Origin of the sequence: Pseudomonas sp. TR47 (genome assembly GCF_044143025.1) — a bacterium.
In the GTDB taxonomy this organism is placed as follows: domain Bacteria; phylum Pseudomonadota; class Gammaproteobacteria; order Pseudomonadales; family Pseudomonadaceae; genus Aquipseudomonas; species Aquipseudomonas putida_E.
On sequence record NZ_JBHFCS010000013.1, the window covers coordinates 1 to 56790 of the forward strand.

Annotated in this window: 51 protein-coding genes (1 of these 51 only partly in view); 28 read left to right on the plus strand and 23 right to left on the minus strand. The window is 61.8% G+C overall.

Features of this window, described 5'->3' with window-relative positions; genetic code table 11:
• On the plus strand, positions 1-256 hold a 256-nt coding region (locus ACEWE8_RS14975), incomplete at its 5' end, for a hypothetical protein (RefSeq protein ID WP_395589320.1).
• A gap of 70 nt (positions 257-326) precedes the next feature.
• On the opposite strand, the gene tyrS is transcribed toward ACEWE8_RS14975, so the two are convergent.
• Positions 327-1526: a tyrosine--tRNA ligase gene (gene tyrS / locus ACEWE8_RS14980; RefSeq protein WP_046787598.1), complete on the minus strand. Its 1200-nt coding sequence runs from the start codon at positions 1524-1526 to the stop codon at positions 327-329.
• A gap of 217 nt (positions 1527-1743) precedes the next feature.
• Between tyrS and ACEWE8_RS14985 the strand changes: the two genes are divergently transcribed.
• Entirely contained in the window at positions 1744-3162 is a 1419-nt protein-coding gene (locus ACEWE8_RS14985) for a peptidoglycan DD-metalloendopeptidase family protein (protein ID WP_046787597.1), read from the plus strand.
• 3 nt (positions 3163-3165) lie between these two features.
• A complete protein-coding gene (locus ACEWE8_RS14990; RefSeq protein ID WP_046787596.1) occupies positions 3166-4257 on the plus strand; it encodes an anhydro-N-acetylmuramic acid kinase in 1092 nt (363 codons plus the stop codon).
• Between the two features lie 59 nt (positions 4258-4316).
• On the opposite strand, the gene erpA is transcribed toward ACEWE8_RS14990, so the two are convergent.
• A complete protein-coding gene (gene erpA / locus ACEWE8_RS14995; RefSeq protein WP_046787605.1) occupies positions 4317-4667 on the minus strand; it encodes an iron-sulfur cluster insertion protein ErpA in 351 nt (116 codons plus the stop codon).
• Positions 4668-4834: 167 nt separating this feature from the next.
• Positions 4835-5869: an N-acetyl-gamma-glutamyl-phosphate reductase gene (gene argC, locus ACEWE8_RS15000; RefSeq protein ID WP_046787595.1), complete on the minus strand. Its 1035-nt coding sequence runs from the start codon at positions 5867-5869 to the stop codon at positions 4835-4837.
• A 142-nt stretch (positions 5870-6011) separates the two neighbouring features.
• Between argC and hemJ the strand changes: the two genes are divergently transcribed.
• The 6 genes from hemJ to ACEWE8_RS15030 all read left to right on the plus strand — a co-directional run bounded on the left by hemJ (position 6012) and on the right by ACEWE8_RS15030 (position 10444).
• A complete protein-coding gene (gene hemJ / locus ACEWE8_RS15005) occupies positions 6012-6437 on the plus strand; it encodes a protoporphyrinogen oxidase HemJ (protein WP_046787594.1) in 426 nt (141 codons plus the stop codon).
• Positions 6438-6467: 30 nt separating this feature from the next.
• Complete coding sequence (locus ACEWE8_RS15010; RefSeq protein ID WP_046787593.1) at positions 6468-7424, plus strand: nitronate monooxygenase family protein; 957 nt, start codon at positions 6468-6470, stop codon at positions 7422-7424.
• A gap of 67 nt (positions 7425-7491) precedes the next feature.
• On the plus strand, positions 7492-8274 hold the full coding sequence (locus tag ACEWE8_RS15015) for an SDR family oxidoreductase (RefSeq protein ID WP_046787592.1): 783 nt from the start codon (positions 7492-7494) through the stop codon (positions 8272-8274).
• A 65-nt stretch (positions 8275-8339) separates the two neighbouring features.
• Complete coding sequence (locus ACEWE8_RS15020) at positions 8340-8678, plus strand: histidine triad nucleotide-binding protein (protein WP_046787591.1); 339 nt, start codon at positions 8340-8342, stop codon at positions 8676-8678.
• Between the two features lie 67 nt (positions 8679-8745).
• Positions 8746-9393, plus strand: a complete 648-nt coding sequence (gene coq7, locus ACEWE8_RS15025) for a 2-polyprenyl-3-methyl-6-methoxy-1,4-benzoquinone monooxygenase (RefSeq protein ID WP_012316538.1) — start codon at positions 8746-8748, stop codon at positions 9391-9393.
• Between the two features lie 10 nt (positions 9394-9403).
• On the plus strand, positions 9404-10444 hold the full coding sequence (locus ACEWE8_RS15030; RefSeq protein ID WP_046787590.1) for a hypothetical protein: 1041 nt from the start codon (positions 9404-9406) through the stop codon (positions 10442-10444).
• Between the two features lie 111 nt (positions 10445-10555).
• On the opposite strand, the gene ACEWE8_RS15035 is transcribed toward ACEWE8_RS15030, so the two are convergent.
• On the minus strand, positions 10556-10978 hold the full coding sequence (locus tag ACEWE8_RS15035) for an OsmC family protein (protein ID WP_004376171.1): 423 nt from the start codon (positions 10976-10978) through the stop codon (positions 10556-10558).
• Positions 10979-11169: 191 nt separating this feature from the next.
• On the opposite strand from ACEWE8_RS15035, the gene crp reads away from it, so the two are divergent.
• Positions 11170-11814 (plus strand): cAMP-activated global transcriptional regulator CRP, encoded by a 645-nt coding sequence (crp, locus tag ACEWE8_RS15040; protein ID WP_046787604.1) that lies wholly within the window; start codon positions 11170-11172, stop codon positions 11812-11814.
• Here crp and ACEWE8_RS15045 read toward each other — a convergent pair.
• From ACEWE8_RS15045 to ACEWE8_RS15060, 4 genes are read right to left on the minus strand one after another with little or no spacing between them, the layout of a single operon-like run.
• On the minus strand, positions 11811-12515 hold the full coding sequence (locus ACEWE8_RS15045; RefSeq protein ID WP_046787589.1) for a lipoate--protein ligase family protein: 705 nt from the start codon (positions 12513-12515) through the stop codon (positions 11811-11813). The genes crp and ACEWE8_RS15045 overlap by 4 nt on opposite strands.
• A gap of 45 nt (positions 12516-12560) precedes the next feature.
• Entirely contained in the window at positions 12561-13394 is an 834-nt protein-coding gene (gene trpC, locus ACEWE8_RS15050; RefSeq protein ID WP_046787588.1) for an indole-3-glycerol phosphate synthase TrpC, read from the minus strand.
• Complete coding sequence (gene trpD, locus ACEWE8_RS15055; protein WP_046787587.1) at positions 13391-14440, minus strand: anthranilate phosphoribosyltransferase; 1050 nt, start codon at positions 14438-14440, stop codon at positions 13391-13393. The genes trpC and trpD overlap by 4 nt, the downstream gene beginning before the upstream one ends.
• 9 nt (positions 14441-14449) lie before the next feature.
• Complete coding sequence (locus tag ACEWE8_RS15060; protein WP_046787586.1) at positions 14450-15043, minus strand: aminodeoxychorismate/anthranilate synthase component II; 594 nt, start codon at positions 15041-15043, stop codon at positions 14450-14452.
• Between the two features lie 373 nt (positions 15044-15416).
• Between ACEWE8_RS15060 and estP the strand changes: the two genes are divergently transcribed.
• Entirely contained in the window at positions 15417-17306 is a 1890-nt protein-coding gene (gene estP / locus ACEWE8_RS15065; protein ID WP_046787585.1) for an esterase EstP, read from the plus strand.
• A 36-nt stretch (positions 17307-17342) separates the two neighbouring features.
• On the opposite strand, the gene trpE is transcribed toward estP, so the two are convergent.
• The 9 genes from trpE to ACEWE8_RS15110 all read right to left on the minus strand — a co-directional run bounded on the left by trpE (position 17343) and on the right by ACEWE8_RS15110 (position 28119).
• Positions 17343-18824, minus strand: coding sequence for an anthranilate synthase component I (gene trpE / locus ACEWE8_RS15070; RefSeq protein ID WP_046787584.1), 1482 nt, complete (start codon positions 18822-18824; stop codon positions 17343-17345).
• Positions 18825-18891: 67 nt separating this feature from the next.
• Complete coding sequence (locus tag ACEWE8_RS15075) at positions 18892-19710, minus strand: phosphoglycolate phosphatase (protein ID WP_046787583.1); 819 nt, start codon at positions 19708-19710, stop codon at positions 18892-18894.
• Positions 19707-20381, minus strand: a complete 675-nt coding sequence (gene rpe, locus ACEWE8_RS15080; protein WP_012316548.1) for a ribulose-phosphate 3-epimerase — start codon at positions 20379-20381, stop codon at positions 19707-19709. Before rpe ends, ACEWE8_RS15075 begins: the two co-directional genes overlap by 4 nt.
• A gap of 145 nt (positions 20382-20526) precedes the next feature.
• Positions 20527-21354: an ABC transporter permease gene (locus ACEWE8_RS15085; protein ID WP_012316549.1), complete on the minus strand. Its 828-nt coding sequence runs from the start codon at positions 21352-21354 to the stop codon at positions 20527-20529.
• Positions 21355-21365: 11 nt separating this feature from the next.
• Entirely contained in the window at positions 21366-22613 is a 1248-nt protein-coding gene (locus ACEWE8_RS15090; protein WP_046787582.1) for an ABC transporter permease, read from the minus strand.
• A 67-nt stretch (positions 22614-22680) separates the two neighbouring features.
• Positions 22681-23715 carry an ABC transporter substrate-binding protein gene (locus ACEWE8_RS15095; protein ID WP_046787581.1) on the minus strand — a complete coding sequence of 345 codons (1035 nt, stop codon included), beginning with the start codon at positions 23713-23715 and terminating at the stop codon, positions 22681-22683.
• A gap of 40 nt (positions 23716-23755) precedes the next feature.
• Complete coding sequence (locus ACEWE8_RS15100) at positions 23756-24880, minus strand: ABC transporter ATP-binding protein (RefSeq protein WP_039601666.1); 1125 nt, start codon at positions 24878-24880, stop codon at positions 23756-23758.
• A gap of 211 nt (positions 24881-25091) precedes the next feature.
• A complete protein-coding gene (locus ACEWE8_RS15105; protein ID WP_174142587.1) occupies positions 25092-25724 on the minus strand; it encodes a response regulator transcription factor in 633 nt (210 codons plus the stop codon).
• 7 nt (positions 25725-25731) lie between these two features.
• Positions 25732-28119, minus strand: a complete 2388-nt coding sequence (locus ACEWE8_RS15110; RefSeq protein WP_046787579.1) for a PAS domain S-box protein — start codon at positions 28117-28119, stop codon at positions 25732-25734.
• Positions 28120-28214: 95 nt separating this feature from the next.
• Here ACEWE8_RS15110 and ACEWE8_RS15115 point away from each other — a divergent pair, with 95 nt between their 5' ends.
• Positions 28215-29210, plus strand: coding sequence for an alpha/beta hydrolase family protein (locus tag ACEWE8_RS15115; RefSeq protein ID WP_046787578.1), 996 nt, complete (start codon positions 28215-28217; stop codon positions 29208-29210).
• Between the two features lie 78 nt (positions 29211-29288).
• On the opposite strand, the gene ACEWE8_RS15120 is transcribed toward ACEWE8_RS15115, so the two are convergent.
• The 3 genes from ACEWE8_RS15120 to ACEWE8_RS15130 are packed head-to-tail and all read right to left on the minus strand — an operon-like array spanning position 29289 to position 31742.
• Entirely contained in the window at positions 29289-30053 is a 765-nt protein-coding gene (locus ACEWE8_RS15120) for a TerB family tellurite resistance protein (RefSeq protein ID WP_046787603.1), read from the minus strand.
• Position 30054: 1 nt separating this feature from the next.
• On the minus strand, positions 30055-30726 hold the full coding sequence (gene murU / locus ACEWE8_RS15125) for an N-acetylmuramate alpha-1-phosphate uridylyltransferase MurU (RefSeq protein ID WP_046787577.1): 672 nt from the start codon (positions 30724-30726) through the stop codon (positions 30055-30057).
• Positions 30723-31742: an aminoglycoside phosphotransferase family protein gene (locus ACEWE8_RS15130; RefSeq protein ID WP_046787576.1), complete on the minus strand. Its 1020-nt coding sequence runs from the start codon at positions 31740-31742 to the stop codon at positions 30723-30725. Before ACEWE8_RS15130 ends, murU begins: the two co-directional genes overlap by 4 nt.
• A gap of 130 nt (positions 31743-31872) precedes the next feature.
• Between ACEWE8_RS15130 and ACEWE8_RS15135 the strand changes: the two genes are divergently transcribed.
• From ACEWE8_RS15135 to ACEWE8_RS15185, 11 genes are all read left to right on the plus strand, one after another.
• On the plus strand, positions 31873-34677 hold the full coding sequence (locus tag ACEWE8_RS15135; RefSeq protein ID WP_046787575.1) for an LPS-assembly protein LptD: 2805 nt from the start codon (positions 31873-31875) through the stop codon (positions 34675-34677).
• On the plus strand, positions 34652-35977 hold the full coding sequence (gene surA, locus ACEWE8_RS15140; protein ID WP_177010809.1) for a peptidylprolyl isomerase SurA: 1326 nt from the start codon (positions 34652-34654) through the stop codon (positions 35975-35977). Before ACEWE8_RS15135 ends, surA begins: the two co-directional genes overlap by 26 nt.
• Complete coding sequence (gene pdxA, locus ACEWE8_RS15145) at positions 35974-36963, plus strand: 4-hydroxythreonine-4-phosphate dehydrogenase PdxA (protein WP_046787574.1); 990 nt, start codon at positions 35974-35976, stop codon at positions 36961-36963. The genes surA and pdxA overlap by 4 nt, the downstream gene beginning before the upstream one ends.
• Positions 36960-37760, plus strand: coding sequence for a 16S rRNA (adenine(1518)-N(6)/adenine(1519)-N(6))-dimethyltransferase RsmA (rsmA, locus tag ACEWE8_RS15150; protein ID WP_046787573.1), 801 nt, complete (start codon positions 36960-36962; stop codon positions 37758-37760). The genes pdxA and rsmA overlap by 4 nt, the downstream gene beginning before the upstream one ends.
• A 159-nt stretch (positions 37761-37919) precedes the next feature.
• The gene (gene apaG / locus ACEWE8_RS15155) at positions 37920-38300 is read left to right on the plus strand and encodes a Co2+/Mg2+ efflux protein ApaG (protein ID WP_012316563.1); all 381 of its coding nucleotides are present in this window, start codon (positions 37920-37922) and stop codon (positions 38298-38300) included.
• Positions 38300-39166 carry a symmetrical bis(5'-nucleosyl)-tetraphosphatase gene (locus ACEWE8_RS15160; protein ID WP_046787572.1) on the plus strand — a complete coding sequence of 289 codons (867 nt, stop codon included), beginning with the start codon at positions 38300-38302 and terminating at the stop codon, positions 39164-39166. Before apaG ends, ACEWE8_RS15160 begins: the two co-directional genes overlap by 1 nt.
• 15 nt (positions 39167-39181) lie before the next feature.
• Entirely contained in the window at positions 39182-39511 is a 330-nt protein-coding gene (gene glpE / locus ACEWE8_RS15165; RefSeq protein WP_046787571.1) for a thiosulfate sulfurtransferase GlpE, read from the plus strand.
• A 281-nt stretch (positions 39512-39792) separates the two neighbouring features.
• Positions 39793-41715, plus strand: coding sequence for a PrkA family serine protein kinase (locus ACEWE8_RS15170; protein WP_012316566.1), 1923 nt, complete (start codon positions 39793-39795; stop codon positions 41713-41715).
• A gap of 176 nt (positions 41716-41891) precedes the next feature.
• On the plus strand, positions 41892-43163 hold the full coding sequence (locus ACEWE8_RS15175; RefSeq protein ID WP_012316567.1) for a YeaH/YhbH family protein: 1272 nt from the start codon (positions 41892-41894) through the stop codon (positions 43161-43163).
• Positions 43160-44728 carry a SpoVR family protein gene (locus ACEWE8_RS15180; protein WP_046787570.1) on the plus strand — a complete coding sequence of 523 codons (1569 nt, stop codon included), beginning with the start codon at positions 43160-43162 and terminating at the stop codon, positions 44726-44728. The genes ACEWE8_RS15175 and ACEWE8_RS15180 overlap by 4 nt, the downstream gene beginning before the upstream one ends.
• A 58-nt stretch (positions 44729-44786) precedes the next feature.
• On the plus strand, positions 44787-45899 hold the full coding sequence (locus ACEWE8_RS15185; RefSeq protein ID WP_395589321.1) for a multifunctional CCA addition/repair protein: 1113 nt from the start codon (positions 44787-44789) through the stop codon (positions 45897-45899).
• A 59-nt stretch (positions 45900-45958) separates the two neighbouring features.
• On the opposite strand, the gene folK is transcribed toward ACEWE8_RS15185, so the two are convergent.
• Both folK and folB read right to left on the minus strand, forming a co-directional pair.
• Positions 45959-46468 (minus strand): 2-amino-4-hydroxy-6-hydroxymethyldihydropteridine diphosphokinase, encoded by a 510-nt coding sequence (gene folK / locus ACEWE8_RS15190; protein ID WP_395589322.1) that lies wholly within the window; start codon positions 46466-46468, stop codon positions 45959-45961.
• Positions 46459-46815, minus strand: a complete 357-nt coding sequence (gene folB, locus ACEWE8_RS15195) for a dihydroneopterin aldolase (protein WP_009682799.1) — start codon at positions 46813-46815, stop codon at positions 46459-46461. The genes folK and folB overlap by 10 nt, the downstream gene beginning before the upstream one ends.
• A 74-nt stretch (positions 46816-46889) precedes the next feature.
• Here folB and plsY point away from each other — a divergent pair, with 74 nt between their 5' ends.
• A complete protein-coding gene (gene plsY / locus ACEWE8_RS15200; RefSeq protein WP_012316571.1) occupies positions 46890-47459 on the plus strand; it encodes a glycerol-3-phosphate 1-O-acyltransferase PlsY in 570 nt (189 codons plus the stop codon).
• A gap of 16 nt (positions 47460-47475) precedes the next feature.
• Here plsY and tsaD read toward each other — a convergent pair whose 3' ends face one another.
• Positions 47476-48501: a tRNA (adenosine(37)-N6)-threonylcarbamoyltransferase complex transferase subunit TsaD gene (gene tsaD, locus ACEWE8_RS15205; RefSeq protein WP_012316572.1), complete on the minus strand. Its 1026-nt coding sequence runs from the start codon at positions 48499-48501 to the stop codon at positions 47476-47478.
• Positions 48502-48705: 204 nt separating this feature from the next.
• Between tsaD and rpsU the strand changes: the two genes are divergently transcribed.
• The 4 genes from rpsU to ACEWE8_RS15225 form a co-directional block, all read left to right on the plus strand.
• The gene (rpsU, locus tag ACEWE8_RS15210) at positions 48706-48921 is read left to right on the plus strand and encodes a 30S ribosomal protein S21 (RefSeq protein WP_003255575.1); all 216 of its coding nucleotides are present in this window, start codon (positions 48706-48708) and stop codon (positions 48919-48921) included.
• Between the two features lie 299 nt (positions 48922-49220).
• Entirely contained in the window at positions 49221-51203 is a 1983-nt protein-coding gene (dnaG, locus tag ACEWE8_RS15215; RefSeq protein ID WP_046787567.1) for a DNA primase, read from the plus strand.
• Positions 51204-51270: 67 nt separating this feature from the next.
• Positions 51271-53121 carry an RNA polymerase sigma factor RpoD gene (gene rpoD, locus ACEWE8_RS15220; protein WP_046787566.1) on the plus strand — a complete coding sequence of 617 codons (1851 nt, stop codon included), beginning with the start codon at positions 51271-51273 and terminating at the stop codon, positions 53119-53121.
• 121 nt (positions 53122-53242) lie between these two features.
• Positions 53243-56790 carry the 5' portion of an EAL domain-containing protein gene (locus ACEWE8_RS15225; protein WP_046787565.1) on the plus strand. It continues 196 nt past the right edge of the window, so the window shows 3548 of its 3744 coding nt (coding positions 1-3548); it begins with the start codon at positions 53243-53245; its stop codon lies beyond the right edge, outside the window.

Below are 56790 nucleotides of genomic sequence, written 5' to 3' on the forward strand. Positions count from 1 at the left end.
GCGAGAAACTCGTTCAACTTCAAACACTTGGCTCGCTGCGATCTCTCGTAGCGGGAAGCGAATCATACAGCGTTTAGAAGCGCTGTCAACCACCATTTCAACCGCTATCGATCAGACGATCGAAGCACTACCAGCACTACCTGGATTAAGCAACTCTTTGAATTTCAAGGAGTTTCTCGTTCCGACTACGCTGGAAGTGGGGCGCATTATAAGGGGATTAGAACCCCCGTCAAGGCTTAATTTCAATAAACCTTGATATCGCCTAAAACAAAGCGGGGAGGCCTGTCGGCCTCCCCGCTTCTATATATAGCTACGCCACCAGACACTCACTCCGCCTTGAGCGTAACCCGGGCAAACGCCTTCTTGCCCGCCTGACACACATGAGTGGCGCCAATCGCAAACAAGAAGTCACGCTCGACCACCACACCATCAACCTTGACCGCACCACCATTGAGCAGATCGCGCGCCATCGCCGAGTTCTTCACCAGGCCAGCACGGTTCAGCACAGCAGCGATCGGCAAGTCTTCAGCCGCGGCCACTTCAATCTCGGGCAGATCTTCCGGCAACTCTCCCTCTTTCATGCGATTACCCGCCGCACGGTGGGCGTTGGCAGCCGCCTCTTCACCATGGAAACGCGCAACGAGCTCTTCCGCCAGCTTGATCTTGATGTCGCGCGGGTTCGCACCATTGGCGACATCAGCACGGTACTGCTCGATCTCCTCCATGGAGCGGAAGCTCAGCAATTCGAAGTAACGCCACATCAGCGTGTCCGGGATCGACACCAGCTTGCTGTACATCACCCCAGGCGCTTCCTGGATACCGACATAGTTGCCCAGCGACTTGGACATTTTCTTAACGCCGTCCAGCCCTTCGAGCAGCGGCATGGTCACGATGCTCTGCGCTTCCTGGCCGTAAGCGCGCTGCAGCTCGCGCCCCATCAGCAAGTTGAACTTCTGGTCGGTACCACCCAGCTCCACATCAGCCTTGAGGGCTACCGAGTCGTACCCCTGTACCAGCGGGTAAAGGAACTCATGGATGGCGATCGGCTGATTGGTGGTATAGCGCTTGTCGAAGTCGTCGCGCTCAAGCATGCGCGCCACCGTGTACTGCGACGCGAGGCGAATGAAGTCAGCCGGTGTCAGCTTGTCCATCCAGGTGGAATTGAACGCGACCTCGGTCTTGGCCGGGTCGAGAATCTTGAACACCTGCTGCTTGTAGGTCTCGGCATTATCCAGCACCTGCTCACGGGTCAACGGCGGGCGCGTCGCGCTTTTGCCACTCGGATCACCGATCATTCCAGTGAAGTCGCCGATCAGGAAGACGACCTGATGACCCAGCTCCTGGAACTGGCGCAGCTTGTTGATCAGCACGGTGTGCCCCAGGTGCAGGTCAGGCGCAGTCGGATCGAAACCTGCCTTGATACGCAGAGGCTGGCCGCGCTTGAGCTTCTCGACCAGTTCCGACTCGACCAACACTTCTTCCGCACCGCGCTTGATAAGCGCCAGCTGCTCTTCAACCGACTTCATAGACAGACCCGCAAGGCTCAGATTCAAGGGGAGCCAACCATACAAGATCGGCCATCAAATACAAGTTTCGCAACGGGATGTGACCTGACCGCAGCCTCGCGGCGTCTACGCGCCCTTGCGTGAAATTGGATTTGGTTATATTTTATACAGTTATTTCATCTTCATCATGTCATTCATCTTTTCCATATTCACTTTTCTTCAAAAAGCCACCTTACCTATGACCGACGAAACGCCTAAAGCGCCACCGCTTTATCCGAAAAGCCATCTGCTGGCCGCCAGCGGCATCGCCGCCCTGCTCAGCCTGGCTCTGCTGGTATTTCCGTCCAGCGAAGTCGAAGCCAAGAAGACCACGCTCAGCCTCGAGCTGGAAAGCCCGGCAGAGCAACTGAAGGGCGAGCCCGGTGCCGCGCCCCTGGTGCAGAGCGAAGCAGATCAAGGCTCACCGTTCGCACAAATCGAAGGTGCCGACTCCAAGACCGAGCAAGCTACTCAAGAACTTCCAGCCCTAGAACAGAAACCAGAGGCCAAGGAGCCTGGGCATCGCGAAATCACCGTGGCGCGTGGCGATACACTGTCCACCCTGTTCGAAAAAGTCGGCCTGCCCGCCAATGCGGTGCACGACCTGCTGGCCAGCAACAAGCAGGCCAAGCAGTTCAGCCAGCTCAAGCATGGCCAGGTGCTGCAATTCGAACTCGACAAGGACGGCCAACTGGCCAGCCTGCAAAGCAAGGTCAGTACCCTCGAGACCATCCGCCTGACAAAGACCGCCAAGGGCTACAGCTTCGACCGCGAAATCAGCAAGCCGTTGGTACGCACTGCCTACGCCCACGGCGTGATCAAAAGTTCGTTGTCGGCCTCGGCCCAGCGTGCCGGCCTGTCGCACAGCCTGACCATGGACATGGCCAAAGTACTGGGCTACGACATCGATTTCGCTCAGGACATCCGCCAGGGTGACGAATTCGACGTCGTCTACGAGCAGAAAGTCATGGATGGCAAGGTGATCGGTACAGGCAACATCCTGTCCGCCCGCTTCACCAACCGCGGCAAGACCTACACTGCGGTGCGCTATACCAACAAGCAGGGCAACACCAGCTACTACACAGCCGACGGCAACAGCCTGCGCAAGGCGTTCATCCGTACCCCCGTGGACTTTGCCCGTATCAGCTCGCGGTTTTCCGCTGGCCGCAAGCACCCTATTCTGAACAAGATCCGCGCACACAAGGGCGTCGACTATGCCGCGCCACGCGGCACACCAATCAAGGCAGCCGGTGACGGTCGCATCGAGCTGGCCGGCCGTCGCGGCGGGTACGGCAACACAGTGATCATCGCCCACGGCAACCGGTACAAGACCCTCTACGGGCACATGCAGGGCTTTGCCAAAGGCATCAAGACCGGCAGCAGTGTGAAGCAGGGGCAGATCATCGGTTATATCGGTACCACCGGCCTGTCTACAGGGCCGCACCTGCACTATGAGTTCCAGGTCAATGGCGTCCACGTCGACCCGCTGAGCCAGAAAGTACCGATGTCCGATCCGATCGCCAAGGCCGAACGCCAGCGGTTCTTGCAGCAGAGCAAGCCACTGATCGCGCGCATGGATCAGGAAAAGGCCACCATGCTCGCAGCGAACAAGCGCTGAGCTATGGCGCTCTACCTGGGGGTAATGTCTGGCACCAGCCTCGACGGCCTGGACATTGCCCTGATCGAGCAAGGCGAGCAGCTGAAGCTGCTCGCCACCCACTACCTGCCAATGCCCGCCGACCTGCGTCAGCAACTGCTTGCCCTGTGTGCCAGCGGCCCTGATGAAATCGCACGTGCAGCGTTGGCGGAAAACCACTGGGCCAGCCTGGCCGCAGCAGGTATACAGCAGCTGCTGAAAAAGCAGGGGCTGCAGCCTGACGCCATCCGCGCCATCGGCAGCCATGGCCAGACCATCCGCCACGAGCCTGCCCGTGGCTTTACCGTGCAGATCGGCAACCCGGCGTTAATCGCCGAGCTCACCGGGATCACAGTGGTAGCCGACTTCCGCCGGCGCGATGTGGCTGCTGGCGGCCAAGGCGCTCCGTTGGTACCGGCGTTTCATGAAACCCTGTTCGGCCGTCTTGGCCAGCGGTTGGCAGTGCTCAACGTAGGCGGTTTCAGCAACCTCAGCCTGATCGAGCACGACACGCCGGTCCACGGTTTCGACTGCGGCCCCGGCAATGTGTTGCTGGATGCCTGGGTCGAGCGTAAACGCGGCCAGGCTTATGACGCAGACGGCGCCTGGGCAGCTACTGGTGTGGTCCAGACCGATTTGCTGGGCGCGTTGCTGAGCGACCCTTTCTTCGCCGGCAGCGGCCCGAAGAGTACTGGCCGCGAAGTGTTCAACCTGCCTTGGCTGGATGGCCATCTCGCTCGCATGCCGCATTATCGTGACGAAGATGTTCAGGCCACGCTGCTCGAGCTGACGGCGCGCAGCATCATCGAGTCCTTGCGCGATGCACAGCAAGGCACAGAAGCGCTGCTTGTATGTGGCGGCGGTGCACGCAACGGTGCATTGATGGCTCGCCTTGACGCGCTGCTACCCGATGCCCGGGTCACCAGCACCCAGGCATATGGCGTAGACCCCGACTGGGTCGAGGGCATGGCATTTGCCTGGCTGGCCCACTGCTGCCTGGAAGGCATCGCCGCCAACCGCCCCAGCGTGACGGCAGCCAAGGGGCTGCGGGTTCTCGGCGCGATCTACCCGGCCTGACCTTGCGACCGCAACGAAAACGCCGCGCAAATGCGCGGCGTTTTTTGTACCACCGGGCTTCAGATCGAGAAGGAAGAGCCGCAGCCACAAGTGGTAGCGGCATTCGGGTTCTTGATCACGAAGCGCGAGCCCTCAAGGCCTTCCTGGTAATCCACCTCCGCGCCCGCCAGATACTGGAAGCTCATAGGATCTACCACCAGAGATACACCTTCGCGCTCGACGATGGTGTCATCTTCGGCCACATCTTCATCGAAGGTGAAGCCGTACTGGAAACCCGAGCAGCCGCCACCGGTCACGAAAACCCGCAGCTTCAGGCGATCATTGCCTTCCTCGCAAACCAGGGTCTTCACCTTTTGCGCGGCGCCGTGAGTAAATTCCAAAGCCGTGGGGGTGAAGGTTTCGACGCTCATGTTGATTCTCCCGGCGCAGTAGCCGCCATAAAACTCGATGACGCGCATTATCCGCTTCTCCGAGAAAATCGGTCAACAATACGTAAGCAGCAAGTGACAAGCTCCAAGCTGAACGCAATACGCTCACTTGCAGCTTAGAGCTTGCCGCTTGCCGCTTGTGGCTGCTGTCAGGGCAGCAGGCCCGCATGGGACAGGCCCATGCGCTCGTCCAGGCCAAACAGGATGTTCAGGTTCTGCACCGCCTGGCCTGACGCGCCCTTGACCAGGTTATCGATGACCGACAGCACTACCACCAGGTCACCACCTTGCGGGCGATGAACGGCGATACGGCAGACGTTGGCACCGCGCACGCTACGGGTTTCCGGGTGGCTGCCCGCGGGCATCACGTCGACGAACGGCTCGTCTGCGTAGCGCTTCTCGAACAGTGCCTGCAAGTCGACCGACTTATCGGCAACTGTCGCGTACAGGGTCGAGTGAATGCCGCGGATCATCGGGGTCAGATGCGGCACGAAGGTCAGGCCGATGTCCGTGCCTGCAGCCAGGCGTAGGCCTTGGCTGATTTCCGGCAAGTGACGGTGGCCCTTGACCGCGTAGGCCTTCATGCTCTCGCCAGCTTCGCAGAACAGCGAACCCACGGCGGCGCCACGACCGGCGCCGCTGACACCCGACTTGCAGTCGGCGATCAGGCGCAACGGGTCGGCCAGGCCAGCTTCAAGCAGCGGCAGGAAGCCCAACTGGGTAGCGGTCGGGTAGCAGCCCGGCACAGCGATCAGGCGCGCCTGGCGAATTTTCTCACGGTTGACTTCAGGCAGGCCGTAGACCGCATCCTTGAGCAACTCCGGCGCGCCGTGCGGCTGCCCGTACCATTTTGCCCACTCGGCAGCGTCCTGCAGGCGGAAGTCGGCGGACAGGTCAATGACCTTGGTCCCGGCAGCCAGCAACTCGCCGGCCAAAGCGTGGGCGACACCGTGCGGGGTGGCGAAGAAGACCACGTCGCAAGCTGACAGAGCCTTGCTGTCCGGCACGCTGAAAGCCAGGCCGTCATAGTGGCCGCGCAGGTTCGGATACATGTCGGCGACCGCTACGCCCGCCTCGGAGCGCGAAGTGATGACCGCCACCTCGGCCTGTGGATGCTGTGCCAGCAGACGCAACAGTTCGACGCCGGTGTAACCCGTGCCGCCGACGATACCGACCTTGATCATAACGCTTGCCCCTTATCAACGAGCCGTCTGGAAAGCGCACGATGATAGGGGCGCAAGGCGCCTGTAACAACTCTTCGGGTGACCCTTCGGGCGCTTGGCCTCTACTATCTGACGACCGTGAATACCTGAAGGAACTCTCTCCATGCTTTACCTATGGATAAAAGCGCTGCACATCGTCAGCGTCGTCTGCTGGTTCGCCGGTCTGTTCTACCTGCCCCGGCTGTTCGTCTACCACGCCCAAAGCCAGGACAGCATCAGCCAGGACCGCTTCGTGACCATGGAGCGCAAGCTGTACCGCGGCATCATGAACCCGGCGATGATTGCCACCTACGTGTTCGGCGCCTGGATGCTCTATCTCACGCCAGGCTGGCTGAGCCAGGGCTGGCTGCACGCCAAGCTGACACTGGTGCTCCTGCTCACCGGCTACCATCACATGTGCGGCGCCCAGCGCAAACGCTTTGCCACCGGTGCCAACACCCGCAGCCACGTTTACTACCGCTGGTTCAACGAGGTACCCGTGCTGTTCCTGCTGGCCATCGTGATTCTTGTGGTGGTCAAACCGTTCTGACGACAATCGCACTGTACAGGAGCCCCGCCCATGTCATTGCCTGCTTCGCTCGAACAACGCCTGCGCTTGCCCGTGGTGGCGGCGCCGATGTTCCTGATCTCCAACCCCCAGCTGGTCCTGGCCTGCTGCGGCAACGGCGTGGTCGGCAGTTTCCCCGCCCTGAACCAGCGCGACAGTGCCGGTTTCAAGGGCTGGCTCGAGGAGATCGAAGTGGGCCTTGGGCAGCTGCAGGCGCCAGCCCCTTATGCGGTCAATCTGATCGTCCACCCATCCAACCCGCGCCTGCAGGCTGACCTTGCCCTGTGTGTCGAGCATCAGGTGCCTATAGTCATCACCAGTCTTGGCGCGGTGAAGGAAGTCGTCGATGCCGTACACGGCTATGGCGGCCTGGTGTTCCATGATGTGACCACCCGGCGTCACGCTGAGAAAGCTGCACAGGCCGGCGTCGATGGCCTGATCGCGGTGGCGGCAGGTGCGGGCGGGCATGCTGGCACCTGGAGCCCGTTCGCCCTTGCGGCCGAAATCCGCCAGTTTTTCGACAAGACCCTGCTATTGGCCGGCTGCATCAACCACGGCCATGAAATACTCGCCGCCCAGTTGCTTGGCGCGGACCTGGCCTACATGGGGACTCGCTTCATTGCCACCCAGGAGAGCCATGCCCAAGAGGCGTATAAACAGATGCTGCTCGGCGCCCATGCAGCGGACATCGTCCATACCCCAGCGGTTTCCGGCATACCGGCAAGCTTTTTGCGCCAGAGCCTTGAACAGGCTGGGTATGACATGGCCGCACTGAAAGCCGGCCAGGAACAGGGCAAACTCAAGCCAATCGATGATGAAGCCAAGGCCTGGAAGACAGTATGGTCTGCCGGGCAAGGCGTGGGAGATATCCATGACCTGCCCGGCGCCGCAGCACTGATCGAGCGCCTGCACGGCGAGTACAGAGCAGCCCTGGAGCGCAGCCAGGCGTTACGCGCCAAGGCCTTGTAGCAAAAGGCAACACCTGGCCTGGCCACGCTGTACACTAGGCGCCCTCTTTAGCCCTCAGGAGCCTTGCATGACCCGTTACGCCATGATCACTGGTGCTTCCAGCGGCCTGGGCTTGGCCCTGGCGGAAGCTCTGGCGCGGCGCGGGCGCAATCTGATCCTGGTGGCACGCAACCGTGAAACCCTTGAGCCGGTAGCCATCGAGCTGACCCAGCGCTTCGGCGTCGAAGTACTGCTACGCGCCTGCGACCTCAGCCAACCGCTGCGCCTGTCCGGTTTCGTACTCGAGCTGGAAGAGGGCGAGCGGCGCATCGACCTGTTGGTCAACTGCGCCGGCCAACGTACCTATGGCCCGTTTCTCGCCCACGAGTGGGCAGACGAGCAGGACCTGCTGGAGGTGAACATTCTCGCCATGAGCCGCCTGTGCCATGCCATCGGCAACCTCATGGCAGTACAGGGTGGTGGGCAGATCCTCAATGTCGCCGGCCTGGCCGCCGTAGCGCCAGGCCCCTGGATGGCCACCTATGCCGCCAGCAAGGCCTATGTGCTGCATTTCACCGAAGCCCTGCGCGAAGAGCTCAAACCCACGGGCATCAAGGTTTCGGTCCTTTGCCCCGGCCCGGTGCGCTCTTCGCGCCGGCGTATTCCCAGGCTCGAGGGCAGCAGCCGCTGCCTCAGCCCCGAAGAGGTGGCGCTGTACACCGTGCGCGCATTGGCGAAAAACCGGGCGCTGATCATTCCGGTTCGCCGCAACCGCTGGCTGGCATTCGCCCCGCGCCTGTTGCCCCGCTGGTTGGCGCGCAAGCTTGCAGGCTTCATCCACCGCCGTTACTGCCCGGTCGGAATGGAATAGCCCACTGGGCGAGCGGCGCCTGGCTAAGTACACTCGGCCAGGACACTCACCTTGGAGCAAGTGCTGTGGACGATTTATTCATCAAGATCATCAACCGGGAAATCCCGGCGAAGATCATCTACGAGGACGACCAGGTTCTGGCCTTCCACGACATCGCGCCCCAGGCGCCGGTGCACTTTCTGGTCATCCCGAAAAAACAAATCCGTACGCTCAATGACCTGACCGAAGAGGACAAGGGCCTGGCCGGCCACATCCTGTTCACCGCCCAGCGCCTGGCCAAGGAGCTTGGCTGCGACGATGGCTTCCGCGTGGTCATGAACTGCAACGAGCAAGGCGGCCAGACCGTCTACCACATCCACATGCACGTGCTCGGCCAGCGCCAGATGCACTGGCCACCGGGCTGACCCAAGGCAAGCCCACCCCCGGGCGATTGAGGTAAACTGTCGGGCATCACTTCAGCGGAGGTGCCCGATGGCTACCGAACGTCACTATTCGCCGCTCGACCGCTTGTTGCTGCAGGCCGATACCGCCATGCGCACCTTGCTGCCCTTCAGCGGCCAACCCTCCCGGCCGTCTCCGGCCATTGTCCAGCCCGACGTCGAGCTGGACGAAAGCCAGACCCGCCACATCGCCGGGCTCATGCGCATCAACCATACCGGCGAAGTCTGCGCCCAGGCGCTGTACCAAGGCCAGGCCCTGACCGCCAAGCTGCCCCAGGTGCGCAAGGCAATGGAGCATGCAGCCGAGGAAGAAATCGACCACCTGGCCTGGTGCGAACAGCGCATCCGTCAACTGGGCAGCCACCCCAGCGTGCTCAATCCGCTGTTCTACGGCATGTCGTTCGGCATCGGCGCGCTCGCCGGCATGGTCAGCGACAAGGTCAGCCTGGGCTTCGTCGCCGCCACCGAGCATCAGGTGTGCAAACACCTGGACGAACACCTGGAGCAGATCCCCCATGAGGACGAAAAGTCCCGTGCAATTCTCGAGCAGATGCGCGTCGACGAAGAGCAACACGCCGATTCGGCCCTTGAAGCAGGAGGCTATCGCTTCCCCGCGCCGGTACGTTTCGGTATGAGCATGCTGGCCAAAGTCATGACCAAAAGCACTTACCGCATCTAAGGGCACGCCAATGACGGACCGTATCGACGCCAAGGACCTGGCGCGCGCCGTACAAGCAGGAGTTCTCCAGCCGGGCCAGGACAAGGCCCTGCTGGACTTTCTGCGCCAGCAGCCAGCAGCTCGTGGCAGTTTCCAGCTGGCACACGTCGCCTTCTATTTCGGCGCCCTACTGATCATGGGGGCGATGGGCTGGCTGCTGACCGAAGCCTGGATGCGAATCGGTGATTGGGCGCTGCTGGCCATCGCCGTTCTTTACATCGGTCTTCTCACCCTGTTCGCCCTCAACCTGCAAAAGCGCCAGCAACCCATCGCAGCTGGCGTCCTGGCGGCGGTCGCGGTAAGCATCGTTCCCCTGGCTGTCTTTGCCATCGAACGCCTGACCGGGTGGTGGCCACTGGACGATCGGCAAACGGACTATCACCAGTACTACACCTATGTGCAGGGCGGATGGCTGATGATGGAGGCGGCCACGGTGGTCGCCGGTTTGCTGATGCTGCGCCTGATCCCCTACCCGTTTATCGTGATGCCGATTGCCGTGGCCTTATGGTTCATGTCGATGGACCTTAGCGAGTGGGTGTTCGGCTCGCCGTTCAGCTGGGAACAGCGGCGCACGGTTTCGCTGTGGTTCGGGCTCGGGCTGCTCATGGTGTTTCTGCTGGTCGACGGGCGCACGCGTGAGGATTACGCCCACTGGGGTTACCTGGCAGGGCTGGCAGCGTTCTGGGGTGGGCTGACGATGATCGAAAGCGACAGCGAGCTGGGTAAGGCGCTGTACTGTCTGATCAACCTGGGTCTGATGGCAATGGCGGTGCTGCTGCGCCGGCCTGTGTTCATGGTGTTCGGGGCGCTGGGGGTGGCAGCTTATCTTGGCTACCTGTCTTACGAGGTATTTGCCGAGTCGCTGCTGTTCCCGGTGGTGCTGACCTTGATCGGGCTGGGGGTAATCGGGCTGGGGCTGGGTTATCAAAAGCGCCGGGAGCACCTCAGCCAGTCATTGAGGCGTTGCGTACCCCGTTGGCTGGTAGTGGCTCTCCCAGCCTTGCGCAACTGAAGAGCGTCGGGGCCGCCTTGCGGCCCTTTCGCGACGCAAGGCCGCGCCCACAGACCGCGAACCTTCGAGCGGCCTTGTGTCGCGAAAGGGCTGTGCAGCAGCCCACAAATCTCAACCCAGCTCAACGATCTCGTAGCCGTGGGTGATTTCCACGCCCGCGCGCTCCAGCATGATCGACGCCGAGCAATATTTTTCCGCCGACAGCTCCACCGCACGCTTGACCTGAGCCTCTTTCAGCCCGCGCCCTTTGACCACGAAGTTCATATGAATCTTGGTAAACACCTTCGGGTCTTCGCTGGCGCGCTCGGCCTCCAGGAAGGCTTCGCAGCTTTCCACCGCTTGGCGCGATTTCTTCAGGATACTCACTACGTCGAAGCTGCTGCAGCCACCCAGGCCGAGCAGGAGCATTTCCATCGGGCGCACGCCCAGATTGCGGCCCCCAGCCTCGGGTGGGCCGTCCATCACCACGACGTGCCCGCTCCCCGATTCGCCAAGGAACATCGCTTCACCGGCCCATTGGATGCGTGCCTTCATCTGTCCGTACTCCTGAATCTCGCAAAAGGGTGTCAGCTTAAGCCTTGTGTGGCTGTCGGAAAAGCTCCACACGTTTGGCATTTGTGCCGAAACATCCTGCAGTGTCTGATAAGCTGGCGCCAATTGACTGACGCGTCGCGTTAGCCGACTCCCCACCAGAGCCTATGGGTCGTATCGAACAGGATTTCGTGATGGTTGCCTCAGCCCTACCCGCCAAGATCAAGAACATCGACAAGCTGCTGATGCACTGCCAGCGCCGCCGCTACACCGCCAAGAGCAACATCATCTGCGCGGGTGACCGGGCCGAAACGCTGTCGTTCATCATCAAGGGTTCAGTCACCATCCTCATTGAGGATGACGAAGGCCACGAGATGATCATCGCCTACCTCAACAGTGGCGATTTCTTCGGCGAACTGGGTTTGTTCGAACCCGCCGGCAGCGATCAGCAGCGCAGCGCCTGGGTGCGCGCCAAGACCGAGTGCGAGGTGGCGGAGATCAGCTATGACAAGTTTCGCGACCTCGCCCGCCAGGACCCGGAGATTCTCTACGCCCTCGGCAGCCAGATGGCCCAGCGCCTGCGCAACACCACGCGCAAGGTGGGCGACCTGGCCTTCTTCGACGTTACCGGCCGGGTCGCCCGTTGCCTGCTGGACCTGTGCAAGCAGCCAGACGCCATGACCCACCCGGACGGCATGCAAATCAAGATCACCCGCCAGGAAATTGGCCGTATCGTCGGTTGCTCGCGAGAAATGGTCGGCCGCGTGCTCAAGGACCTCGAGGAACGCAGCCTGGTCCAGGTCAAGGGCAAGACCATGGTGGTTTACGGTACCCGTTAGTCCTTGGGCAGCGCTGCAAGCACTTCGCTGTAAGCCTTCGACAGGCGCTCGAACCAGGGTACAGCGGGCGCCACTTCGTGCAGGGCAATATGACTATCGGCCCGGCAACGCTGCTCGAGCCCGCAACATTCATTGAAATGATTGACCGCCGCGACCATCGACTCGCGCTCGTTATCCAGCAACAACGCACCATGCACCAGCACCACCGGCCGTTTTCCACCCAGCCCCTGGCGCCAGCGCTGGGCAGTCCCCACCAGCTTGCGGCCATTGAGGTTGACGTTATAGCGGCCGTCGCAGAAGGCCCCGTCGATCTCGCCCACTGAAGCCACACCGCCCCATTCGCGCAGCACATCGCACAACGGCAGGCAGAGGCGTTCATACGCGTTCTCGATACGGCCATGGTCGCCTTCGCTGCGTGGAGCGACATACACCAGCGCCACATTCACTGTCGAATGCGACTGAGGTACCGGCTCCCCACCGGTTTCACGCAACAGCACTGGCCAGCCAGCGATCGCCAACTCCGAGCAGGCTGCCTCGAAGTTGTCCAGGCGGCTCATGCGCCGAGGCATGACCAGCGCATGATCCGTCGGGCGCCAGAACAGCACACCACTTTCGGTTTCGCCACGGCAGACCGCAGCCAAAAGATCTTGCTCGGCGTGCAGGCCCTGCTCGACGGTGAGGGCCAGGGGTTGATCGGTCATTGATCCACCTTCGATAAAGCCGGCGATTGCCGGCTTCAACGTTGCTTAGTCCAGTTGCTGCACAGTCTTCTTCACCTGTTCAGGGAAGAACAACCGCTGCAGTTCCAACCCCGGCTGCTCGGCCCGCATGAACGCCTCACCCACCAAGAACGAGTAAACGTCATTGATTTCCATCAACTCGACATCGGCACGGTTGAGAATGCCACTCTCGGTGATGGCCAGGCGATCCCGGGGGATGCGTGGCAGCAGGTCAAGAGTGGTCTCCAGGCTGACTTCGAAAGTATGCAGGTTACGGTTGTTGACCCCCACCAGCGGGGTATCAAGCGTTTTCAACGCACGCTCCAGCTCGTCACCGTCATGTACTTCGACCAGCACATCGAGGCCGACGTCCTTGGCGGTAGCGGCCAACTCAGCCATCTTGACGTCATCAAGCGCCGACACGATCAGCAGCACGCAGTCTGCGCCCAAGGCGCGTGCTTCGATGATCTGATAAGGGTCGACCATGAAATCTTTGCGGATCACCGGCAGCGAAACAGCGGCGCGCGCCTGCTGCAGGTACTCATCGGCACCCTGGAAGTAGTCCACATCGGTCAACACCGACAGGCAAGTCGCCCCGCCCTTTTCGTAACTGACGGCAATTTCCGACGGTACGAAGTTCTCGCGGATCACACCCTTGCTCGGCGAGGCCTTCTTGATTTCGGCAATCACCGCTGGCTGCTTGCGCTTGGCTTGCTCGATCAGGGCATTGGCAAACCCGCGCGGGGCATCCGCCGCCTTGGCCAGGCGCTCCATTTCGGCGAGGCTGACGCGCGCGCTGCGCTCTGCCACTTCCTGGAACTTGCGGGCAATGATCCTTTCCAGCACCGTCGGGACACTCATGCTTCGTTCTCCACCTTGAATACCGCTGTAAAGGCACCCAGTTCCTGCAGCTTTTCCCAAGCCAGCCCGGTGTGCAGTACATCGTGGGCCAGATCCACACCAGCCTTCAGGCTCATGGCGTGATCAGCAGCGTACAACGCAGCACCCGCGTTGAGCACTATCATCTCGGCAGCCTTCTGGCCATTCTCGGTCTTGCGCCGGCCCAGTGCATCACGGATCAACTCCAACGACGCCTGTGGGTTCTCGACTGCCAGGCCATGCAGGCTCTGGCTCTTCATGCCAAGATCTTCAGGCTCGACCCAGTATTCGCTGATCTGGTCATTCTTCAGTTCGGCGACAAAGGTAGGCGCGGCCAGGCTGAACTCATCCAGGCCATCCTTGGAATGCACGACCAGCACATGCTTGCTGCCCAGGCGTTGCAGCACTTGCGCCAGCGGGCGGCACAAGGCCTGGCTAAATACACCGACCACCTGGTGTTTCACCCCGGCCGGATTCGTAAGCGGGCCGAGCATGTTGAACAGGGTACGCAGGCCCAGGTCGCGGCGCGGGCCTGCGGCATATTTCATCGCCGAGTGATGGCTCTGGGCGAACATGAAGCCGATACCGAGGCTGTCAATGCAGCGCCCCACTTGGGTAGGTGTCAGGTTCAGGTAAATGCCGGCAGCTTCCAGCAGGTCAGCGCTGCCGCTCTTACCGGAAACTGCGCGATTGCCATGTTTGGCCACGGTGCAGCCTGCCGCCGCCAGGACGAACGAGGAGGCGGTGGAAACGTTGAAGATGTTGGCGCCATCACCGCCCGTACCGACGATGTCGACTACGCCATCAAGGCTTTTCAGCTCGACCTTGTCAGCCAGCTCACGCATGACCGAAACCGCGCCAACGATCTCGTCGATGCTCTCGCTCTTCATGCGCATGCCCATCAGGAAGGCGCCGATCTGCGCCTCACTGCATTGGCCGGTCATGATCTGGCGCATCACATCGCGCATTTCTTCGGTGGAAAGGTCCAGGTGGCCGACAATACGGCTCAACGCGCTTTTGATATCCATGCTCGGTCCTTAGCGGCGGCCGCCGGTCTGCTTGAGGAAGTTGGCGAACAGCTCGTGGCCCTGCTCGGTCAGGATGGACTCGGGGTGGAACTGCACCCCTTCAATGTTCAGTGTCTTGTGGCGCAGGCCCATGATCTCGTCGACCGAACCATCGTCATGTGCAGTCCAGGCAGTCACTTCCAGGCACTCTGGCAGGGTCTGGCGCTTGACCACCAGGGAATGGTAGCGGGTTACGGTGAGCGGGTTGTTGAGCCCGGCGAACACGCCCAGGTCGCGGTGATATACCGGGCTGGTCTTGCCGTGCATGACCTGGCGGGCACGCACTACATCGCCGCCAAACGCCTGGCCGATTGATTGGTGGCCCAGGCAGACCCCAAGGATCGGCAGCTTGCCGGCGAAATGCATAATGGCCTCGATGGACACACCGGCTTCGCTCGGCGTGCAAGGGCCAGGGGAGACGACGATGCGCTCAGGGTTGAGGGCTTCTATCTCGGCAACGGTGATTTCGTCGTTGCGAATGACTTTGACCTCGGCACCCAACTCGCCAAGGTATTGAACGACGTTGTAAGTGAATGAGTCGTAATTGTCGATCATCAGTAACATCGGGCTAAACCTCTAGAATCTACTGACTTTAAAAGTCGAACCTTCCTACACCAAAAACAGACACGGCGTTGCCACTAGGGGCGCTCGGAAACGGACAGGAAGGCAAACGGGGGCGGGCCGGACAGGCCGGCAAGAGATAAAGTCAGGCGCGCCAACGCCAACGGGCGTGGGCCTTGATAACGCGCATCAAGAGTTTGCTGACGATCAACACGGGATAGGTCTCGCTCATACTTGCAGGCACAGTAGCCTACCGGCGCGGCGGGCGCAATATGCCCGTAAATACGGGAAACGAATGGACTTGGAAGGCATGCCCCGCGATTTGCTAAGGTCGATCGGGTTGTCCTCATAAAAACAATGAAAAGGATGTTCCCAGATGCGAAAAGCACCTTTGCTACGTTTCACCTTGGCTACGTTGGCGCTCGCCTGCAGCCAAGCTTTCGCAGCCCCCTCGCCTTACTCGACAATGATCGTCTTCGGCGACAGCCTCAGCGATGCCGGGCAATTTCCTGACCTGACCGGCGGTACTGCCGGTATGCGTTTTACCAACCGTGATGAGAATGGCAACTTTGCACCTGTCTCGCCGATGATCCTCGGCGCACGCCTGGGTGTGAGCGCGGAAGATCTCAATCCGTCCACGTCCCTCGGCATACGCCCCGACGGCAACAACTGGGCCGTTGGCGGCTACACCACGCAGCAGATCCTGGATTCGATCACCACCACTTCCGAGACAGTCATTCCGCCAGGCCAACCTTTTGCCGGCCTGGTACTACGCGACAAGCCCGGGTATCTGGCCAATGGCTTGCGCGCAGACCCCAATGCCCTCTACTACCTGACCGGTGGCGGCAACGACTTTCTGCAAGGCCTGGTGAGCAGCCCTGCCGATGCCGCCGCCGCAGGATCGCGCCTGGCCGCCAGCGCCCAGGCCCTGCAACAAGGCGGTGCCCGCTACATCATGGTCTGGCTGCTACCCGACCTCGGCCAGACGCCGAACTTCAGTGGCACCCCGCAGCAAAACGCCCTGTCGCAACTGTCCAGCGTGTTCAACCAGTCACTGGTCAGCCAACTGGGCCAGATCGATGCCGAAATCATTCCACTGAACATTCCCGTACTGCTGAACGAAGCACTGGCCAGCCCGACGCAATTCGGCCTGGCCAGCGGGCAGAATCTGGTCGGCACCTGCTACAGCGGCAACAGTTGCGTGGCAAACCCGCTGTACGGCATCAATGGCACCACGCCCGACCCCACCAAGCTGCTGTTCAACGACTCGGTACACCCAACGATCGCCGGCCAGCAACTGATTGCCGACTACGGCTACTCGATCCTTTCCGCACCCTGGGAGCTGACGCTGCTGCCGGAAATGGCCCACGCCAGCCTGCGCGCGCATCAGGACGAACTACGTAATCAATGGCAGGCGCCCTGGCAGGCGGCTGGCCAATGGCAGGCCTTTGTTGCCACTGGCGCGCAAGATCTGGACTTCGACGGCGAGCGCAGTTCTGCCAACGCTGACGGGCGCGGCTACAACCTCACCCTGGGTGGCAGCTACCGGCTGAACGACGCTTGGCGCTTAGGGCTTGCCGGCGGGGTCTATCGCCAGAAACTGGAGGCAGGCGAACAAGACTCGGACTACAAGCTCGACAGCTACCTGGCCAGTGCCTTCGCCCAGTTTCGTGAGGACCGCTGGTGGGCCGACGCAGCGCTGAGCGCAGGGCACCTTGACTATCAGGACCTCAAACGCACCTTCGCCCTGGGCGTGAACGACCGAAGCGAGAAAGGTGATACCAACGGCGAAGCCTGGGCCGTGACAGGTCGCCTGGGATACAACCTGGCAGCCGATAGCAGTCACTGGCAGCTGGCGCCGTTCATCAGCGCCGACTACGCGCGGGTGAAGGTGGATGGTTATGACGAGAAGAGCGGACGGTCGACGGCACTGGGCTTCGATGACCAGGAGCGCACTTCGCGTCGCCTGGGCGTAGGGTTGCTGGGCAGCGTGCAGGTACTGGCCAGCACCAGGCTGTTTGCCGAGGTGGCGCAAGAGCATGAGTTCGAGGATGACCAGCAGGATGTGACGATGCACCTGACGACACTGCCAGCCAATGACTTCACGCTGACCGGGTACACACCGCAGAGCGACCTGACTCATGCCAGCCTTGGGGTCAGCCATGAGCTGGTGGCGGGGGTGCACCTGCGCGGGAACTACAACTGGCGCAAGAGCGACGAGTTGACCCAGCAAGGAATAAGCTTGGGCGTCAGCGTCGACTTTTAACCGGATGGGGCCGCCATGCGGCCCCACGCCTGTGAATTACTCGGCAGGACGTTGCTCAGCCAACGCCACCGCACGGAACATCGCCCGGCGCTTGTTGATGGTTTCTTCCCACTCCAGCGCCGGCACCGAGTCGGCGACAATGCCGCCACCTGCCTGCACATGCAGTTCGCCGTCCTTGATCACTGCCGTGCGAATGGCAATCGCGGTATCCATGTTGCCATTCCAGGCAAAGTAGCCCACCGCACCACCGTAGACGCCACGCTTTACCGGTTCCAGTTCGTCGATGATCTCCATCGCGCGGATCTTCGGTGCACCCGACAAGGTACCTGCCGGCAGAATCGCTCGCAGTGCATCCATCGCGGTCAAGCCTTCGGCCAGTTGCCCGGTCACGTTGGAAACGATGTGCATGACATTGGAGTAGCGCTCGATCACCATCTTTTCGGTCAAGCGCACGCTACCGGTGGAGGACACACGGCCCACATCGTTGCGGCCCAGGTCGATGAGCATCAGGTGCTCGGCGATCTCCTTGTCGTCCGACAGCAGGTCGTCTTCCAGCGCTCGGTCGGCCTCCTCGTTGGCCCCCCTTGGACGGGTACCGGCAATCGGGCGCACGGTGACCAGATTGTCTTCCACCCGCACCAGCACTTCCGGCGAACTGCCAACAACGTGGAAGTCCCCGAAGTTGAAGAAGTACATGTATGGCGTCGGGTTGAAGCAGCGCAGCGCACGGTACAAGTCTATGGGCGCTGCCTTGAAGTCGATCGACATGCGCTGGGACGGCACCACTTGCATGCAGTCACCGGCCAGGATGTACTCCTTCACGGTGTCCACAGCGCGCTCGTAATCCTCTTGGGTGAAGGAGGAGCGGAACGCCGGCTCTGCCGCCATGGGGCCGCTCAGGTCCAGGCCGCGTCGCGGCGTGATGGGTTCGCGCAGCTTGGCCAGCAGGCCTTGCAGGCGCGCCTGGCCTTGCTCGAAAGCCTGCTCTTCGGACGGGTCGACCAGTACGATCGCATGCATCTTGCCGGCCAGGTTGTCGAACACCACCACCGCGTCCGAAACCATCAGCAGGATATCCGGCACGCCCAGCGGGTCAGGATTGGGGCAGGCGCCCAGGCGCTTTTCCACGTAGCGAACGCAGTCATAGCCAAAGTAACCGACCAGGCCACCGTTGAAACGCGGCAGGCCGGCAATATCAGCGACCTTGTAGCGGTCCTTGAAGGTTTCGACGAATGCCAGCGGGTCTTCGACATCATGGCTTTCGACCTGCACGCCATCGTGCAGAATGCTCACGTGATAGCCATGCACACGCATCACCGTGCGCGACGGCAGGCCGATCATCGAATAACGGCCCCACTTCTCACCGCCCTGCACCGACTCGAGCAGGTACGAGTTGGCCTGGTCTGCCAGCTTCAGGTAGATAGAAAGCGGGGTATCGAAGTCGGCCAGGGTTTCACAGGCCAATGGAATGCGGTTGTAGCCGGCAGCGGCCAGGCGCAGGAATTCTTCGCGGGTCATGAGTAGCCTCGGAGCAACAATGAGAGTCGGGCAAACGGACGGGCCGGCAAAGGCCGGCGGGCAGAAGTCAGGCGCGCCAACGCCAACGGGCCAGGGCCTTGATGACTTTCATCCAGAATTTGCCGGTAACCACCACGGTGGGCTCTCTGTCTTGTGAGGCTTGAAGGTCCGCCAACGTTATCCCAGTGTCGGTGACTACGCAACCAGGCAGCAGCAGGCGCAGGTCGCCTATGACCAGGCTGGGCGCTTCCTCATCGATCGGCCGGCCGTGGTTATAGCCATAGCTCAGCCCAACGCACTGCACGCCGGCAGCTTTGGCCGCCAGCACATCACTGCGCGAGTCCCCCACAAACAGCGCCTGGCCGGGCTTCACGCCGGCCATTTTCATGACGAACAGCAACGCAGCAGGGTCGGGCTTCTTTTGTGGCAGGGTATCGCCGCCGATGATCCAGCGGAAATAACGGCCGATCTTCATCTGGTCGAGCAACGGTGCGACGAAGCGTTCAGGCTTGTTGGTGATCAGCGCCATCTCCACGCCCTGCTTGCGCAGCCAGCGCAAGGTGTCGTGCACACCAGGGTAGACAACCGTCAGATCATGGCTTTCGGCGTACGCCTCCATGAACAGTGCAAGGCCGCGCTCGGCCAGTTCATCGTCTACGGTCGCGTGGTCAAGGCCGCCGGCAAGTGCGCGGCGCACCAGCACCGGTGCGCCGTTGCCGACCCAGTGCCGCACGGCGTCAAGGCCGGCGGCCGGATAGCCAAGTTCGAGCAGCATACGGTCAACGGCTGCGGCCAGGTCGGGGACAGAATCGATCAAGGTACCGTCCAGATCGAACATCACCAGCCTGGGCAGCGTCCCGGGGAACAGCTGCTCGAAGCCGCTCATGGGCGGGCCTGAGCCAGTTCGGCGCGCATCTTGGCGATCACTTCCTGATAATCCGGCGCGTTGAAGATCGCCGAGCCGGCGACGAAGGTATCTGCGCCAGCGGCAGCGATTTCGCGGATGTTGTTGACGTTCACCCCACCGTCGATTTCCAGGCGAATATCACGGCCACTGGCGTCGATCAGCGCACGGGCTTCGCGCAGCTTGTCCAAGGTGCCAGGGATGAACTTCTGCCCGCCAAAGCCTGGGTTGACGCTCATCAGCAGCACCATGTCGACCTTGTCCATCACGTACTTCAGCGCGTCCAGACTGGTGGCCGGGTTGAACACCAGGCCGGCCTTGCAGCCACCGTCACGGATCAGCTGCAGCGAGCGGTCGATGTGCTGCGAGGCTTCCGGGTGGAAGGTGATGTAGCTGGCACCGGCTTCGATGAAGTCACCGATGATGCGGTCTACCGGGCTGACCATCAGATGCACATCGATCGGTGCGGTCACGCCGTACTTGCGCAAGGCGGTGCAGACCATCGGGCCAATGGTCAGGTTGGGTACGTAGTGGTTGTCCATCACGTCGAAGTGGACGATGTCGGCACCCGCGGCCAGTACCTTGTCGACATCCTCGCCCAGACGGGCGAAATCGGCGGAGAGAATGGAGGGGGCAATAGCGTAGGGCTGCATGGCGCACCTGTTGGCAGAATCTAGGTGGCGCGCATTGTAACTCAGGGAACTGGATAGGGGCTGATTGGCATCAATCCGTGTGAAGGGGTCACTGCGACGCCAGCATCGGCCTTTTCGCAGGCAGTTCTGCGAAAAGGCCGATCAATCACGCAGGCTGCTGGGTCCTCAGCTTCTCACTGCGCCCGCGCAGCCACTCCAGGGTCAGCAGCAGCACCACCGAAAAACCGATCAGCAAGGTCGCCGCCGCTGCAATCGTCGGGCTCAGGTTCTCGCGAATGCCGCTGAACATCTGCCGCGGCAGGGTGGCCTGTTCTGGCCCGGCGAGGAACAGCGTCACCACCACCTCATCGAACGAGGTCGCGAAGGCGAACAGCGCCCCAGAGATCACCCCGGGGGCGATCAGCGGCAAGGTGACCCTGCGAAACGCAACCACCGGTGAGGCCCCCAGGCTGGCAGCCGCACGCACCAGGTTGTAATTGAAGCCTTGCAAGGTCGCCGACACGGTAATGATGACGAACGGCACACCCAGCACCGCGTGCACCAGGATCAGCGAAATGAAGCTGTTACCCATCCCCAACGGGGCAAAGAACAGGTAGCTGGCTACACCAATGATCACCACCGGCACCACCATCGGCGAAATCACCAGCGCCATGACCAGCGACTTGCCCGGAAAATCGGCGCGGGTAAGCCCGATCGCTGCCAGCGTACCGAACACCATGGCCAGCAGCGTGGCCGCCGGGGCGACGATGACGCTGTTCCTCAGGGCGCGCATCCACTCGGCCGAGGCGAAGAAATCGTGATACCACTGCAGGGAAAAGCCTTGCAGTGGGTACACCAGGAAGCTGCCACTGTTGAACGACAGCGGCACGATCACCAGTACCGGCAACACCAGAAACAGCAATATCAGGCCACAAAGGATACGCAGGCTGTAGAACCACACCCGTTCCACGGGCGACATGTATGGGCTAAGCATCACTAGGCTCCTCAGCTCAGGCGCAGGCGGCTGGCACCGACCAGCCAGCTATAGATCAGGTACAGCAGCACGGTCGCCAGCAGCAACAGCCCGCCCAGCGCGGTAGCCATGCCCCAGTTGATGCTGGTGTTGGTATAGAAGGCCACGAAGTAGCTGACCATCTGGTCGTTCGGGCTGCCGAGCAGCGCCGGGGTGATGTAGTAACCGATGGCCAGGATGAACACCAGCAGGCAACCGGCGCCCACGCCCGCGTAGGTCTGCGGGAAGTACACCCGCCAGAAGCTGGCGAACGGGTGGCAACCCAAGGAGATCGCTGCACGCATGTAGCTCGGCGAAATGCCCTTCATCACGCTGTATAGCGGCAGGATCATGAACGGCAAGAGGATGTGGACCATCGAGATGTACACGCCGGTGCGGTTGAACACCAGCTCCAGCGGCTGATCGATGATGCCCATGGCCATCAATGCACTGTTGATCAGGCCGCCTGACTGCAGCAGTACGATCCATGCAGCCACCCGCACCAGAATCGACGTCCAGAACGGCAGCAACACCAATATCATCAGCAGGTTGCCCTGGCGGGTCGGCAGGTTGGCCAGCAGGTAAGCCAGCGGATACGCCAGCACCAGGCAGATGGCCGTGATCACCACACCCATCCACAGGGTGCGGGCAAAGATGTCCAGGTAGATGGACTGGTCGGGGGTGGCCTTGGCCAACTCGCCGAGGTCATCGATACGGTGGTCGACCGATGCCAGCAGGTAATAAGAAGTCACACTGCTGGTGTTGCGGCGGATCGCCTGCCAGTAAGCCGGGTCGCCCCAACGTTCATCGAGGGCCTGCAAGGCCTCTTTGTAAGAGGCAGGTTCGGCCTTGAACGGCAGCGCCCGAGCGGTCTTGGAGAGCAGGCTGCGGTAGCCGGCCAGCTCCATGTTCAGGCGTTTGGACAGGTCGCCCAAGGTCTGGTTCTTGCGCGATTCGGCCAGGTCCTGGCTCAGGGCCTTGTAAACCTCCTCGCCAGGCAGGCTCTTGCCATCCCACTGCGACACAGCCTGGACCGTGCGCGGCAGGCCGCCGACCACTTCCGGATTGTCGACGCTCTTGAACAGCAGCGCCGCGATGGGCACCAGGAACACCAGCAGGAGAAACAGCGCCAGCGGCGCGATGAGCGCCTGCGCCTTCCAGCGGTTGACCCGCTCGGCGTGCTTGAGGCGCTGCTTGAGACTTGGACCTGCGCCTTCGTTGAGGGGCACTGCAATGGCCATGGCGAACTCCGCAAAAACAGGGGAACAGGGAGCGCCAGCCAACGGGCCGGCGCTCCTTCGAGGCGCCTTACTTCTTCGCCGCCCAGGCGTTGAAGCGTTGCTCCAGTTGCTCGCTGTTGTCGGCCCAGAAGGCCACATCGATCTGCACCTGGTTGGCGATGTTTTCAGGCGTGGTCGGCATGTCCTTCTTCACCGCGTCCGCCAGCAGCGGCACGGCTTTGGAGTTGGCCGGGCCGTAGGCGATGTTCTCGGAGTAGGTCTTCTGCTGCTCGGGCTGAACGGTATAAGCGATGAATTGCTTCGCTTCCTCGACATTCTTGGCCCCTTTCGGGATGGCCCAAGCGTCGAAGTCGTAGATGCCACCGTTCCACACCACCTTGAGGTTGCTCTCTTTCTGCACCGCAGCAATGCGCCCGTTGTAGGCCGAGCTCATGACCACATCACCAGAGGCCAGGTACTGCGGCGGCTGGGCGCCCGCTTCCCACCACTGGATGCTTGGCTTGAGTTCGTCGAGTTTCTTGAAGGCGCGGTCCACGCCGCCCTTGGTGGCCAGCACCTGGTACACATCCTTGGGCGCAACGCCGTCGGCCATCAGGGCGAACTCGAGCGTGTACTTCGCGCCCTTGCGCAGGCCGCGCTTGCCCGGGAATTTCTTCGTGTCCCAGAAATCGGCCCAGCTGGTCGGGGCTGTCTTGAGCTTGTCAGCGTTGTAGGCCAGCACCGTGGACCAAACGAAGAAGCCTACGCCGCACGGCTGGATGGCGCCCTTCACATAATCGCTTTCGTTGCCGAACAGAGCCGGGTCGAGCTCCTCGAACATGCCTTCATCGCAACCACGGGCCAGTTCTGGCGACTCCACCTCCACCAGGTGCCAAGACACGCTGTTGGTGTCGACCATGGCTTTGATCTTGGCCATTTCACCGTTGTACTCGCCAGCGACGATCTTGCCCTTGCCGGCCTTCTCCCATGGCTCGTAGAACGCCTTGACCTGGGCCGCCTTGTTGGCGCCGCCGAAGGACACTACGGTCAGGTCTGCCGCCATGGCCTGGCCGGCGGCGAACAGGCCAAGGGCCAGGGCGGTCAGTTTCAGCTGCTTGCGCATTATTATTCTCTCCACAGTACAGGGTTGGTGAAGCAATCCATCAGTGGGCTTCGGCAATCGGATCGAGCGCGCGCGCGTGCTCCACCTCCCAGCCCAGCGGTACCACATCGCCCACGGCAAGGGCCGGGTCGAGCTCGGCAATCGGCTGTTTCACGAAGAAGTCAGCCTTGCCACAGACTTCCAGACGCACCCGTACATGGTCGCCCAGGTAGATGAACTCGGCCACGCGGCCGGAGAAGCGATTGACGCAGCTTTGGCTGTGGCCATTGAGGCGCACGCGCTCCGGGCGTACCGACAGGGTCACCGGCTCCCCAGCCTGGCCGACGTTCACCGCCAGCGCCTCGACCCGCTCGCCGCGGGCCAGCTGCACCTGGCAACGATGACCGTCACTGGCCAGCAGCGTGCCGTTGATGCGGTTGTTCTCGCCGATGAAGTTGGCGACGAAGGTGTTGCGCGGCTCCTCATAAAGAGTGCGCGGGTCGGCGATCTGCTGGATCTCGCCCTCATGGAACACGGCCACACGGTCGGACATGGTCAACGCCTCGCCCTGGTCGTGGGTTACGTAGACCACGGTTACACCCAGGCGCTGGTGGATATGCTTGATCTCCATCTGCATGTGTTCACGCAGCTGCTTGTCCAGCGCGCCGAGCGGCTCGTCCATCAGCACCAGCTGCGGCTCGAACACCAACGCCCTGGCCAAGGCCACGCGCTGCTGCTGGCCACCGGAAAGCTGGCCAGGGTAGCGTTTGGCGAAGGCATCGAGCTGCACCATGTTCAGTACCCGCTTGACCCGCTCACTGATGTCGGTCTTGCTCAGGTTGCGCACGCTCAGCGGAAAAGCGAGGTTTTCCGCGACGGTCATGTGGGGGAACAGTGCGTAGTTCTGGAACACCATGCCAATGTCACGTTTGTGCGGCGGCACGTTGTTGATGGAGCGCCCGGCCAACTGGATTTCACCGGCGGTCGGGGTCTCGAAACCCGCCAGCATCATCAGGCTGGTGGTCTTGCCCGAGCCGGAAGGGCCGAGCAAGGTGAGGAATTCACCCTTGCGAATGTCCAGGTTGAGGTCTTTGACGATCAGCGATTCGCCGTCGTAGCTCTTCTGCACACCACGGAAACTGACCAGCGTCTCACCGGTGGTCGCGTTCGAATTCGCCTCGCTCATGCCTGCACCTTCTTGTTGGAATGACTGCGTAGGCAAAGACTAAAGAAGACGCAAGCGCCCGGAAATCGGGGGCGCTGAGAGAATGCCATCATCCGGCTGGAAGAGTTTGTGTAGGGATTGCCCTACACCGATGGCGGGATTGGAATGCCAGTCTCAGCCAGCCAGCGGGAAAGCGGTGCCTGGCAGATAACCTATGTCGCAAACAGAACGGTCATACCAGCTTGTGCTCCATGGCGTACTTGACCAGTTCAGCCAGCGAGTTGACCTTGAGCTTCTGCATCAGCCTCGCCTTGTGGGTGCTGATGGTCTTGCTGGAGAGCGCCAGCTGCTGAGCGATATCGTTGACGTTGGCACCTTGAGCCAAGCGTTCGAACACCGAGAACTCGCGCTCCGACAGCAGAGTATGCAGCGGCCGAGTTTCGGTCAGGCCGACCTCGAAGACCATGCGGTCGGCCAACGCCGGATCGATGTAGCGCCCACCGCCGGCCACCCGCCGGATTGCGGTCAGCAGCAAGGCAGGGTCACTGTCCTTGGTGGCATAGCCGGCAGCGCCGGCCTTGAGCGCGCGCGCGGCCATCTGCGCTTCGTCGTGCATCGACAGCATCAGGATCGCCGGCGGGTTGTGCAGCGCGCGGATCCGCGCAATCGCCTCCAACCCACTGACACCGGGCATCGAGATATCCAGCAACACCACTTCGCAGGCGGTGTGGCGCAGGGTTTCCAGCAGCTGTTCACCATTACCGGCTTCCCCCACCACCTGCATGTCCTTGGCCAGGCCGATCAACTGCTTGATGCCTTCGCGGACAATGGTGTGGTCTTCGGCCACCAGCACTCGAATCACGATCGTTCTCCTAATCCAACGCTATGGTCACGCTCAGGCTGGTGCCTTCACCTGGCTCGCTATTCAACACCATGCTGCCACCGAGCATCAGTACCCGCTCACGCACCCCCACAAGGCCGAACGAGGTCGGCCGTGCCTGGTCCAGGCAGAACCCGCTACCGTCATCACTGACCGTCATACGCAGTTTTTCGCCCTCGCGCACCAGCTCTACCTCCACACTGTGCGCCTGGGCGTGGCGCATTACGTTGGTCAGAGCCTCCTGCAGGATACGGAACAAGCCGATGGCTTTTGCATCGCTCAATGCTGGCAGATTATCCGGTACCTGCACCAGGCAGGGGATCTGTGTGCGCGCTTCGAAGCGCCGTGCCTGCCATTCGATGGCCGAGGCGATGCCGGCGTCCAGGATCGGCGGGCGCAACGCCGTTGCCACATCGCGCACCAGTTGGAACAGCTGAGCGATCAGGCGCTTCATGCTGGCCAGGCGCTCGTTCAGCGCAGGGTCGAGCTCGGCAAAAGCCAGTTCGCACATCGACACTTCAAGCTTGAGCACGGTCAGCATCTGCCCCAGTTCATCGTGCACTTCGCGGGCGATACGGGCCTTTTCTTCCTCGCGCACGCTCTCCAGGTGTGCCGACAGTTCACGCAGTTGCTCCTGGGACCTCGCAAGCGCCAGCTCCGCGCGCTTGCTCTGGGTAATGTCCCAGACAATACCGTCCCAGACCACCCGGCCGTTGGCCAGGCGGCGGGTACTGGCCTTGATGTCGGCCCACCGCTGCTCACCTTCACGGGTGAGGATTCGCCCTTGCCAGGACCAGTCCTGATCGCTGGCAATGGCCAAGTCCTGCACCTGGTGGTAGTCAGCACGATCTTGCGGGTGGACCAGATTGCGCAAGCCCATCTGCGGGTGTTGGATCTGCGCGGGCGTATAACCCACCAACGCCTCACTGCCCTCGCTGATATAGGGAAACTCCGGGTCCCCTTCCGCTGGTGCGGGCTCCAGACGGAACACCAGCCCCGGCACATTGCCAGCAATACCCTTGAGCCGCGCCTCGCTTTCACGCAGCGCCGCCAGGGCGCGGTGGCGTTCGGTGACATCGGCAAGGTACACCACCAGGTACTCGGCATCGCGAAAGCGCAGGAAGCTCAACGACAACTCAACAGGCAACAGACTGCCGTCGGCGCACAGGCATTGGGTTTCGAACTGCCGAGCCCCGGCCTCCCCGGCTCGCGCGGCCCGCCACAACTGCAGCCAGCGGTCCATGCTCAGGTTCGGCTCGAAGTCGCTCAGCGGACGCTCCAGCAACGCCGCCTCGGCATAACCCAGCATGCGCCCCACCGCGTGGTTGGCGTAACGCACGTGGCTGTCCCAGTTGACCCAGAGGATGCCCACCGTACTCTGGTCGATGGCGAACTGGCTCAGGCGCAGTGCCTCCTCGCGCACCTGCCGCTCAGCCAGGTGCTCCCGCGCCGCCAGCAGGCTACGCTCGAGCTGGCGCTGCTGGCGGCGCTGCCACACCAGGGTGGCCCCGGCACACAGCAGCAACATGCCGAACAGCAACGCAAGGTTTTGCCAGAAACCGGTGGATTCGCTCAGACGCGGGTATTTGGGCTGCAACCAACGCTGATGCAGTTGCTCCAGCTCTTTGGCGGGCATGGCCTGCAGGCCCCGTTCAAGCACATCGGCCAGCAACGGCCAGTCACGCCGCGAACCCACGCGCAATAATTGCGGCAGGCCGATATCGCCGAGCACTGCCAGGTCACCGAACTCGCTTTCACGGGACAACCGGCTGAGCTGGGCTTCATCCAGCACCGCGTAGCTGGCCTGGCCCCCTACCACCAGTTGCAAGGCCTGGCGCTCGTTGGGCACACCTTGCAGGTTGAGATTGGCGTAATTGCCCCGCAGGTAATCGGCCAGCACGCTGGGCATGCGTACCGCCACACGCTCGTTGGCCTCAAGCTTTTCCAGCTCGACGGCCAACGCACCGGTCCGCGGCCCCACCACAAGTTGCGGCACACGCATGTAGGGGTCGCTGAACAACCACAGACGCAAGCTGGCCGGTGTTTGTGTAAGGCCCGGGGCAAAGTCGATTTCACCCGCCTGCAGGGCGTGTTCGAGGCTGGCCTGGTCAGTGAAGTTACGCCAGGTGAGGTCCAGCTTGAGCGCCTGCGCCAGCCAGTTCACCAGCTCGACATTGGCCCCGTAGAGTTGCTGCAGACGGCGGTCGAACTGGGCATAGGGCGCCTGCAGCACCAGGCCGACCCGCAGGCTGCGATGGGTGTCCAGCCATTGCTGCTGGGCAGGTTCGAGTACCACCGCAGGTGCTGCCTCAGGCCTTGCCAAGGCAATCAAGGGTAGCCACAAGCAGCCGATAACCAACAGGCGACGCAATCGCTTCATCTACACGCTCGTCTTGGCAAGGGCGGCCATGCAGCATGGCCGTCGCGGGCAAATACTATTAGGCTGCCGGTATCATTCTGGCCTTGGGTTGATTCATGTTCACACTTTATCGCACGACGCTGGCAATGTGCTGCCTTGCCTCGCTCCTACCACTTGGCGCCCTGGCCGCCGACGCCGAAAAACCAGCAACCGCAGAGGCTGCCGCCGCACCTGCGCCACGCCCACCGCTACTGGAGCGTAGCCAGGAAGATGCGCAGGCCCTTGAACGCCTGTTGCCCAAAGCCGAGCAGCAAACGCTGGACGCTGGCTCCGACAGCTTCCTGGCCCTGTGGAAACCAGCCAACGACAGCGACCCGCAAGGCACGGTGATCATCGTCCCTGGCGCCGGAGAAACCGCCGACTGGCCCAATGCGGTCGGCCCATTGCGACGCAAGTTCCCTGACGCCGGCTGGAACAGCCTCAGCATGAGCCTGCCCGACCTGCTCGCCGATAGCCCACAGGCACGGGTCCAGGCCACGCCAGCTGCCGCACCGCAGCCAGACCAGGGCGAGAGCGCACCGGCAAAGGAAACCCCCGTCGATGCCAACGCCAACGTGGCCCAGGCTACTGCGGCGGATGCCGACACGGCAGAAAGCACCGATGCCGAACAGGCCAGCGAACAGAACGATCAGGCTGATGCCGAACGCATCTTCGCGCGCCTGGATGCTGCGGTGGCGTACGCTCAGCAACAGAACTCACGCAGCATCGTGCTGATCGGCCATGGCAGCGGCGCCTACTGGGCAGCCCGCTACCTGGGCGAAAAGCAACCACCGCAGGTACAGAAGCTGGTGATGATCGCCGCGCAGACCCCGGCAAGGGTCGAGCACGATCTGGAAAGCCTGACACCTACCCTCAAAGTGCCGACTGCCGATATCTACTACGCAACCCGCACCGGCGACCGCAATGCCGCCATGCAACGCCTGCAGGCCAGCAAGCGCCAGAAAGACAGCCAGTACAAGCAGCTTTCGCTGATTGCGATGCCGGGGAACAAGAGCGCGGAACAGGAACAGTTGTTCCGCCGGGCCAGGGGGTGGATGAGCCCGCAGGAATGAAGTGACGGGCCAGCTCCGGCCGTTGCACCGGCAGGCTGGCTGCCACAGGTACAGCGCCGCTCGCCGGTGACAGGGGCCTTAGAGCCCCCGCCGTTTACGGATCAACGCATAAGCCTGGTGCAGCTCTCGAGTGCGTTCGGTCGCCTCCCTGAGCTGCGCTTCACTGGCACCGCTCCCGGCCAGCTTGTCCGGATGGTGCCGGCTGACCAGCCGGCGATAGGCCTGCTTGACCCGGTCGCCTTCCGTATCGGCATCTATCCCCAGCAAGCGCAGCGCAGCCGCATAGGTCATGACGCTACTGGCCGTGCTCATTTTGCGTGGCTCATATTCCAGCGACATGGCCTGCACCTGGCGCCGGCTGAGCCCCAGCTTCTGCCCCCAGTCCAGCAGCAGTTCCCGCTCATGATCCCCGGCCTTGCCGTCAGCCCAGGCCATACGCCAACACGCCCGCAACGTGCCCTCGGCCGCATGTGGCTGCAAGCGAATGCGACGCAGGTGGTGGGCCAAGCGGTCCTTGCCCGCCTTGCCGCGGTTGAAGGCGGCAATCGCGCGCATCCTGGCGGCCTCGGCCAGCCCCAGCCGGACCATCTCCTGGCGCGCCTGCTGAATATGCTGTTCGCCCACTCGCCCATCGCTTTTGGCCAGCCGCCCAAGCAAGACGAACAACAACTCCTCGTCACGCAGGGCCGGCCGGCCTCCCAACCGTTCGCGCATGTCTTCCCAACCCTGCACACGCAGGCGCCGATCCATGGCTTGGCCAAGCAATGCCCCCAGCAGCGCGCCAGGGATGCTGGCGACAGCGAAACCCGCGCCTAGCCCGATTACCGTGCCTGGCCACCACATCTCAGGCACGCTCGCGTATAAGGCGTTCGGCCTCGGCCAGGCGCTCCTGGGTACCGACATCGACCCAGGCGCCACGGTAGTGCTCGCCGGTCACCTTGCCTGCCGACATGGCTTGGCGCAGAAGTGGCGCCAGTTTGAAGGCCCCCGCCTGGCAACCTGCGAACAAGGCTGGATGCAGCACTGAAAGGCCGCTGAAGGTCAGGGTGCCAGGGGTCTCGTCACCGTCCACCACCTGCCCACCTTGCAGGCGGAAGTCGCCCCGCCCGTGATGGCCAGGGTTATCGACCAGCACCAGATGCGCCAGGCTCTGCAGCGGTGCACGCAAGCGCGCGAACGGGTAATCGGTCCAGACATCGCCATTGACCAGCAGGAACGGGGCGTCGCCCAGCAAAGGCAATGCCTGGAATATGCCGCCCCCCGTCTCCAGCGGCTCGCCCTCAGGGGAGTAGCGAATGCTCAGGCCGAAGCGGCTGCCATCGCCGAGGTGATCTTCGATCTGCTGGCCAAGCCAGGCGTGGTTGATCACCACGTCGGTAAAACCGGCTGTCGCCAGCGCACGCAGGTGGTATTCGATCAACGGCTGGTCGGCCACGGGCAGCAACGGCTTTGGCGTGTGCAGGGTCAGCGGGCGCATGCGCTCGCCCTTGCCTGCGGCGAGAATCATCGCTTTCATCCACGCGCTCCGGCCTTGAGTTCGGCGATCAACTGGCCGAGCTCGGCCAGTTCAGGGCGACGGCCGACCACTTCGTCTATATAGGCGAAGAAACGCGGCACATCAGCCAGGTAGCGCGGCTTGCCGTCACGGTGGCAGATACGCGCGAAGATGCCGATCACCTTCAGATGGCGCTGCACACCCATCAGGTCGCTGGCGCGCTGGAAATCTTCGAACGACGGCTGAACCGGGATCCCGGCGGCCTGCGCTTTGTCCCAGTAGTTGCGCAACCAGCCTTCGACTCGCGCTTGTGGCCAACTGAGGAAAGCGTCCTTGAACAGGCAGGTAATGTCATAGGTGACCGGACCGTACACCGCGTCCTGGAAGTCGAGCACGCCCGGGTTCGGCGTGCTCTGCATCAGGTTGCGCGGCATGTAGTCGCGGTGCACCAGCACCTTGGGTTGGGCAAGGGCACTGTCGATCAGCAACTGGCTGATGCGCTGCCAACTGGCCTGCTGCGCCTCGTTGAAGGCCAGGCCGAGCTCACGCCCGACATACCACTCGGGGAACAGCTCGACCTCACGGCGCAGCAAAGCGTCGTCGTAGCTCGGCAACGGCGCTTCCATCGGCAGGCGCTGGAACGACAGCAGGGCGTCGATCGCGTCGGCACACAATGCATCGGCGTTATCCGGGTTAATGATGTCGAGGTATGTCTGATGGCCCAGATCCCCCAGCAACAGGAAACCACGGTCCAGATCTTGGGCATGAATCACCGGTACATGCACGCCCGCACCGGCCAGCAGATGGTCGATGGCAACGAACGGGCGGCAGTTTTCCTGTGGCGGCGGCGCATCCATGATCACAAAACTGTGGCCTGCGCCCTGCCAGCGGAAGTAACGGCGAAAGCTCGCATCGCTGCTGGCGGCGGTCAGGCTGCCTTCGGGCACCTCGCCCCAGGCGTTGTTGCGGAAAAGAACATTGAGCTGCTCGGCGAGCCAGACAGTCAGTTGTTGCAGGCGTACATCGTGGTCAGGCATTACAAGGGTCTCCGACGGCCCTAGCCGTCAAGCGGGTCATGCTTTATTATCCAGCATCTTTTTCAGACCATCGAGAGGCGTGCGGCCCCACACGCGGGCAGATGGCACGCAGGAAGCCCGGACTAATAAGATGGCATTGAAATCCCCCGCGTTTCGTAGAAAGTTTCCGTTGCTGGTCACCGGCGGTCTGCTGGCCCTGCAACCTTTTGCCACCTCGTACGTGGTAGCAGCCGAGCAGTTCGACTGCCAAGTGTCCGCCTCCGGTGGTTGGGACTGCAAGCCCAAGAGCCCAGTCAACAACTTGCCACCGCGCCCAGTGCATGACGGCGCTGCGCTCACTTCCGGCACCGAGGCCCCATCGGCCGAGGCCGAAAGTGCTGACAAGCCGGTGCTGGTCACCGAGAGCAAAGGCCGTGGCCTGAAGTCGCGCAGCGAGGATTACAGCCATCTCGATTGGGTCCCGCGCGAAAAGCTCACCGCTGCCCAGCTGGCCGAAACCGGCCCGTACTGCGGTGGCGCGTACATCGAGCCGACTCGCCCAGGCATGGCCGACACCACGCCCAAGGACGAATCGCCGACCTACATCAACGCCAAGGTCTCCAAGTACCAGCAGGAGCAGCAGATCGCTACCCTCGCCGGTGACGTGGTCATGCGCCAAGGCAGCATGCAGGCCGAAGCCGATGAGGCCAACCTGTACCAGGCCGAGAACCGTGGCGAGCTCAAGGGCAACGTCAGGATTCGCGACAACGGCTCGCTGGTCGTGGGCGACGAGGCGCAGATCCAGCTCGACACGGGCGAAGCCCAGGTCGACAACGCCGAATACGTGATGCACAAGTCGCACATCCGCGGCAACGCCCTGTACGCCAAGCGTAGCGAGAACGCCATCATCCGCCTCAAGGATGGTACCTACACCACGTGCGAACCGGGCAGCAACGCCTGGCAGCTCAAGGGCAACAACATCACCCTGAACCCGGCCACCGGCTTCGGTACCGCGACCAACGTCACCCTGCGGGTCAAGGATTTCCCGGTGTTCTACACACCGTACATCTATTTCCCGATCGACGACCGTCGCCAATCCGGCTTCCTGCCACCGTCATTCAGCAGCACCAGCGACACCGGCTTCATGCTGGTCACGCCGTACTACTTCAACCTGGCGCCCAACTACGACGCCACGTTGTACCCGCGTTACATGACCAAGCGTGGCTTGCTGATGGAAGGCGAATTCCGCTACCTGACCAAGTCCAGCGAAGGCCAGTTCGGCGGCGCGTACCTGAACGACAAGAACGATGATCGCAAAGACCAGACTGATTACGAAGATCAGCGCTGGATGATCAACTGGCAGCATAAAGGTGGCCTGGACGAGCGCCTGATGACTGAAGTCGATTACACCGACATCAGCGATCCGTTCTACTTCCAGGACCTGGAGAGCGATCAGATCGGCGTCCAGAGCAATGATGTGGTCAACCAGCAAGGTGCACTGACCTGGCGTGGCGACACCTATACCGCTCGACTGAATGCGCAAGCGTACGAGATGGCGACCCTGTCGCAGATCACCCCGTACAACAAGCTGCCGCAGATCACTATCGACGGGATGCTCCCGTATCACCCGGGTGGGTTTGATTTCAGCTACCAGACCGAGGCCGTGCGCTTCGATCGTGACCTGAAGGATGACTTTGTCACTGACGAAGATGGCAACCCGGACATCACCGCCGGCGCAGCAGGCCGACGTCTCGATGAAAACGTCAGCGGCATCGCGCGCGCCAACGGCAACCGCCTGAATTTTGCCCCGGCAATCAGCCTGCCTATGCAAGCCAGTTACGGTTACGTTACGCCAAAGCTGAAGTATGTTTACACCAACTATGACCTTGATCTTGATGGTCAAGGCAAGCAAGAAGCGCTGGCGCAAGCGTCACAACCAGGATACGGCAGCTACAGCAGCTCTATCAGCCGTGACGTTCCTATCTTCAGTGTTGACAGCGGTTTGTACTTCGACCGCAACACCTCGATGTTCGGCACCAACTATCGCCAGACACTCGAACCGCGCATGTTCTACCTCTACGTTCCTTACAAGGATCAGACGGACATTCCGCTGTTCGATACCAGCGAAACGCTGTTCAACTTCGATTCGCTGTTCCGCGACAACCGCTTCAGCGGCACCGACCGTATCGGTGACGAGAACAAGCTGTCGCTGGGCGTGACCACCCGCTGGATTCAGGACGACGGTTTCGAACGTCAGAACTTCAGCATCGGTCAAGCACTGTACTTCAAGGATCGCAAGGCCCAGCTGCCAGGCATCAACTACCGTGATCGCAGTGACGCGCAGTCTGACGTTTCGCCGTACGCGCTGGTGTACAACTACTACTTCAACCGCGACTGGCGCTTCAATTCGGACTTCAACTGGGACCCGGACAGCCGCAGCACTCGCTCGGGCAGCGCGATGTTCCACTACCAGCCTGAAGACAACCCGAACAAGGTGGTCAACCTCGGCTATCGCTACCGCAACGACACCATCGCCTACGACTCCACGACCGGTACATGGAAAGTGGGTGGCGGTGACTATGGCAACCCAGGCGACCCGAACTACATCAAGGACTACTACAAGATCCAGCAGCACGACTTCTCGGTGATCTGGCCGATCGTGCCGCAATGGAACGTGATCGCCCGCTGGCAGCACGATTACAACCGCAACCGAACCCTGGAAGCCATGGGCGGTTTCGAATACGACAACTGCTGCTGGAAACTACGTCTGATCAACCGTTACTGGATCGACTACGACGACTTCAGCCAGGCCGCCCCGCAAAACGAAAAAGGCGACCATGGCATCTTCCTGCAGATCGTGCTGAAAGGCCTCGGTGGCGTGGTAGGCAACAAGGTCGAATCTTTCCTCGACCAAGGCATTGAAGGTTACCGTGAACGTGAAGACCAAGCTTATTGATCGTCTGCGCCCAGTGTTGCTGGGCGCTGTATTGCTGAGTGGCGCGGTGCATGCCGCGGTGCAACCCCTGGATCGTGTGGTGGCCATCGTCGACAACGACGTGGTCATGCAAAGCCAACTGGACCAGCGCGTCCAGGAGGTTCAGCAAACCATCGCCAAGCGCGGCGGCGGCGTACCGCCGACCAGCGCGCTGGAGCAGCAGGTACTGGAACGCCTGATCGTCGAGAACCTGCAGCTGCAGATCGGTGAACGTTCGGGCATCCGCATCACCGACGAGGAACTCAACCAGGCCATCGGCACCATTGCCCAGCGCAATGGCATGTCGCTGGACCAGTTCCGCGCCGCGCTGGCCCGCGACGGCCTGTCGTTCGACGACGCCCGCGAGCAGGTCAAACGCGAGATGATCATCAGCCGCGTGCGCCAGCGCCGTGTGGCCGAGCGCATCCAGGTTTCCGAGCAGGAAGTGAAAAACTTCCTCGCCTCGGACCTGGGCAAGATGCAGATGTCCGAAGACTACCGTCTGGCCAACATCCTCATCCCAACCCCGGAAGGCGCCAACTCGGACGACATCCAGAAGGCTGCGCGAAAGGTCGGTGACGTGTACCAGCAACTGCGCCAGGGCGCTGACTTTGGCCAGATGGCGATTGCCAACTCGGCCAGCGAGAACGCCCTTGAAGGTGGCGAGATGGGCTGGCGTAAAGCTGGCCAGTTGCCGCCTGAATTTGCCAAGCTGCTCAGCAGCATGGCCACGGGCGACATCACCCAGCCACTGCGCATCCCTAGCGGCTTCATCATCATCAAGCTCGAAGAGAAGCGCGGCGGCAGCGAAAACGTGCTGCGTGACGAAGTGCATGTACGCCACATCCTGATCAAGCCAAGCGAAATCCGCAGCGAAGCCGCCACCGAGCAGCTGGCTGAGCGCCTGTACGAACGGATCAAGGACGGCGAAGACTTCGCCGAGCTGGCGAAAAGCTTCTCGGAAGACCCGGGTTCTGCGCTCAACGGCGGTGACCTCAACTGGGTCGACCCGAACAGCCTGGTACCGGAGTTCCGCGAGCAGATGGCCAACGCCCAGCAGGGTGTCGTGACCAAACCGTTCAAGACTCAGTACGGCTGGCATGTCCTGGAAGTGCTGGGCCGTCGTGCCACCGACAGCACCGAACAGGCACGCGAGCAGCAGGCAATGAACGTACTGCGTAACCGCAAGTACGACGAAGAGCTGCAGACCTGGCTGCGCCAGATCCGCGACGAAGCCTACGTTGAAATCAAGCTGCCTGGCGCTGACCAGGCCGCACAGTGAAGCCCCTGCGCTTCGCCGTCACTCCCGGCGAACCGGCCGGCATAGGCCCCGACCTGTGCCTGCTGCTAGCCGCCGAGCCCCAGCCTCACCCCCTGATCGCCATCACCAGCCGTGACCTGCTCGCCGAGCGGGCCACGCAGCTGGGGCTGGCCGTCAACCTGCTTGCGGTAGCGCCGGGCCACTGGCCTGACCAGCCGGCGCCGGCAGGTAGCCTCTACGTCTGGGATACTCCTCTGGCCGCCCCCGTGGTGCCGGGCATGCTGGACAAGGCCAACGCGGCTTTTGTCCTGCAAACCCTGACGCAGGCCGGGCAAGGCTGCCTTGAGGGGCATTTCGCCGGGATGATCACGGCCCCTGTGCACAAGGGCGTGATCAACGAAAGCGGCATTGCCTTTTCCGGGCATACCGAATTCCTGGCAGAGCTGACCCACACCGCCCAGGTCGTGATGATGCTGGCGACCCATGGCCTGCGCGTGGCGCTGGTAACCACGCACCTGCCACTGCGCGACATCGCGGACGCTATCACCCCTGAGCGCCTGGAGCGGGTTACCCGCATCCTGCATGCCGACATGCGCGACAAGTTCGGCATCGCCAACCCACGCATCCTGGTCTGCGGGCTCAACCCGCATGCCGGCGAAGGCGGCCACCTGGGCCGCGAAGAAATCGACATCATCGAACCGGCACTGGCCCGCCTGCGCACCGAAGGCATGGACCTGCGCGGCCCGCTGCCGGCCGATACCCTGTTTACCCCCAAATATCTGGAGCACTGCGACGCGGTGCTGGCGATGTACCACGACCAAGGCCTGCCTGTACTCAAGTACAAAGGTTTCGGCGCTGCAGTCAACGTGACCCTGGGCCTGCCGATCATCCGCACGTCGGTCGATCACGGCACCGCCCTGGACCTTGCCGGTACCGGCACCGTCGACACCGGCAGCCTGCGCGTCGCCCTGGAAACCGCCTACCAGATGGCCGAGAACCGACCATGAACGAGCATTATCAACACCGGGCGCGTAAGCGCTTCGGTCAGAACTTCCTGCATGACGCTGGCATCATCGACCGCATCCTGCGCGCCATCAATGCCAAAGCCGGCGAACACCTGCTGGAGATCGGCCCGGGCCAGGGCGCCCTGACCGAGGGCCTGCTGGGCAGCGGCGCACAGCTGGACGTCGTGGAGCTGGACAAAGACCTGGTGCCGATCCTGCAGCACAAGTTTGCCGGGCGCGACAACTTCCGCCTGCACCAGGGCGATGCCCTGAAGTTCGATTTCAACCAGCTGGGCGTGCCGGCACGCAGCCTCAAAGTCGTAGGTAACCTGCCCTACAACATCTCCACGCCGTTGATTTTCCACCTGCTCAGCCACGCCGGGCTGATTCGCGACATGCACTTCATGCTGCAGAAGGAAGTGGTCGAGCGCATGGCCGCAGGGCCTGGCGGCGGTGACTGGGGCCGGCTGTCGATCATGGTGCAGTACCACTGCCGGGTCGAGCACCTGTTCAACGTAGGCCCAGGTGCGTTCAACCCGCCGCCGAAGGTGGACTCGGCCATCGTACGCCTGGTACCGCATGAGGTGCTGCCGCACCCGGCCAAGGACCACCTGCTGCTGGAACGCGTCGTGCGCGAAGCCTTCAACCAGCGCCGCAAGACGCTGCGCAATACCCTCAAAGGCCTGCTCGACAGCCAGGCCATCGAGGCCGCTGGCGTGGATGGCAGCCTGCGCCCCGAGCAGCTGGACCTGGCCGCATTCGTACGCCTGGCAGATCAGCTGGCAGACCAGCAAGCCTGACAGCGCTGGCACCGGCGTCTTCGCGGGCAACCTGCGAAGACGCTGCCACAGCCCAAGACTTTAAAGCCCCCTCGCTCCCCGACACCACTGGCCCTCCCCCCCGCCAATGGCCTAGACTGCAGGTATCGCCGTATTCGCTTGTTTGACCAAGGCCCATGCATGTCCGATCCCCGTTACCAGATCGACGTCAGCGTCGTGACCCGCTATCTGAAAGACCAATCCGACCCCGAAAGCGATCGCTTTGCATTCGCGTACACCATAACAGTGCAGAACAATGGCTCGATCAAAGCCAAGCTGATGTCTCGACACTGGCTAATCACCAACGGTGATGGTGAAGTGGAGGAGGTACGCGGCGCAGGTGTGATCGGCCAACAACCGACCATCGAGCCGGGCCAGAGCCACACGTACAGCAGCGGTGCAGTGATCAGCACCCGCGTGGGCACCATGCAGGGCAGCTACCAGATGTTCGCCGAGGACGGCAAACGCTTCGAGGCCGACATTGCCCCCTTCCGCCTGGCGGTGCCGGGGGCCCTGCACTGATGGCTACCTACGCCGTCGGTGACCTGCAAGGCTGCCTGCAACCCCTCAAGTGCCTGCTGGAGCGCGTCAAGTTCGACCCGGCTGTCGATCGCCTGTGGCTGGTCGGTGACCTGGTCAACCGCGGGCCTGAATCGCTGCAGACACTGCGCTACCTTTACTCGATCCGCCACTCGCTGACCTGCGTGCTGGGCAACCATGACCTGCACCTGCTGGCTGCATGGCAAAATGTCGAACGCCTGAAGAAAAGCGATACCCTGCGCGAAATCATCGAGGCGCCAGATGCCGATCAACTGCTCGACTGGCTGCGCCAACAGAAGCTGCTCCACTATGACGAGCCGCGCGGCATTGCCTTGGTGCACGCTGGCATCCCCCCCCAGTGGACACTGGGCAAAGCCCTGGAGCTGGCTGGCGAAGTCGAGGAGGTGCTGCGCGATGACGAGCGCCTGAAGCTGTACCTCGATGGCATGTACGGCAACGAGCCAAACAAGTGGAGCAAGAACCTCAGCGGCGTCGAGCGCCTTCGGGTGATCACAAACTACCTGACCCGCATGCGCTTCTGCACTGGCACAGGCAAGCTCGACCTCAAGAGCAAGGAAGGGCTGGGCACGGCACCGAAAGGTTACAAGCCCTGGTTCGCGCACAAGGACCGCCGCTCGCGGCATGTGAAGATCATCTTTGGCCACTGGGCCGCACTCGAAGGGCGCGTCGAGGTGCCCGGCATCATCGCCCTCGATACGGGCTGTGTATGGGGTGGCACCATGACCCTCTACAATGTCGACAGCGGTGAATACCTGCGCTGCGACTGCGCCGACGACGGCACCCTGCGCCCGCCGGCACAACCGACTAAACTTAACGATCAGCCCTGAAGGAAAGCCTTACCCATGAGCGAATTCAAACGCATCCCTCCCGAGCAGGCCCTGGCCTTGCGCGCGCAAGGTGCGGTCGTCGTCGACATTCGCGACCCGCAGGCCTATGCCGCCGGCCACATCGCCGGCGCCCGGCACCTGGACAATCATTCGGTTGCCGACTTCATCCGCAATGCCGACCTGGATGCCCCGACCCTGGTGGTCTGCTACCACGGCAACTCCAGCCAGAGCGCGGCCGCGTACCTGGTCGGCCAAGGTTTTTCCGACGTTTACAGCGTCGATGGCGGCTTCGAGCTGTGGCGCACCACCTACCCGGACGAGACCGCGCAAGGCACCCCTGAATAATTTTTTAATTCCACTCCAGCCCGAGCCCCACGCGGGCTCGCGCCTCACCTGACGAACGGTCGCCGACAACTTCTGCGCCGCTTGCCCTTGACCTTGCGGATAACCAACTATTCTTAAGCGCAGGCCATCCAAAAAAGGGGAGAGCCGGTACACCGGCGTGCGGGTCATCGGTAGCGTTACAGGGTGTTCTGGGGGGTATACAGCAATCGGCAAGCCCGGTTGCATGCCAGCATCAGCTGACTGATCCGGCGTCGTCTCCACGTATCGAGCGAGGTGACGTCATGAGTATTTTTAGCCACTTCCAACAACGTTTCGAGTCTACGCGCCAGGAAGAACTCTCGCTGCAGGAGTACCTCGAGCTGTGCAAAGAGGATCGCAGTGCCTACGCATCGGCGGCTGAACGGCTGTTGCTGGCCATCGGCGAGCCGGAACTGATCGACACCTCAAGCAACTCCAGACTGTCGCGCATTTTCTCCAACAAGGTGATCCGCCGGTATCCGGCCTTTGCCGACTTCCATGGCATGGAAGAGTGCATCGACCAGATCGTTTCCTACTTCCGCCACGCCGCCCAAGGCCTTGAAGAGAAGAAACAGATCCTCTATCTGCTGGGCCCGGTGGGTGGCGGCAAATCGTCGCTGGCCGAAAAGCTCAAGCAGCTGATGGAAAAGGTCCCTTTCTACGCGATCAAGGACTCGCCGGTTTTCGAGTCGCCGCTGGGCCTGTTCAACGCCACTGAAGATGGCGCCATCCTCGAAGAAGAGTACGGCATCTCGCGGCGCTACCTGAACACCATCATGTCGCCATGGGCCACCAAGCGCCTGCAGGAGTTCGGTGGCGACATCAGCAAGTTCAGGGTGGTCAAGCTGTACCCCTCGATCCTCAACCAGATCGCTATCGCCAAGACCGAGCCAGGCGACGAAAACAACCAGGACATCTCGGCCCTGGTCGGCAAGGTGGATATCCGCAAGCTCGAGGAATTCCCGCAGAACGATGCCGACGCCTACAGTTACTCGGGTGCGCTTTGCCGGGCCAACCAGGGCCTGATGGAATTCGTCGAGATGTTCAAGGCGCCCATCAAAGTGCTGCACCCGCTGCTGACCGCCACCCAGGAAGGCAACTACAACAGTACCGAAGGCCTGGGCGCGATCCCTTATTCCGGGATCCTGCTGGCCCACTCCAACGAATCGGAGTGGCACACCTTCCGCAACAACAAAAACAACGAGGCGTTCATCGACCGGATCTACATCGTCAAGGTGCCGTACTGCCTGCGCGTCAGCGACGAGATCAAGATCTACGACAAACTGCTGGTCAACAGTTCGCTGGCCAAGGCCCATTGCGCACCCGATACGCTCAAGATGCTCGCCCAGTTCACGGTGCTCTCACGCCTGAAGGAGCCGGAAAACTCCAACATCTACTCCAAGATGCGTGTCTACGATGGCGAAAACCTCAAGGATACCGACCCGAAAGCCAAATCGATCCAGGAGTACCGCGATTCTGCGGGTGTCGATGAAGGGATGAACGGCCTGTCCACGCGTTTCGCCTTCAAGATTCTCTCCAAGGTGTTCAACTTCGACCCGCACGAAGTGGCGGCCAACCCCGTGCACCTGCTCTATGTGCTGGAACAGCAGATCGAACAGGAGCAATTCCCGGCGGAAGTGCGTGAACGCTACCTGCGCTACCTGAAGGAATACCTGGCGCCACGCTACATCGAGTTCATCGGCAAGGAAATCCAGACAGCCTACCTCGAGTCCTACAGCGAATACGGTCAGAACATCTTCGACCGCTACGTGCTGTACGCCGACTTCTGGATCCAGGATCAGGAATACCGCGACCCGGAAACTGGCGAGATCCTCAACCGCATTGCCCTGAACGAAGAGCTGGAAAAGATCGAAAAACCGGCTGGCATCAGCAATCCGAAGGATTTCCGCAACGAGATCGTCAACTTCGTACTGCGTGCCCGTGCCAACAACAACGGCAAGAACCCAAGCTGGCTCAGCTACGAGAAGCTGCGGGTGGTGATCGAGAAGAAAATGTTCTCCAACACCGAAGACTTGCTGCCAGTCATCAGCTTCAACGCCAAGGCCAGCAAAGAAGATCAACAGAAACACAACGACTTCGTCACGCGGATGGTGGAGCGTGGCTACACCGATAAACAGGTGCGCCTGCTGTCGGAATGGTACCTGCGGGTCAGGAAATCGCAATAAAGCGGCAAGCTGCCCCTGCAGCAAGCTCCAAGCCGCCAGCAGCAAGCTGCAAGTTGTGCGCGCTCGGTTCAAACCCGACGCCACAGCCTGCAGCAGCGCTGGCTGCTCTTTCTTGAAGCTTGTGGCTTGAAGCTTGTGGCTTGCAGTTGCAGCTGCATCCAGTCACCGGAGGGACCATGAGCTACGTTATCGACCGACGCCTGAACGGCAAGAACAAGAGCACGGTCAACCGCCAGCGTTTCTTGCGGCGCTACCGTGAACACATCAAAAAAGCCGTCGAAGAGGCCGTAAGCCGTCGCTCCATCATGGACATGGAGCACGGCGAGCAGATCAGCATCCCGGGACGTGATATCGACGAACCGGTGCTGCACCATGGCCGCGGCGGCAAGCAGACCATCGTGCATCCGGGCAACAAGGAATTCACTGCTGGCGAACATATCGCCCGGCCGCAGGGCGGTGGCGGCGGTGGTGGCCGCGGCAAGGCAGGCAACTCCGGCGAGGGCATGGACGACTTCGTCTTCCAGATCACCCAGGAAGAGTTCCTCGAGTTCATGTTCGAAGACCTCGAGCTGCCCAACCTGGTCAAACGCCACCTGACCGGTGCCGACACCTTCAAGACCGTGCGCGCCGGTATCGCCAACGAAGGCAACCCGTCGCGCATCAATATCGTGCGCACCCTGCGCTCGGCCCATGCCCGGCGTATCGCCTTGACCGGCAGCAGCCGCGCACTGCTGCGCGAGGCGCAGAAGGAACTGGCCCGGTTGAAAGTCGAGGAGCCCGACAACTTCACCGACATCCAGGAGGTCGAGCAAGAGATCGAGCGGCTCAAGGCCCGTATCAACCGCCTGCCGTTCCTGGATACCTTCGACCTCAAGTACAACCTGCTGGTCAAGCAGCCCAACCCCAGTTCCAAGGCCGTGATGTTCTGCCTGATGGACGTGTCCGGCTCGATGACCCAGGCCACCAAGGACATCGCCAAGCGGTTCTTCATCCTGTTGTACCTGTTCCTCAAGCGCAACTATGACCGCATCGAGGTGGTGTTCATCCGCCACCACACCAGTGCCCGCGAAGTAGACGAAGAAGAGTTCTTCTATTCCCGCGAGACCGGCGGCACCATCGTTTCCAGTGCACTCAAGATGATGCAGGAGATCATGGCCGAACGTTACCCGGCCAGTGACTGGAACATTTATGCCGCCCAGGCTTCCGACGGCGACAACTGGAACGACGACTCGCCCATCTGCCGTGAGATCCTTTCCAAACAGATCATGCCGCACGTGCAGTACTACACTTACGTGGAGATCACCCCCCGCGAGCATCAGGCGCTGTGGTACGAATACGAGCGTATCGGCGAAGCTTTCCCCGACACGTTCGCCCAGCAGCAGTTGGTTTCGGCCGGTGACATTTACCCGGTCTTCCGTGAACTCTTCCAGCGCAGGTTAGCCACATGAGCGCCAGAGAACAGAGACGCCAACCCATTTCCACCGGGTCCGAGTGGACGTTCGAGCTGATCCAGACCTACGATCGGGAAATCAGCCGTTTGGCCGAACGTTATGCCCTGGACACCTACCCCAATCAGATCGAAGTGATCACAGCCGAGCAGATGATGGACGCGTATGCCTCCGTCGGCATGCCGCTGGGCTATCACCACTGGTCCTACGGTAAACAGTTCCTCAGCACCGAGAAGTCCTATAGCCGCGGCCAGATGGGCCTGGCCTACGAGATCGTGATCAACTCCGACCCCTGCATCGCCTACCTGATGGAAGAAAACACCATGTGCATGCAGGCACTGGTGATTGCCCACGCCTGCTATGGCCACAACAGTTTCTTCAAAGGCAATTACCTGTTCCGCACATGGACCGATGCCAGTTCGATCATCGACTACCTGGTGTTCGCCAAGCAGTACATCGCCCAGTGCGAAGAGCGCCACGGCATCGATGCTGTCGAAGACCTGATCGACTCCTGCCACGCCTTGATGAACTACGGCGTGGACCGCTACAAACGCCCCTACCCGATCTCCGCCGAGGAGGAGCGGCGCCGCCAGAAGGAGCGCGAGGAGCACCTGCAACGCCAGATCAACGACCTGTGGCGCACCATTCCCAAAGGCGCAGAGAAAGGCGGCGACCGCGATGATGCGCGCTTCCCCGCCGAACCGCAGGAAAACATCCTTTACTTCATCGAAAAACACGCCCCGCTACTCGAGCCTTGGCAGCGCGAAGTAGTGCGTATCGTGCGTAAGATCGCGCAGTACTTCTACCCCCAACGCCAGACGCAGGTCATGAACGAAGGCTGGGCGACCTTCTGGCACTACACCCTGATGAACGACCTGTACGACGAAGGCCTGGTAACCGACGGCTTCATCATGGAATTTCTTCAGTCGCACACCAGTGTGGTGTTCCAGCCCGGCTTCGACAGCCCTTATTACAGCGGCATCAACCCTTATGCCCTGGGTTTCGCCATGTACACCGACATCCGCCGCATGTGCGAAAACCCTACCGAGGAAGATCGCCGCTGGTTCCCGGACATTGCCGGCAGTGATTGGCTGTCGACCATCAAATTCGCCATGAGCAGCTTCAAGGATGAGAGCTTCATCCTGCAGTACCTGTCTCCCAAAGTGATCCGCGACCTCAAGCTGTTCAGCATCCTGGATGACGACCAGCGCGACGACCTGCTGGTGCCTGCGATCCATGACGAAGCTGGCTACCGGGCGATACGCGAGCAACTCGCGGCCCAGTACAACCTGGGCAACCGCGAACCCAACGTACAGATCTGGAGTATCGACCGCCGCGGCGACCGCTCCCTGACCTTGCGCCACCAGCAACACAACCGCAAACCGCTGGGTGACTCCACCGAGGAGGTGCTCAAGCACCTGCACCGCCTTTGGGGCTTCGACATCCACCTGGAAACCGTGCAAGGCGATCAAGTGGTCAAGACCCACCACATGCCACCGCGTGGCGAGCATGGCGAAGCCGGCGACTACGGCCGCATGGACCTGGCCGTCATCCATCACCTCTAGCCTGCACACCACCATTGCTGCCGACAGGGTATCCTGTGGGCAGTAATGGAGGCTGCACATGCAAATCTACAAAGTCGGCGGCGCCGTGCGCGACCGCCTGCTCGGGCGCCCGGTCAGTGACATCGATTGGCTGGTGGTGGGTGCCAGCGTCGAAGAAATGCACGCCAAGGGCTTTCGCCCGGTTGGCGCTGACTTCCCGGTTTTCCTGCACCCCAAGACGGGCGAGGAATATGCCCTGGCGCGTACCGAGCGCAAGAGCGGGCGCGGGTATGGCGGTTTTACCTTCCACGCCAGCCCCGAGGTGACCCTCGAAGAAGACCTGATCCGTCGCGACCTCACCATCAATGCCATGGCCGAGGATGATCAGGGGAACGTTCTGGACCCCTTTCACGGTCGGGCCGATCTTGAGCAACGCCTTCTGCGCCATGTGTCCCCGGCATTCGCCGAAGACCCCTTGCGCGTACTGCGTGTTGCCCGCTTTGCCGCACGCTATGCGCCGTTGGGGTTCAGGGTCGCCGATGAAACACTGGAGCTGATGAAGCAGATCGCGACTTCTGGCGAACTGCAGGCGCTGACGGCTGAACGCAGCTGGAAAGAGATCGAGCGAGCGCTGATGGAAGACGAGCCACAGGTGTTCATCAACGTGTTGAGCGACTGTGCAGCACTGAAACAACTGATGCCTGAGCTTGAGGGAGATGCAGCTTCGCTGGCGGCACTGACGCAAGCAGCCAAACATCATCAGCCACTGCACATTCGCTGGGCCTGCCTGCTGCATAGCCTGGAGCCAGCTTCGATCAAAGCGCTCAACCAGCGCTTCAAGGCGCCGCGTGAATGCCAGGAACTGGCCATGCTGGTGGGTGAATGCGCCAGCAACGGCCACAGGGCCTTGCAGCTGGAGCCAGAAGACATGCTGGCATTGCTTCAGAAGTTCGACGTGTATCGGCGACCACAACGCTTCGAGGATTTCATTTCCGTGTGCCAAATGGTTGCCCAAGGAAGCGCACAGGCTTATCCACAGGCGGATTACCTGCGCGCAACGGCAGCGGCCGCCAGGGCGGTAGAGGCGAAGCCCCTGGTGGAAGCAGGGCTGACCGGGCAGACATTGGGGGAGGCGCTGAAGCATCAGCGCCTGGAGGCACTGAAGGCCTACAAGGCCAATGCCGAAAACTGATCGCCCGACTGCTCGTACCTACCCGCAAAGGGGCCAGTACGAGCAGCGATCACCCCGGCTCAGACGCTGGTAAGCTGCAAACCGCGCCATTCAAACGCGACCGGAGCCAGCACCTGGTCGATATTGGCCTCCTGCCACAACCGGGCCATGCTCTTACCCTCTCCCGGATGCACCAGCTCAGGCGCCAGCAGCGCCAACGGCCATAGCACGAACGCGTTCTTCAGAATCTCGGCCCTGGGCAACACCAGCCCATCGAACGTGCCATGCAGATCGTCATACATCAGCACATCGATATCCAGCGGCAGGCCCTTGCGGTCGGGCGCGTAGCGGCCATTGTCAGCCTCGATGAACTTGACCCGGCGGTCCAGCTCCATCAACCCAAGGTCGGTCTTGCCCGTCACCACGAAGTTGATGAATGGGCCGCTCTTGATCCCCACAGCCTGGCTTTCGAACGCCGGAGAACAACGCATGTCACAGAGGATCGCCGCCAATGCATCGAGCCCTGCGCACAGGTGCGCATGGCGATCGATGTTGCTGCCCAGGCCCAGGTAAACCGTGCTCAGAGACATCCGCGCTCGATCTCCACGCCAACACCGCCTCGGGCCGCAGGGACCGCACCCGGCTTGGTCAGCTTGAGCCGCACCCAAGGGATGTGGAACTCTTCCATCAGGGCCGCGACCAGCCGTTCGGCGAACGTCTCCACCAGTTCGAAACGCGCCTGCTCGGCAAAGGCCTGGATACGCGCCGAAACACTGGCATAGTCCAACGCCAGGTTCAGATCATCGCCAGCCGCTGCCGGGCGATTGTCCCAGGCGAAACTCAGGTCCAGGCGCAGGCACTGGCGAATATCCCGTTCCCAGTCATAGGCACCGATGACGGTATCGACTTCCAGGCCTTCGATGAACACTCTGTCCAAGCACTTCTCTCCACAGCACGACAAGGGCGACTGGCGCCGTTAGAATCAAGGCGTCCTCGCCCGGAATAGTTAGCATGTTTTGGTTACTGGCGCTGCTCGCCTACCTGCTCGGCTCGCTGTCCTTCGCCATCGTCCTCAGCCGCCTTTCGGGCAGCCCGGACCCGCGCTCCTGCGGTTCGGGCAATGCCGGCGCCACCAACATGCTACGCCTGGCGGGCCGCAAAATGGCGATCCTGACCCTGCTTGGCGACCTGTGCAAGGGCTTGCTGCCCGTAATGCTGGCACGCCTGGCCGGGCTCGACCTGCAAGAGCAGGCCTGGGTAGGCGTCTGCGCGGTGCTCGGCCACCTGTTCCCAGTGTACTTCCGTTTCCAGGGCGGCAAGGGCGTGGCCACGGCGGCCGGCATGCTCATGGGCCTGTACTTCCCCGCCGCGCTACTGGCCATCGCCGCCTGGCTGCTGACGTTCTACCTCACCCGCACCAGCTCGCTGGCCGCGCTGATCGCCACACCGCTGACCCTGCCACTGCTGGCCTGGCGCGAGCCAGCGGCCCTGCTGCCGATCAGCGTGCTGACCGTGATGATCGTCTGGCGCCACCGCAATAACCTGCGCGACCTGTTCGCCGGGCGCGAACGCCACTTCTGACGCACACGCAAGCGGCTTACAACGGTGGCAACTGCTCCATCGGCCAGCGCGCCTGCACGCTGATCGCCAGGTCCTGCTGCTGCCCGGCCAACAGCCGCTGGCAACCGGCATAGGCGATCATCGCGCCGTTGTCGGTACAGAACTGGGGACGCGCGTAGTACACGTTGCCTTTGATACTGCCGAGCATGTCCTCGAGGGAGGCACGCAATGCCTTGTTGGCGCTCACGCCACCGGCAATCACCAGACGCTTGAGGCCGGTCTGCTTCAGTGCGCGCTTGCACTTGATGGTCAGAGTCTCCACCACAGCCTGCTGGAACGCCAGGGACACGTCGCAACGGGTTTGCTCGTTGTCGTCACCAGCATCGCGGCACTGCTGCCAAGTGTTCAGGGCAAAGGTCTTCAGGCCACTGAAGCTGAACGCCAGGCCCGGACGGTCGGTCATCGGCCGCGGGAACACAAAACGCCCCGGTACGCCCCGTTCTGCCAGGCGAGCGATTTCCGGGCCACCCGGGTAATTGAGGCCGATCAGCTTGGCAGTCTTGTCGAACGCTTCGCCAGCAGCGTCATCCAGGCTCTCGCCCAGCAACTCGTACTGACCGATGCCATCGACCCGAACCAGCTGGGTATGCCCCCCAGACACCAACAAAGCGACGAACGGAAACTGCGGAGGATTTTCCTCAAGCATGGGCGCCAACAGATGGCCTTCCATATGGTGCACGCCGATCGCCGGAATATCCCATGCGAAAGCCAGAGCCTGGGCGCAGGACGCACCCACCAGCAGCGCTCCGACCAGGCCAGGGCCTGCGGTGTAGGCAATGGCGTCGATCTCGGTGGCCACGCAGCCCGCCTCGTCCAGCACCTGGCGGATCAGGGGCAGCATGCGCTTGACGTGGTCCCGTGAGGCAAGCTCGGGTACCACCCCGCCAAACACGCGGTGCAGGTCGATCTGGCTGAACAGCGCGTCGGCCAACAAACCGCGTTCGCTGTCGTATAATGCGACGCCGGTTTCGTCGCAGGATGTTTCCAATCCCAGTACTAGCATGGGCTCGTCCCTTGTGGGGGCTGATTTCGAAGCCGCGCATGATAGTCCCCGTGCCGGGTGCCGACCAGCGGTTTTCGATCAGAGGCTTTGCATTCCGGCTTGCTAAGGGTTAACATCCGCAACCCTTGAAAACCGACGTTCTCCAGCACACCTTTGTTTTGCCAGGAGCACGTCTACCCCGGTAATGAATTAAGGTAGCCCTGGATGCCAGCCGTCAAAGTTAAAGAGAACGAACCCTTCGACGTAGCTCTGCGTCGTTTCAAGCGCTCCTGCGAAAAAGCCGGTGTACTGGCTGAAGTTCGTAGCCGCGAGTTTTACGAGAAGCCGACCGCCGAGCGTAAGCGTAAAGCAGCTGCTGCTGTTAAGCGTCACGCCAAGAAAGTTCAGCGCGAACAGCGCCGCGCCGTTCGTCTGTACTAATACAGTACAGCCGTTCTACGCAAAGCTTCTGCCCTGCCCGGCTCACCGCCGGGCCGATGGCAGCGGTTTGTTTCAACCTTGAGCAGCTAGTTCAAGGCGTCCATCGCAACCTGCAATGGGCAAAGCGCATCAAAACGTCAGAGCTGGTTTCGACCAGTCGTGCACGTCCTCACTGACGAGCCCCTGGTTACCTGGAGGCTACCGACGAGCACACATTCCCTCGCACATCCCCTAGCAGCTCTTGCCCCTAACGGCGCGCTAGCGTTTAGACTTGCCAGTTGCCAGATGACGAGACTGCCATGGCCGGGCTGATTCCCCAAAGCTTCATTGACGACCTGATCAACCGCCTCGACATCGTCGACGTGGTGAGTTCGCGCGTCCAGCTGAAAAAGGCCGGCAAGAACTACTCTGCCTGTTGCCCGTTCCACAAAGAGAAAACCCCGTCCTTCACGGTCAGCCCGGACAAGCAGTTCTATTACTGCTTCGGTTGCGGCGCAGGCGGCAACGCCCTGGGCTTCGTCATGGACCACGACAACCTGGACTTCCCCCAGGCCGTCGAGGAACTGGCCCGTGCCGCAGGCATGGAAGTGCCCCGCGAGGAAGGCCGTCGCGGCCAGAAGCCGCGACAGCCTACAGACTCGCCGCTTTACCCGCTGCTGGATGCAGCCTCGGAATTCTACCGCCAGGCCCTGCGCAGCCACCCGACCCGCAAAGCCGCAGTGGACTACCTCAAGGGCCGCGGCCTGTCGGGCGAAATTGCCCGCGACTTCGGCCTGGGGTTCGCACCACCTGGCTGGGACAACCTGCTCAAGCACCTCGGCGCGGACACCCTGCAACAGAAGGTGATGATCGACGCCGGCCTGCTGATCGAAAACGCCGAAAGCGGCAAACGCTACGACCGCTTCCGCGACCGGGTGATGTTCCCGATACGCGACAGCCGCGGGCGCATCATCGCCTTTGGCGGCCGCGTTCTGGGCGACGACAAGCCCAAGTACCTCAACTCCCCGGAGACCCCGGTATTCCATAAGGGCCAGGAACTTTACGGGCTGTATGAGGCGCGCAAGCACAACCGCAACCTCGACGAGATCATCGTCGTCGAGGGTTACATGGATGTCATCGCCCTGGCCCAGCAAGGCCTGCGCAACGCCGTAGCCACACTCGGCACCGCCACCAGCGAAGAACACCTCAAGCGCCTGTTTCGCGTGGTGCCCAGCGTACTGTTCTGCTTCGACGGCGACCAGGCCGGGCGCAAGGCCGCCTGGCGCGCCCTGGAGTCGACCCTCTCGGCACTGCAGGACGGGCGCCGTGCGCGCTTCCTGTTCCTGCCTGAAGGCGAAGACCCGGACAGCCTGGTACGCGCAGAGGGCACCGATGCCTTCATGGCGCGCATCAACCAGCACGCCCAGCCGCTGGCCGACTATTTCTTCGAGCAACTGAGCGTCGAGGCCGACCCGCGCTCGCTTGAAGGCAAGGCGCACATGGCGACCCTGGCTGCACCGTTGATCGAAAAAATCCCCGGCGCCAACCTGCGCCAGCTGATGCGCAATCGCCTGAAGGAAATTACCGGCCTCGATCCACAGCAGGTCGAGCAGTTGGCCCAGCAGGCGCCTGCCGCCAACAGCGTGCCGGACTATGACCCTGGCTACGACTACGACGCCATGGCCAGCTACACCCCCGACTATGGCGACATGCCGCAACACGACTACGCCCCGGCGCAGCAGGAGCAGCAGTGGAAGCCGAACAAGGGGGGCGGCAAGAAGCCGTGGAGCGACAAGCCCTGGGACAAGAACCGCAAGGGAGGCAAGCCGTGGCAGCAGCGCGATGAAGCGCCGCCACGCACGCCGGCACCGGTGGAACCCCCGACCCTGGCGGCCTTGCGCACGCTGCTGCACCACCCGTTGCTGGCCGGCAAAGTCGAGGACGCCAGCCACTTTGCCGACGAAGAGCATCTCTACAGCCAGTTGCTGGTGGCGCTGATCGAGGCCGCGCAGAAAAATCCTGGGCTAAGCTCAATGCAGCTGATCGCACGCTGGCACGGCACTGAACAGGGCCGCTTGCTGCGGGCCCTGGCAGAAAAGGAATGGCTGATCGTGGCCGACAACCTTGAACAACAGTTTTTCGACACTATAACTAGCTTGTCCGCCCGCCAACGCGAGCGCAGCCTGGAACATCTGCTCAGGAAAGCACGTCAAAGCGAGTTGAGCAGCGAGGAAAAATCTCAGCTTCTCGCCCTGCTGAGCCGGAATGTTCCCGCACAAACGCCGACCTCATCTGGCGCGTGAGGCCCATGCTCGGGTATAATCCTCGGCTTGTTTTTTGCCCGCCAAGACCTTCAGTGGATAGGGTGTTATGTCCGGAAAAGCGCAACAGCAGTCTCGTATCAAAGAATTGATCACCCGCGGTCGTGAGCAGGGCTACCTGACTTACGCGGAGGTCAACGACCACCTGCCTGAGGATATTTCAGATCCTGAACAGGTGGAAGACATCATCCGCATGATCAACGACATGGGGATCAACGTATTCGAGAGTGCTCCGGATGCGGATGCCCTTCTGTTGGCGGAAGCCGACACCGACGAAGCCGCGGCCGAAGAAGCCGCTGCTGCGTTGGCGGCCGTTGAAACCGATATCGGCCGCACGACCGACCCAGTGCGCATGTACATGCGCGAAATGGGTACGGTCGAGCTCCTGACCCGCGAAGGCGAAATCGAAATCGCCAAGCGTATCGAGGAAGGCATCCGTGAAGTGATGGGCGCTATTGCCCACTTCCCGGGCACAGTTGACTACATCCTCGGTGAATACGACCGCGTCACCACCGAAGGTGGCCGTCTGTCCGATGTTCTCAGCGGTTACATCGACCCTGACGACAATATCGCCGCTCCGACCGAAGAAGTGCCGATCCCTGGCGCCAAGGCCGCTGCCACGAAGGAAGAGGCCGACGACGAGGAAGAAAGCGACGATAGCAGTGACGATGAGGAAGAGACCGAGAGCGGTCCGGACCCAGTCGTTGCAGCCCAGCGTTTCGGCGCGGTATCGGATCAGCTCGCCATCACCCTCAAGGTGCTGAAAAAGCATGGCCGCAGCCACGCCGAGAGCATCGGTGCAATGCAGGCCCTGGCCGATCTGTTCATGCCGATCAAGCTGGTGCCCAAGCAGTTCGAGGTACTGGTCGAGCGCGTTCGTGATGCCCTGGCCCGCCTGCGTCAGCAAGAGCGTGCCATCATGCAACTGTGCGTACGTGATGCGCGCATGCCGCGTGCCGACTTCCTGCGCCTGTTCCCGAGCAACGAGACCGACCAGACCTGGAGCGGTGACCTGGCCAAGCGCAACACCAAATGGGCTGCTGCCCTGGGTGAAAAGGACGCCGCCATCGTCGCCTGCCAGCAAAAGTTGATCGACCTTGAGACCGAGACCGGCCTGACCGTTGCCGAGATCAAGGACATCAACCGCCGCATGTCCATCGGTGAGGCCAAGGCTCGCCGCGCCAAGAAAGAAATGGTCGAGGCGAACCTGCGTCTGGTGATTTCCATCGCCAAGAAGTACACCAACCGCGGCCTGCAGTTCCTCGACCTGATTCAGGAAGGCAACATCGGCCTGATGAAAGCGGTGGACAAGTTCGAATACCGTCGCGGTTACAAGTTCTCGACCTACGCCACCTGGTGGATTCGTCAGGCGATTACCCGCTCGATCGCCGACCAGGCACGCACCATTCGTATCCCGGTGCACATGATCGAGACGATCAACAAGCTCAACCGTATTTCCCGGCAGATGCTGCAGGAAATGGGTCGCGAACCGACCCCGGAAGAGCTCGGTGAGCGCATGGAGATGCCTGAGGACAAGATCCGCAAGGTCTTGAAGATCGCCAAAGAGCCGATCTCCATGGAAACCCCGATCGGTGACGATGAAGATTCGCACCTGGGCGACTTCATCGAGGACTCGACCATGCAGTCCCCGATCGACGTGGCCACGGTCGAAAGCCTCAAGGAAGCGACCCGCGACGTGCTTTCGGGCCTGACCGCACGCGAAGCCAAGGTGCTGCGCATGCGTTTCGGTATCGACATGAACACCGACCACACCCTCGAAGAAGTGGGCAAGCAGTTCGACGTGACCCGTGAACGGATCCGTCAGATCGAAGCGAAGGCGTTGCGCAAATTGCGCCACCCGACGCGCAGCGAGCACCTGCGATCCTTCCTCGACGAGTGATGAAAAACCCCGGCCCAGGCCGGGGTTTTTCTTATGTGACAAAAGGTCGTGGCAAGTAGCTACCCTTCGCGGCGATTGCCCGTCTACACTCGAATTCAGACCACCTGAATGCGAGGCTGCCATGCCGCCAATGCCGGCCATTCTGTTGCTGCTCCTGATCCTGTGGAACACAACGGCCGGCGCCCTGACCCTGACAGACGAGGAAAAAACCTGGCTCGCTGCCCACCCGCAGTTGAAGCTGGGCGTCGACGCCTCCTGGCCACCGTTCGAATTTCGTGACCAGCAAGGCCGGTACCAGGGATTGGCCGCCGATTACATCGCCATGCTCCAGGACCGTCTGGGTGTGGCATTCAAGCCGGTCGAACCCAGCACCTGGACCGAGGTACTTGAACAGGCGCGCGAAAGCCGCATCGACCTTTTACCCGGCGTCATGTCAACCCCCGAACGCCAGGGCTTCCTGGCTTTCACACGCCCTTATCTGGATTTCCCCATCGTCATCCTGGCCCATGAAGGCGGCCAGCAACCCCGCACACTGAAGGACCTGTACGGCCTGAAAATCGCTGTGGTGGAGAATTACGCTCCACACGAACTGCTGCGTACCCACCATCCAGATCTCAACCTGGTCGCCATGCCTAATGTCAGCTCGACCTTGCAGGCACTGGCCACCGATGAGGTGGATGCTGTGGTCGGTGACCTCGCCTCGAGCATCTGGAGCCTGCGCCAGCTCAAGCTGGACGGCCTTTATGTCAGCGGCGAAACGCCCTATCGCTATCAGCTGGCCATGGCCGCACCGCGCGACAAGAAGGTCCTGGTCGGCATCCTCGACAAGGTCATGGCCGACATGTCGAGTGACGAGATCAGGCAGATCCAGCAACGCTGGGTCGGCAATGTGGTCGATCAACGCACGTTCTGGAATGACATGCTCATGTACGGCCTGCCCGGCGTCCTTTTGCTGATCGCCATCCTGGCCGTGGTGATCCGCATCAACCGCCGCCTCAGCTCGGAAATATCCAGGCGCATTGCCCTGGAACAGGAACTGCGCAGCAGCGAATACCACTACCGCGGGCTGATCGAAAGCCTCTCAGCCATCGCCTGGGAAGCTGACGCCAATGACTTCACCTATAGCTACGTCTCACCCCATGCCGAAGACCTGCTTGGCTACCCTTTGCATGAATGGCTCAAACCAGGTTTCTGGCGCAGCATCCTGCACCCGGAGGACGCACTCTGGGCCCAGGCCTACTGCGAAAGTGAAACAGCAGCCGGGCGCGACCACAGCCTCGATTACAGGGTGATGCGTGCCGATGGCCATTCACTCTGGGTGCGCAACATCGTCAGCATGATCGAGCATGGCCACCGGCCTGTGATGCGCGGGCTGATGATCGACATCAGCGAAACCAAGCGCACTGAAGACGCCCTGCGCCTGTCGGAGCAGAAGTTCGCTTCGGTATTCCAGCAATGCCCCGACATCCTGTTGATTGCGCGCCACAGTGATGGGTGCCTGCTGGAGGTCAACGAAGCTTTCGAGGAGCAGATCGGCCTGACCCCAGGTCAGGTGGTCGGCCGCACCGCTACAGAGCTGAACCTGTGGGGTGCGCAAGGTGCCGGGCCATTGCTGCTCGAGCGCCTGCACCAGGGAGGTATCCGCAACCTGGAAATGAGCTTCCGTCGCAGCAATGGCCAATTGTTCACGGGCCTGACCTCTGCCGAAACCTTCGAGCTGGATGGCACCCTGGCTTTCGTCGTGGCGGTTCGCGACATCAGCCAACTGAAAGAAACCCAGCAGCAACTGCAAACCTCCGAAGAGAAATTCGCCAAGGCCTTCCACGCGTCTCCGGACGGCCTGCTGCTGTCGCGCCAGAGCGATGGCCTGCTGATCGAGGTCAACGAGGGCTTCTGCCGGCTGACCGGCTATGACCTCGATCCTGCCCTGGACCAGACGTCTTTCGACCTGGGCATCTGGGTCGACCTCAACGAACGTAAACGCCTGATCGCTCAACTCTCCCACGATGGTTTTGTGCGCGATTTCAGCTGCCATATCCGCCGCAGCGACGGGCAGATACGCCTTTGCGAGCTGTCCGCACGGCCACTGCCGATTGCCGGCGTCGACTGCATGCTGACCATCGCCCGCGACATCACCGAGCGCCACCTGATGCAGGAAAAACTGCAACTGGCCGCCACCGTGTTCGAAAACACCGCCGAAGGCGTGCTGATCACCGATATCGACCAGCGCATCAGCGCGGTAAACCGTGCGTTCAGCGAAATCACCGGCTACAACGAGACCGAAGCCCTGGGCCAGACTCCGCGCCTGCTTGCCTCCGGTCAGCATGACAGCGCCTTTTACGCCGCCATGTGGCATCAGCTCACAGCCGAAGGCCATTGGCAGGGCGAGATTTACAACAAACGCAAAAATGGCGAACTTTACCCGGGCTGGCTGACCATCAGCGCGGTGCGCAATAGCGACCGCGAGATCACCCACTTTGTCGCCGTGTTTGCCGACATCTCCAGCCTCAAGCACGCTCAGGCCAAGCTCGACTACCAGGCTCACCACGACCCGCTCACCGGCCTGCCCAACCGCGCGCTGTTCGAAAACCGCCTGCAGGCCGCGCTCACCTGCCCGCAAGCCTCCAACCGCCAGGGCGCTGTGCTGTTCCTTGACCTTGATCGCTTCAAGCACATCAACGACAGCCTCGGCCATCCGGTCGGCGACCTGCTGCTCAAGGGCATCGCCCAGCGTCTCAAGGAGCAAGTGCGCGACGTCGACACCGTGGCGCGCCTGGGTGGCGACGAGTTCATCATCCTGCTGCCCGGCCTGCACAAACCCAGTGACGCCAGTGCCATCGCCAACAAACTGCTGTCCTGCTTCAGCGCCCCCTTCCAGGCCGGCGAACACGAGTTTTTCACCAGCGCGAGTATCGGCATCAGCCTCTATCCCCAGGACGGCACCGACGTCGCCACACTGATCCGCAACGCCGACGCCGCCATGTACCGCTCCAAGGCCAAAGGCCGCAACCGCGTCGAAGCCTACACCCGTGACCTCACAGCCCAGGCCAGCGAACGTATTGCCCTGGAGCACGAGCTGCGCCGCGCCATAGAACGCAACGAAATGAGCCTGTGCTACCAGCCCAAGTTCAGCCTCAAGACCCAGACCCTGGTTGGCGCCGAAGCGCTGATCCGCTGGAGCCACCCCAGCTTTGGCGAGGTGCCACCAGAGCACTTCATCCACCTCGCCGAAGAGAATGGCACCATCCTGCAGCTCGGCGACTGGGTGCTGGAGCAGGCCTGCCGGCAGATGCACCATTGGAAGAAGCACTACCAAGCCTTCGGCCCGCTGTCGATAAACCTCGCCGGGGCGCAGCTGCGCCACCATGGCCTGGCCAAGCGCATTGAGCAGTTGCTCAAGACCTACCAACTGAAGGCAGGCGACCTGCAGCTGGAAATTACCGAAAACTTCATCATGAGCCAGGCCGAAGAAGCCCTGGCCGTGCTGCACCAGCTAAAGCAGCTGGGTGTGCAATTGGCAATCGATGATTTCGGCACCGGTTACTCATCCCTGAGCTACCTCAAGCGCCTGCCACTGGACATCCTCAAGATCGACAAGTCGTTCATCCGCGGCTTGCCGGACGACCCGCACGATGCAGCCATCGCCCGCGCCATCATCGCGCTGGGGCG

Bases quoted from the DNA above. Each gene is read 5' to 3' on its own strand.
- ACEWE8_RS15115 (WP_046787578.1), top strand. From the start codon at position 28,215: ATGTTCACACTTTATCGCACGACGCTGGCAATGTGCTGCCTTGCCTCG.
- glpE (WP_046787571.1), top strand. From the start codon at position 39,182: ATGAGCGAATTCAAACGCATCCCTCCCGAGCAGGCCCTGGCCTTGCGC.
- ACEWE8_RS15160 (WP_046787572.1), top strand. From the start codon at position 38,300: ATGGCTACCTACGCCGTCGGTGACCTGCAAGGCTGCCTGCAACCCCTC.
- ACEWE8_RS15035 (WP_004376171.1), bottom strand. From the start codon at position 10,978: ATGAAGGCACGCATCCAATGGGCCGGTGAAGCGATGTTCCTTGGCGAA.
- ACEWE8_RS15075 (WP_046787583.1), bottom strand. From the start codon at position 19,710: ATGAGCGGCTTCGAGCAGCTGTTCCCCGGGACGCTGCCCAGGCTGGTG.
- trpD (WP_046787587.1), bottom strand. From the start codon at position 14,440: ATGGATATCAAAAGCGCGTTGAGCCGTATTGTCGGCCACCTGGACCTT.
- plsY (WP_012316571.1), top strand. From the start codon at position 46,890: ATGTTTTGGTTACTGGCGCTGCTCGCCTACCTGCTCGGCTCGCTGTCC.
- tyrS (WP_046787598.1), bottom strand. From the start codon at position 1,526: ATGAAGTCGGTTGAAGAGCAGCTGGCGCTTATCAAGCGCGGTGCGGAA.
- tsaD (WP_012316572.1), bottom strand. From the start codon at position 48,501: ATGCTAGTACTGGGATTGGAAACATCCTGCGACGAAACCGGCGTCGCA.
- rpsU (WP_003255575.1), top strand. From the start codon at position 48,706: ATGCCAGCCGTCAAAGTTAAAGAGAACGAACCCTTCGACGTAGCTCTG.
- estP (WP_046787585.1), top strand. From the start codon at position 15,417: ATGCGAAAAGCACCTTTGCTACGTTTCACCTTGGCTACGTTGGCGCTC.
- trpC (WP_046787588.1), bottom strand. From the start codon at position 13,394: ATGAGTGTCCCGACGGTGCTGGAAAGGATCATTGCCCGCAAGTTCCAG.
- ACEWE8_RS15130 (WP_046787576.1), bottom strand. From the start codon at position 31,742: ATGCCTGACCACGATGTACGCCTGCAACAACTGACTGTCTGGCTCGCC.
- ACEWE8_RS14985 (WP_046787597.1), top strand. From the start codon at position 1,744: ATGACCGACGAAACGCCTAAAGCGCCACCGCTTTATCCGAAAAGCCAT.
- ACEWE8_RS14990 (WP_046787596.1), top strand. From the start codon at position 3,166: ATGGCGCTCTACCTGGGGGTAATGTCTGGCACCAGCCTCGACGGCCTG.
- crp (WP_046787604.1), top strand. From the start codon at position 11,170: ATGGTTGCCTCAGCCCTACCCGCCAAGATCAAGAACATCGACAAGCTG.
- ACEWE8_RS15095 (WP_046787581.1), bottom strand. From the start codon at position 23,715: ATGCGCAAGCAGCTGAAACTGACCGCCCTGGCCCTTGGCCTGTTCGCC.
- ACEWE8_RS15110 (WP_046787579.1), bottom strand. From the start codon at position 28,119: ATGAAGCGATTGCGTCGCCTGTTGGTTATCGGCTGCTTGTGGCTACCC.
- folK (WP_395589322.1), bottom strand. From the start codon at position 46,468: ATGTCTCTGAGCACGGTTTACCTGGGCCTGGGCAGCAACATCGATCGC.
- rpe (WP_012316548.1), bottom strand. From the start codon at position 20,381: ATGCAGCCCTACGCTATTGCCCCCTCCATTCTCTCCGCCGATTTCGCC.
- rpoD (WP_046787566.1), top strand. From the start codon at position 51,271: ATGTCCGGAAAAGCGCAACAGCAGTCTCGTATCAAAGAATTGATCACC.
- ACEWE8_RS15085 (WP_012316549.1), bottom strand. From the start codon at position 21,354: ATGCTTAGCCCATACATGTCGCCCGTGGAACGGGTGTGGTTCTACAGC.
- ACEWE8_RS15045 (WP_046787589.1), bottom strand. From the start codon at position 12,515: ATGACCGATCAACCCCTGGCCCTCACCGTCGAGCAGGGCCTGCACGCC.
- ACEWE8_RS15100 (WP_039601666.1), bottom strand. From the start codon at position 24,880: ATGAGCGAGGCGAATTCGAACGCGACCACCGGTGAGACGCTGGTCAGT.
- ACEWE8_RS15120 (WP_046787603.1), bottom strand. From the start codon at position 30,053: ATGTGGTGGCCAGGCACGGTAATCGGGCTAGGCGCGGGTTTCGCTGTC.
- argC (WP_046787595.1), bottom strand. From the start codon at position 5,869: ATGATCAAGGTCGGTATCGTCGGCGGCACGGGTTACACCGGCGTCGAA.
- ACEWE8_RS15090 (WP_046787582.1), bottom strand. From the start codon at position 22,613: ATGGCCATTGCAGTGCCCCTCAACGAAGGCGCAGGTCCAAGTCTCAAG.
- coq7 (WP_012316538.1), top strand. From the start codon at position 8,746: ATGGCTACCGAACGTCACTATTCGCCGCTCGACCGCTTGTTGCTGCAG.
- trpE (WP_046787584.1), bottom strand. From the start codon at position 18,824: ATGACCCGCGAAGAATTCCTGCGCCTGGCCGCTGCCGGCTACAACCGC.
- ACEWE8_RS15010 (WP_046787593.1), top strand. From the start codon at position 6,468: ATGTCATTGCCTGCTTCGCTCGAACAACGCCTGCGCTTGCCCGTGGTG.
- erpA (WP_046787605.1), bottom strand. From the start codon at position 4,667: ATGAGCGTCGAAACCTTCACCCCCACGGCTTTGGAATTTACTCACGGC.
- ACEWE8_RS15175 (WP_012316567.1), top strand. From the start codon at position 41,892: ATGAGCTACGTTATCGACCGACGCCTGAACGGCAAGAACAAGAGCACG.
- ACEWE8_RS15185 (WP_395589321.1), top strand. From the start codon at position 44,787: ATGCAAATCTACAAAGTCGGCGGCGCCGTGCGCGACCGCCTGCTCGGG.
- ACEWE8_RS15170 (WP_012316566.1), top strand. From the start codon at position 39,793: ATGAGTATTTTTAGCCACTTCCAACAACGTTTCGAGTCTACGCGCCAG.
- apaG (WP_012316563.1), top strand. From the start codon at position 37,920: ATGTCCGATCCCCGTTACCAGATCGACGTCAGCGTCGTGACCCGCTAT.
- murU (WP_046787577.1), bottom strand. From the start codon at position 30,726: ATGAAAGCGATGATTCTCGCCGCAGGCAAGGGCGAGCGCATGCGCCCG.
- rsmA (WP_046787573.1), top strand. From the start codon at position 36,960: ATGAACGAGCATTATCAACACCGGGCGCGTAAGCGCTTCGGTCAGAAC.
- ACEWE8_RS15015 (WP_046787592.1), top strand. From the start codon at position 7,492: ATGACCCGTTACGCCATGATCACTGGTGCTTCCAGCGGCCTGGGCTTG.
- ACEWE8_RS15060 (WP_046787586.1), bottom strand. From the start codon at position 15,043: ATGTTACTGATGATCGACAATTACGACTCATTCACTTACAACGTCGTT.
- ACEWE8_RS15180 (WP_046787570.1), top strand. From the start codon at position 43,160: ATGAGCGCCAGAGAACAGAGACGCCAACCCATTTCCACCGGGTCCGAG.
- ACEWE8_RS15030 (WP_046787590.1), top strand. From the start codon at position 9,404: ATGACGGACCGTATCGACGCCAAGGACCTGGCGCGCGCCGTACAAGCA.
- ACEWE8_RS15135 (WP_046787575.1), top strand. From the start codon at position 31,873: ATGGCATTGAAATCCCCCGCGTTTCGTAGAAAGTTTCCGTTGCTGGTC.
- hemJ (WP_046787594.1), top strand. From the start codon at position 6,012: ATGCTTTACCTATGGATAAAAGCGCTGCACATCGTCAGCGTCGTCTGC.
- dnaG (WP_046787567.1), top strand. From the start codon at position 49,221: ATGGCCGGGCTGATTCCCCAAAGCTTCATTGACGACCTGATCAACCGC.